43 protein-coding genes and 2 tRNA genes are annotated in these 57671 nt (G+C 45.1%); 19 read left to right on the forward strand and 26 right to left on the reverse strand.

The features are described from left to right. The coding region (locus tag L3V37_RS19510) for an integrase core domain-containing protein (protein WP_155489908.1) at positions 1–94 on the forward strand (94 nt) is incomplete at its 5' end. A gap of 30 nt (positions 95–124) precedes the next feature. Here L3V37_RS19510 and nlpI read toward each other — a convergent pair. The 15 genes from nlpI to rlmE all read right to left on the reverse strand — a co-directional run bounded on the left by nlpI (position 125) and on the right by rlmE (position 16208). Continuing rightward, a complete protein-coding gene (gene nlpI, locus L3V37_RS19515; RefSeq protein ID WP_213867251.1) occupies positions 125–1042 on the reverse strand; it encodes a lipoprotein NlpI in 918 nt (305 codons plus the stop codon). A gap of 178 nt (positions 1043–1220) precedes the next feature. Beyond that, on the reverse strand, positions 1221–3356 hold the full coding sequence (pnp, locus tag L3V37_RS19520; RefSeq protein ID WP_005380098.1) for a polyribonucleotide nucleotidyltransferase: 2136 nt from the start codon (positions 3354–3356) through the stop codon (positions 1221–1223). Between the two features lie 292 nt (positions 3357–3648). After that, positions 3649–3918: a 30S ribosomal protein S15 gene (gene rpsO, locus L3V37_RS19525; RefSeq protein ID WP_005380094.1), complete on the reverse strand. Its 270-nt coding sequence runs from the start codon at positions 3916–3918 to the stop codon at positions 3649–3651. Positions 3919–4059: 141 nt separating this feature from the next. Continuing rightward, positions 4060–5013, reverse strand: coding sequence for a tRNA pseudouridine(55) synthase TruB (truB, locus tag L3V37_RS19530; RefSeq protein WP_237306812.1), 954 nt, complete (start codon positions 5011–5013; stop codon positions 4060–4062). Further along, the gene (gene rbfA, locus L3V37_RS19535; RefSeq protein ID WP_005380087.1) at positions 5013–5408 is read right to left on the reverse strand and encodes a 30S ribosome-binding factor RbfA; all 396 of its coding nucleotides are present in this window, start codon (positions 5406–5408) and stop codon (positions 5013–5015) included. The genes truB and rbfA overlap by 1 nt, the downstream gene beginning before the upstream one ends. A gap of 114 nt (positions 5409–5522) precedes the next feature. Beyond that, the gene (infB, locus tag L3V37_RS19540; RefSeq protein WP_005380086.1) at positions 5523–8234 is read right to left on the reverse strand and encodes a translation initiation factor IF-2; all 2712 of its coding nucleotides are present in this window, start codon (positions 8232–8234) and stop codon (positions 5523–5525) included. A gap of 22 nt (positions 8235–8256) precedes the next feature. Next, the gene (nusA, locus tag L3V37_RS19545; protein ID WP_005380084.1) at positions 8257–9744 is read right to left on the reverse strand and encodes a transcription termination factor NusA; all 1488 of its coding nucleotides are present in this window, start codon (positions 9742–9744) and stop codon (positions 8257–8259) included. Positions 9745–9780: 36 nt separating this feature from the next. Further along, positions 9781–10236 carry a ribosome maturation factor RimP gene (gene rimP, locus L3V37_RS19550; RefSeq protein WP_005386424.1) on the reverse strand — a complete coding sequence of 152 codons (456 nt, stop codon included), beginning with the start codon at positions 10234–10236 and terminating at the stop codon, positions 9781–9783. Between the two features lie 225 nt (positions 10237–10461). Then, positions 10462–10538 (reverse strand) — tRNA-Met (locus L3V37_RS19555). Between the two features lie 56 nt (positions 10539–10594). Continuing rightward, a tRNA-Leu gene (locus L3V37_RS19560) sits at positions 10595–10678 on the reverse strand. A gap of 16 nt (positions 10679–10694) precedes the next feature. Next, complete coding sequence (gene secG, locus L3V37_RS19565; RefSeq protein ID WP_237306814.1) at positions 10695–11033, reverse strand: preprotein translocase subunit SecG; 339 nt, start codon at positions 11031–11033, stop codon at positions 10695–10697. Positions 11034–11253: 220 nt separating this feature from the next. Further along, positions 11254–12594 (reverse strand): phosphoglucosamine mutase, encoded by a 1341-nt coding sequence (gene glmM, locus L3V37_RS19570; protein WP_237306816.1) that lies wholly within the window; start codon positions 12592–12594, stop codon positions 11254–11256. 19 nt (positions 12595–12613) lie between these two features. After that, positions 12614–13444 (reverse strand): dihydropteroate synthase, encoded by an 831-nt coding sequence (gene folP / locus L3V37_RS19575; RefSeq protein ID WP_237306855.1) that lies wholly within the window; start codon positions 13442–13444, stop codon positions 12614–12616. A 52-nt stretch (positions 13445–13496) separates the two neighbouring features. Beyond that, the gene (gene ftsH / locus L3V37_RS19580; RefSeq protein ID WP_017635895.1) at positions 13497–15470 is read right to left on the reverse strand and encodes an ATP-dependent zinc metalloprotease FtsH; all 1974 of its coding nucleotides are present in this window, start codon (positions 15468–15470) and stop codon (positions 13497–13499) included. Positions 15471–15578: 108 nt separating this feature from the next. Continuing rightward, positions 15579–16208, reverse strand: coding sequence for a 23S rRNA (uridine(2552)-2'-O)-methyltransferase RlmE (gene rlmE, locus L3V37_RS19585; RefSeq protein WP_005388985.1), 630 nt, complete (start codon positions 16206–16208; stop codon positions 15579–15581). 138 nt (positions 16209–16346) lie between these two features. Here rlmE and yhbY point away from each other — a divergent pair, with 138 nt between their 5' ends. Then, complete coding sequence (gene yhbY / locus L3V37_RS19590) at positions 16347–16643, forward strand: ribosome assembly RNA-binding protein YhbY (protein WP_005380066.1); 297 nt, start codon at positions 16347–16349, stop codon at positions 16641–16643. 84 nt (positions 16644–16727) lie between these two features. Here the strand turns inward: yhbY and greA are convergent, their stop codons facing one another. Next, on the reverse strand, positions 16728–17201 hold the full coding sequence (greA, locus tag L3V37_RS19595) for a transcription elongation factor GreA (RefSeq protein WP_005380065.1): 474 nt from the start codon (positions 17199–17201) through the stop codon (positions 16728–16730). Positions 17202–17747: 546 nt separating this feature from the next. Between greA and L3V37_RS19600 the strand changes: the two genes are divergently transcribed. Next, positions 17748–18770: a porin gene (locus L3V37_RS19600; protein WP_005380064.1), complete on the forward strand. Its 1023-nt coding sequence runs from the start codon at positions 17748–17750 to the stop codon at positions 18768–18770. Between the two features lie 186 nt (positions 18771–18956). Further along, entirely contained in the window at positions 18957–20378 is a 1422-nt protein-coding gene (gene dacB, locus L3V37_RS19605; RefSeq protein ID WP_053349847.1) for a serine-type D-Ala-D-Ala carboxypeptidase, read from the forward strand. Here the strand turns inward: dacB and L3V37_RS19610 are convergent. Both L3V37_RS19610 and tyrS read right to left on the reverse strand, forming a co-directional pair. Then, a complete protein-coding gene (locus L3V37_RS19610) occupies positions 20357–21202 on the reverse strand; it encodes a magnesium transporter (protein WP_192943656.1) in 846 nt (281 codons plus the stop codon). The two genes, dacB and L3V37_RS19610, sit on opposite strands and share 22 nt — an antisense overlap. Before the next feature lie 418 nt (positions 21203–21620). Then, a complete protein-coding gene (gene tyrS / locus L3V37_RS19615; RefSeq protein ID WP_017820416.1) occupies positions 21621–22808 on the reverse strand; it encodes a tyrosine--tRNA ligase in 1188 nt (395 codons plus the stop codon). Positions 22809–22938: 130 nt separating this feature from the next. Between tyrS and L3V37_RS19620 the strand changes: the two genes are divergently transcribed. Continuing rightward, positions 22939–24231 carry a peptidoglycan DD-metalloendopeptidase family protein gene (locus L3V37_RS19620; protein WP_005386530.1) on the forward strand — a complete coding sequence of 431 codons (1293 nt, stop codon included), beginning with the start codon at positions 22939–22941 and terminating at the stop codon, positions 24229–24231. Between the two features lie 63 nt (positions 24232–24294). On the opposite strand, the gene vmeK is transcribed toward L3V37_RS19620, so the two are convergent. The 3 genes from vmeK to erpA form a co-directional block, all read right to left on the reverse strand. After that, the gene (gene vmeK, locus L3V37_RS19625) at positions 24295–27399 is read right to left on the reverse strand and encodes a multidrug efflux RND transporter permease subunit VmeK (RefSeq protein WP_017820415.1); all 3105 of its coding nucleotides are present in this window, start codon (positions 27397–27399) and stop codon (positions 24295–24297) included. Positions 27400–27408: 9 nt separating this feature from the next. Next, positions 27409–28524: an efflux RND transporter periplasmic adaptor subunit gene (locus L3V37_RS19630; RefSeq protein ID WP_005380030.1), complete on the reverse strand. Its 1116-nt coding sequence runs from the start codon at positions 28522–28524 to the stop codon at positions 27409–27411. Between the two features lie 105 nt (positions 28525–28629). Further along, positions 28630–28971 carry an iron-sulfur cluster insertion protein ErpA gene (gene erpA / locus L3V37_RS19635; protein ID WP_005380031.1) on the reverse strand — a complete coding sequence of 114 codons (342 nt, stop codon included), beginning with the start codon at positions 28969–28971 and terminating at the stop codon, positions 28630–28632. 246 nt (positions 28972–29217) lie between these two features. Between erpA and hemL the strand changes: the two genes are divergently transcribed. The 14 genes from hemL (at position 29218) to L3V37_RS19705 (ending at position 51991) form a co-directional block, all read left to right on the forward strand. Further along, entirely contained in the window at positions 29218–30513 is a 1296-nt protein-coding gene (hemL, locus tag L3V37_RS19640; protein WP_005380032.1) for a glutamate-1-semialdehyde 2,1-aminomutase, read from the forward strand. A gap of 345 nt (positions 30514–30858) precedes the next feature. Then, positions 30859–31944 carry an AI-2E family transporter gene (locus tag L3V37_RS19645; protein WP_237306818.1) on the forward strand — a complete coding sequence of 362 codons (1086 nt, stop codon included), beginning with the start codon at positions 30859–30861 and terminating at the stop codon, positions 31942–31944. Positions 31945–32020: 76 nt separating this feature from the next. Continuing rightward, positions 32021–33046: a 16S rRNA (guanine(1207)-N(2))-methyltransferase RsmC gene (rsmC, locus tag L3V37_RS19650; protein ID WP_017820412.1), complete on the forward strand. Its 1026-nt coding sequence runs from the start codon at positions 32021–32023 to the stop codon at positions 33044–33046. Positions 33047–33272: 226 nt separating this feature from the next. Further along, positions 33273–36659 carry a response regulator gene (locus L3V37_RS19655; RefSeq protein WP_005380036.1) on the forward strand — a complete coding sequence of 1129 codons (3387 nt, stop codon included), beginning with the start codon at positions 33273–33275 and terminating at the stop codon, positions 36657–36659. Between the two features lie 780 nt (positions 36660–37439). Next, positions 37440–39122, forward strand: coding sequence for an ABC transporter substrate-binding protein (locus L3V37_RS19660; RefSeq protein ID WP_005380037.1), 1683 nt, complete (start codon positions 37440–37442; stop codon positions 39120–39122). Between the two features lie 170 nt (positions 39123–39292). Beyond that, complete coding sequence (locus tag L3V37_RS19665; RefSeq protein ID WP_005380038.1) at positions 39293–40279, forward strand: ABC transporter permease; 987 nt, start codon at positions 39293–39295, stop codon at positions 40277–40279. A 2-nt stretch (positions 40280–40281) separates the two neighbouring features. Next, positions 40282–41307, forward strand: a complete 1026-nt coding sequence (locus L3V37_RS19670) for an ABC transporter permease (RefSeq protein ID WP_005380039.1) — start codon at positions 40282–40284, stop codon at positions 41305–41307. 2 nt (positions 41308–41309) lie between these two features. Continuing rightward, complete coding sequence (locus L3V37_RS19675; protein WP_237306820.1) at positions 41310–42293, forward strand: ABC transporter ATP-binding protein; 984 nt, start codon at positions 41310–41312, stop codon at positions 42291–42293. A 47-nt stretch (positions 42294–42340) separates the two neighbouring features. Further along, positions 42341–43336: an ABC transporter ATP-binding protein gene (locus L3V37_RS19680; RefSeq protein ID WP_005380041.1), complete on the forward strand. Its 996-nt coding sequence runs from the start codon at positions 42341–42343 to the stop codon at positions 43334–43336. Positions 43337–43399: 63 nt separating this feature from the next. Beyond that, entirely contained in the window at positions 43400–45139 is a 1740-nt protein-coding gene (locus L3V37_RS19685; RefSeq protein WP_237306822.1) for a glycoside hydrolase family 9 protein, read from the forward strand. A 2-nt stretch (positions 45140–45141) separates the two neighbouring features. Beyond that, positions 45142–46032, forward strand: a complete 891-nt coding sequence (locus tag L3V37_RS19690; protein ID WP_005380046.1) for an N-acetylglucosamine kinase — start codon at positions 45142–45144, stop codon at positions 46030–46032. Between the two features lie 8 nt (positions 46033–46040). After that, a complete protein-coding gene (locus L3V37_RS19695) occupies positions 46041–47960 on the forward strand; it encodes a beta-N-acetylhexosaminidase (protein WP_054579084.1) in 1920 nt (639 codons plus the stop codon). Between the two features lie 84 nt (positions 47961–48044). Then, positions 48045–50453, forward strand: a complete 2409-nt coding sequence (locus L3V37_RS19700) for a N,N'-diacetylchitobiose phosphorylase (RefSeq protein ID WP_237306824.1) — start codon at positions 48045–48047, stop codon at positions 50451–50453. Between the two features lie 125 nt (positions 50454–50578). After that, on the forward strand, positions 50579–51991 hold the full coding sequence (locus tag L3V37_RS19705; RefSeq protein ID WP_005380053.1) for a phosphoglucomutase/phosphomannomutase family protein: 1413 nt from the start codon (positions 50579–50581) through the stop codon (positions 51989–51991). Positions 51992–52147: 156 nt separating this feature from the next. Here L3V37_RS19705 and L3V37_RS19710 read toward each other — a convergent pair whose 3' ends face one another. The 5 genes from L3V37_RS19710 to L3V37_RS19730 all read right to left on the reverse strand — a co-directional run bounded on the left by L3V37_RS19710 (position 52148) and on the right by L3V37_RS19730 (position 57665). Beyond that, positions 52148–53179 carry an ABC transporter ATP-binding protein gene (locus tag L3V37_RS19710; protein ID WP_005380055.1) on the reverse strand — a complete coding sequence of 344 codons (1032 nt, stop codon included), beginning with the start codon at positions 53177–53179 and terminating at the stop codon, positions 52148–52150. Next, complete coding sequence (locus L3V37_RS19715) at positions 53179–54804, reverse strand: iron ABC transporter permease (protein ID WP_005386564.1); 1626 nt, start codon at positions 54802–54804, stop codon at positions 53179–53181. Before L3V37_RS19715 ends, L3V37_RS19710 begins: the two co-directional genes overlap by 1 nt. Before the next feature lie 99 nt (positions 54805–54903). Continuing rightward, positions 54904–55917: a Fe(3+) ABC transporter substrate-binding protein gene (locus L3V37_RS19720; RefSeq protein WP_005386566.1), complete on the reverse strand. Its 1014-nt coding sequence runs from the start codon at positions 55915–55917 to the stop codon at positions 54904–54906. A 152-nt stretch (positions 55918–56069) separates the two neighbouring features. Next, entirely contained in the window at positions 56070–57299 is a 1230-nt protein-coding gene (locus tag L3V37_RS19725; protein WP_005386568.1) for an ammonium transporter, read from the reverse strand. A gap of 27 nt (positions 57300–57326) precedes the next feature. Further along, complete coding sequence (locus tag L3V37_RS19730; RefSeq protein WP_005386570.1) at positions 57327–57665, reverse strand: P-II family nitrogen regulator; 339 nt, start codon at positions 57663–57665, stop codon at positions 57327–57329. Positions 57666–57671: the final 6 nt, after the last annotated feature.

Here is a 57671-nt window from a genome sequence, read left to right on the forward strand (position 1 = left end):
GATGGTAGCAGAGTCCGTAGATATCTATAATCAAATGAGGCCTCATACGGCTTTAAAATACAAAACGCCCGATGAAGTACATCGAGCGTTTTAGTTAAAAAGTGTCAACCCATATCAGGACGGGTCAAATTTCCAGCTTCTTGGCAGCCTTTAACTTGGCCAATCTATCTTGCTGTAATTGATCGTAGATTTGCGCCAGCTCCAAGAAAGAATAGCGATGCTCAACATAATCGTAAACGTTGAACGAAATCGCGAGCTTATAAAGTGAGATGGCACTTGCGATATCACCTTCAAGCTGATTACGCTTTCCAAGGTAGAAATACGTTTCCGTCAATCGTTCAGCTAGGCGATAATTCTCTCTTGTTCCATCCATAATTGCTTTAAGCGCGTCTTCGTCCGAGACATCTCGCAGCATGATGGCAACAAGAACCCACCCCCACTCTTCACTACGATCACGTAAATAACGCTGTTGAAGGTTCGCTTTTGCTTGCTCTGGATTTTGCTCAGCTTCGATGATGTACAGCCATAATGAACGAAAAGGATCCGTTGGCATTTCTTGATAATGCTTGGTCATATCTTCTAAAGCGAGATCGATTCGGCCACCATAATATAGTGCAATCGCACGGTTGCGCTCAGCATAGGTATTATCCGGAGCCAACTCTATGGTCGAGTCAAACGCTTCATATGCCGCATCAAACTCTCCTACTTGGGTAAAGTATACTCCCAAAAGATTGAAGATGTCCGGCTGAGCAGGATTCAACTGCAAAGACTGGTTAAAGTCCAAACGGGCAAGATCACGCAAACCAACGCTGTCGTAGTAGCTACCGCGCTCATAATGCATTTTAGCGCGCACTTCATCACTAAGGTCGGGACGTTGTAGCAACTGCGATAGACGCGCGATTTGTACTTCTTGTTGAACACTAGGCTGAAGTGGCACCGCCATCGGTGGATATAACCACTTTTGTGCTGATTGTTGAGAAGTATTTGCACAACCGGTCAGCGCGATAGCAACACATAAAATTGCGGTTTGAAACCATTTCACTAATTGATACTCCTGTTTGGACCGCTCAAGATTTGTTTCTCTTAATGCAATATAGGCGATAACCTCGTTTGAGGTTAATACATCGAAACAAACCAAAAAAGGGGAGCGAAAATGCTCCCCTTTTATAACATGCTTTCAGGCCCTTAATCTAATAAAAGGCTGAAAGTCTCATTTTGTCTTACTCGTCTTTAGCAGCCGGTGCTTCAGCAGCAGCTTCTTCAGCTGGCTTTTCTACCGCTTCTTTCATGCTTAGACGTACACGGCCTTGGCGGTCGATTTCAAGAACTTTAACTTGAACTTCTTGACCTTCAGCTAGGTAGTCAGACACTTTCTCTACGCGTTTTTCTGCGATTTGAGAAATGTGTACAAGACCATCTTTGCCTGGAAGAACCGTTACGAATGCACCGAAGTCAGCTAGACGTGCAACTTTACCTGTGTAGATACGGCCCACTTCCACTTCAGCAGTGATCTCTTCGATACGGCGGATAGCTTCTTTCGCAGCAGTGCCTTCAGTTGCCGCAATCTTGATAGTACCGTCGTCTTCGATTTCGATAGTTGTACCAGTCTCTTCAGTTAGAGCACGGATAACTGCACCACCTTTACCGATAACGTCTTTGATCTTCTCAGCGCTGATCTTCATCGTGTGAATACGCGGAGCAAATTCAGAGATGTCTTCACGAGCACCAGAGATTGCTTCATCCATTACAGATAGGATGTGCTTACGTGCGCCTTGAGCTTGGTTAAGCGCAATTTGCATGATTTCTTTAGTGATGCCTTCGATCTTGATGTCCATTTGAAGTGCAGTGATACCAGTGTTAGTACCTGCTACTTTAAAGTCCATGTCACCTAGGTGGTCTTCATCGCCAAGGATGTCAGAAAGTACAACGAAATCGTCACCTTCTTTAACAAGACCCATTGCAATACCAGCAACAGATGCTTTGATTGGTACACCTGCGTCCATAAGCGCAAGAGAAGTACCACATACTGAAGCCATTGAAGATGAACCGTTAGATTCAGTGATTTCCGATACAACACGTACTGTGTATGGGAACTCATCAACAGAAGGCATTACTGCAGCAATACCACGCTTCGCCAGTTTACCGTGGCCGATTTCACGACGCTTAGGAGAACCTACAAAACCAGTTTCACCTACACAGTATGGAGGGAAGTTGTAGTGCAGTAGGAAGTGATCTTTACGCTCACCAGTTAGCTCATCGATGATTTGAGCATCACGCTGAGTACCTAGCGTTGCCGTAACGATCGCCTGAGTTTCACCACGAGTGAATAGCGCGCTACCGTGAGTACGAGGAAGAACACCAGTACGTACATCTAGTGCACGAACCATGTCTTTTTCACGGCCATCGATACGAGGGTTACCTGCAATAATACGGCTACGTACCACTGTCTTCTCTAGATCATGGAAGATAGTGTGGATTTCTTTTGTGTCTGCTTCAGGATCTTCAGCAAGAAGAACTTCATTTACTTCCGCAGCGATCTCATGGATGCGGTCGTAACGAGCCATTTTCTCAGTAATTTGGTAAGCTTCAACAAGTTTAGCTTCTGCTAGATCAGCAATCTTATTTTTAAGCGCTGTGTTCTCTTCAGGAGCAACCCAATCCCAAGCAGGAGTTGCAACTTCTGCTTTGAATTCGTTGATAGCTTGAATAGCAACTTGTTGTTGGTCATGACCATAAACAACCGCCGCTAGCATTTCTTCTTCAGTTAGGTTGTCCGCTTCTGACTCAACCATCAGTACTGCTGACTCTGTACCTGCAACAACAAGGTCAAGCTTAGAAGTTTCTAGTTCAGTTTGGCTAGGGTTAAGTACAAGCTGACCATCGATATGACCAACACGCGCCGCACCGATAGGGCCGTTGAATGGAATGCCAGAGATAGCAAGAGCAGCAGAAGTACCGATCATTGTAACGATATCTGGCTGAACATCTGGGTTTACAGACATTACTGTCGCGATAACCTGAACTTCGTTTTTAAACGCGTCTGGGAATAGCGGACGGATTGGACGGTCGATTAGACGAGCTGTTAGCGTTTCGCCTTCAGAAGGACGACCTTCACGTTTGAAGAAGCCGCCTGGGATTTTACCCGCAGCGTAAGTACGCTCTTGGTAGTTAACCGTTAGTGGGAAGAAGTCTTGACCTGCAACGGCTTCTTTTTTACCTACAACAGATACGAATACAGACGTATCATCCATTGTGACCATAACTGCTGCTGTAGCTTGACGTGCAATAACGCCAGTTTCTAAAGTAACTGTGTGGTTACCGTACTGGAACGTTTTAACAACTGGTTTTTCGAACATTGTTATTCCTTGTTTCTAATCTTCCTTTAGTGCTTAAAGAAATCTTAGATGTGTTAATTGACACTCAAGGCATTACGAATCGCGACTAGTAAAAAGAAACTCGGAAATTCCTTTTGAATAGTCGCGACCTTTTGGTCGACGTGGTTGACTGTAATGCTATGAGCTTTTGAGAAAACCTCTTACAAGGTTTAGCCGCCAGTATTATAACGGCATAAGTCTAATTTGGCTAAATTTAGGCAACAAAAAAGGGGCATAAAGCCCCTTTTTAGACAAACTGCTATGCAGTCGCTGATTAGCGACGTAGGCCTAGACGTTTGATTAGGTCTTGGTAGCGAGCTAGGTTTTTACCTTTTAGGTAATCTAGAAGCTTACGACGACGAGAAACCATGCGTAGAAGACCACGACGGCTGTGGTGATCGCCTTTGTGCGCTTTGAAGTGACCTTGTAGGTGGTTGATAGAAGCTGTAAGTAGAGCTACTTGAACTTCTGGTGAACCAGTGTCGCCTTCGCCTTGTGCGTATTCTGCAACGATTGCTGCTTTAGTTTCTGCATTCAGAGACATAATTCTCTCCTAATAAGAGTAGGTTTAAAGTTGTAGCAGCCAATCTCTGATTCAGCCGCTACGCGAAGCGCGGATTATAGGGAAATTTCCTATCTCGTGCAATATAAAAATACCGACACTCAGGTCGGTATTTTCAATCATTTACTTGGATGCAACGTCATCTCGGAACACGACCAATCGCTTAGGAGCGATTTTGCCATCTTCGTTCATTTCGCCAACGCCAATAAACAAGCGTTCTTCACCCATAGTAAGGCGAAGTGAGCCCTCAGTCGGAGCACCAAATACTTGAACGGGCTGCCCATGTTGGACCATATCCGCCAGTTCAGGCACCAAGTTGACTTCTGGTAAGTCTTCTACCGCTGTATCCATTGGCAAAAGCAGTGGGTCCAGTAGTTCTCGAGGCGCTCGTTCCTCGCGGTGAGCTTGCTCTAGCAACTCATTTAGTTGCTCAAGTGTTACCATATTCTCGTAAGGGTATTTAGCAACACCAGTACGACGAAGCATAGTTACGTGCGCACCACAACCTAACATTTCGCCCAGATCATCAACGATAGTACGAATATAGGTACCTTTAGAGCAGTGCACTTCCATCTCTACTTCATCGCCTTCAAAACGGTGAAGAACAATCTCATATACCGTGATCTTACGAGATTCACGCGGAACTTCGATGCCTTTACGAGCGTATTCATACAAGGGTTTACCTTGATACTTCAACGCAGAGAACATGGAAGGCACTTGATCAGATTCACCACGGAACTGATCGATGCACGCTTCTAGCTTGTCTAACGTAACATCGATTGGACGTGTCTCTACAACTTCACCATCCGAGTCAGACGTATTGGTACGTTCACCCAGCTTTGCGATCACGCGGTAGCGTTTATCAGAATCAAGAAGAAACTGAGAAAATTTTGTCGCTTCACCCAAGCAAATTGGCAGCATGCCTGTCGCTAATGGGTCCAAGGCTCCAGTGTGGCCTGCTTTCTCAGCAAAGTAGATTCGCTTTACTTTTTGCAGTGCATCATTGGAAGAGATACCTGTTGGTTTGTCCAACAGTATAACGCCATTAATTGGACGACCTTTACGACGACGAGCCATTATTCTTCGTCCTCACGACCAGAATCTTTTTGCTTTTGTTTGTCTGAACTAACGACTTCAGACACTAGGTTAGACATACGCATACCTTCAACAAGCGTATTGTCATAGTGGAAGCGGATTTCTGGCGTTAAACGTAGACGAATACGCTTACCTAACATCATGCGAATGTGCACTTCGTGCTCACGTAGCGCTGCTAGACATGATTCTGGTGTTTGCTCACCCACACACAGGAAGGTCACAAATACTTTTGCGTAAGCTAGGTCACGAGAGACTTCTACGTCTGAGATCGTCACCATGCCAAGGCGAGAGTCACGAACTTCACGTTGAAGGATCATCGCTAGTTCTTTTTGCAGCTGCTGTGCAACGCGCTGCGTGCGGCTAAATTCTTTTGACATATCTTTACTCTTATATAGAAAGAATGGGGGGTTGGTCAAAGCCAGCCCCCCATGGTGTATTCAACAACCAATTACTACTTATCTTTCAAAGACAATATTAGTAATTTTAGTCAATTAGTCTAGAGTACGTTTAATTTCAACGATTTCGAAGACTTCGATTTGGTCACCAACGCGAACATCATTGTAGTTCTTAACGCCGATACCACATTCGTAGCCATTCTTAACTTCTTGAACGTCATCTTTGAAACGACGCAGTGACTCTAGTTCACCTTCGTAAATAACAACGTTATCACGTAGTACACGGATTGGGTTGTTACGCTTGATCACACCTTCTGTAACCATACAACCAGCGATAGCGCCCAGTTTCGGTGACTTAAACACGTCACGAACTTCAGCAAGACCAATGATCTCTTGCTTGAATTCTGGAGCAAGCATACCGCCCATTGCTTGTTTCACTTCGTCAATCAATTGGTAAATGATTGAGTAGTAACGTAAGTCAACAGCTGCGGCTTCAACAGCACGGCGAGCAGAAGCATCTGCACGAACGTTAAAGCCAAGGATGATTGCGTTTGAAGCTTCCGCTAGTACTACGTCAGTTTCCGTAATACCACCAACACCAGAACCAACGATGTTCACTTTAACTTCGTCAGTAGATAGCTTAACTAGTGAGTCTGCGATTGCTTCTACAGAACCTTGAACGTCTGCTTTAAGTACAACGTTAAGTTCAGCAACTTCACCAGCAGTCATGTTAGAGAACATGTTCTCTAGTTTAGATTTCTGCTGACGAGCAAGTTTCACTTCACGGAACTTACCAGCACGGTAGTTAGCTACTTCACGCGCTTTACGCTCGTCACGAACTACTGTTGCTTCATCACCTGAAGATGGTACACCTGAAAGACCTAGGATCTCTACAGGGATAGATGGGCCAGCCGAAGTAATTTCTTTACCTAGCTCATCACGCATTGCACGAACACGGCCGTATTCTTGACCACAAAGAACGATGTCGCCTTTGTTTAGTGTACCTGATTGAACAAGCACTGTTGCAACTGGACCACGACCTTTATCTAGGCGAGATTCAACAACAACACCAGATGCCATGCCTTCAGCTACAGCTGTAAGTTCAAGAACTTCAGACTGAAGAAGGATTGCTTCTAGAAGACCATCGATGTTTGTACCCTGTTTAGCAGAGATGTGAACGAACATGTTCTCACCGCCCCACTCTTCAGGAATAACGTCGTATTGAGCAAGCTCGTTCTTAACGTTATCTGGGTTCGCATCTTCTTTATCGATCTTGTTCACAGCAACAATTAGAGGAACGCCTGCCGCTTTCGCGTGCTGAATCGCTTCTACTGTTTGTGGCATTACACCATCGTCTGCTGCAACTACAAGAACAACGATATCTGTTGCTTGAGCACCACGAGCACGCATTGCAGTAAACGCTGCGTGTCCAGGAGTATCAAGGAACGTGATCATGCCGTTGTCTGTTTCAACGTGGTACGCACCAATGTGCTGAGTAATACCACCCGCTTCGCCAGAAGCAACGTGTGTGCGACGGATGTAGTCAAGTGTTGACGTTTTACCGTGGTCAACGTGACCCATGATAGTAACAACTGGAGCACGTGGAACTGCTTCCGCGTTAGTGTCACGGTCAGATAGTACCGCTTCTTCCAGTTCGTTCTCTTTACGAAGAACTACTTTATGGCCCATTTCTTCAGCAACAAGTTGTGCTGTTTCTTGGTCGATCACTTGGTTGATAGTCGCCATAGCGCCCATCTTCATCATTACTTTGATAACTTCTGTCGCTTTAACCGACATCTTGTTAGCAAGTTCTGATAGAACGATCGTTTCGCCAATTACAACGTCTTGCTTAGCAACCGTTGCTGACTTATCAAACCCGTGCTGCATTGAAGTCGGCTTAGCAAGTTTGCCCTTACGACCTCTACCGCCACGTTGGTTGTTACGGCCACCGCGAGCTTGGTCGTCTTTACCCGAAGCTGCTTTTTTCTTCTTACGACGACCGCCTTCTACTTTGCGATCTGCTTCATCTTCGGCTTCACGTGCGTATTGTGAAGTCGTTACATGGTAATCTGTATCTTCCATATCACCCTTTTTCTCTTCTGCAGCAGACCAACGCTCTTTATTCTTTTCAGCCAATTCGCGAGCTTCTTCAAGCTTGCGCTGACTTTCCTCTTCAGCCTTACGCTTAGCTTCTTCTTCCTGACGACGTTTAAGCTCGTCGGCCTCTTTTCGCGCTGCTTCTTGCTTAATTTTCTCTTCAGCATCACGCTTTGCTTTTTCTTCAGCATTACGTTGTGCATTCGTATCTACGTCTCGCTTCGCTTTTTCTTCAGCTTCACGTTTCGCTTTTTCTTCCGCTTCACGTTTTGCAGCTTCTTCAGCTTCACGTTTCGCAGCTTCTTCAGCTTCACGTTTTGCAGCTTCTTCTGCTGCACGTTTTGCTGCTTCTTCTGCTTCACGTTGTGCTGCTTCTTCAGCTTCACGTTTCGCTTCATCTTCAATTGTGCTGCGCTTCACGTATGTACGTTTTTTGCGCACCTCAACCTGAACATTCTTACTCTTACCACCACCCGCGTTCACACTAAGTGTACTACGAGTTTTACGCTGAAGCGTAAGGCGAGTCGGCTCTGAATCACCTGATTTATCACCGTGTTCTTTCTTTAAATGAGAGAGAAGCTTCTGCTTCTCTTCATCAGTAACATTGTCAGAGCTCGCCTTTTTAATGCCAGCGTCAGCAAGTTGTTCAATCAAGCGGTCGACTGGCGTACCAATCTCATCACTCAGTGCTTTAACTGTTAATTGTGTCATGCCGCTTCCTCCTTGCCGAAAATTATGCTTCTTCGCCGAACCAACAGATGTTACGTGCGGCCATAATTAGCTCACCTGCACGTTCTTCGGTCAGGCCTTCGATACCTTCTAAATCGTCAATACCTTGGTCAGCAAGATCTTCCAGTGTCGCTACACCTTTCGCTGCCAATTTAAATGCCATCTCACGCTCAAGACCTTCAAGTGCAAGTAGGTCCTCAGCTGGTTCTAGACCTTCAAAAGACTCTTCTTGTGCTAGTGCGATCGTCGTTAGTGCATCTTTTGCACGTCCACGAAGCTCTTCGATTAGTTCTTCATTCAAACCATCGATTTCTAGTAGCTCGTTAACTGGCACGTATGCGATTTCTTCTAGCGTTGAGAAACCTTCTTCAACAAGAAGTTGAGCGAAGTCTTCTTCAATATCTAGGTACTTCATGAAGTTTTCAATAGATGCTTGTGATTCTTCAGCGTGTTTCTTCTGAAGATCAGCAACTGTCATAACATTCAGTTCCCAACCGGTTAGTTGAGATGCTAGACGCACGTTTTGACCGTTACGACCAATAGCTTGCGCTAGGTTGTCAGCTTCAACTGCGATGTCCATTGAGTGTGCATCCTCATCAACGATGATAGAAGCAACATCAGCTGGCGCCATTGCGTTGATAACGAATTGAGCTGGGTTATCATCCCAAAGAACGATATCGATACGCTCACCACCAAGTTCGCCAGAAACAGCTTGTACACGTGCACCACGCATACCAACACACGCACCTACAGGGTCGATACGTTTGTCATTTGTTTTGACAGCGATCTTAGCGCGAGAACCAGGATCACGTGCTGCGCCTTTAAGCTCGATAATATCTTCTGCGATTTCAGGCACTTCAACACGGAACAGTTCTGCCAACATTTCTGGCTTAGAACGAGTGATGAACAATTGGAAACCACGTGCTTCAGGCGCGACTTTGTAAAGAAGGCCACGTACGCGGTCGCCTGGACGGAAGTTTTCACGAGGAAGTTGGTCATCACGCAGGATTACCGCTTCAGCGTTATTACCAAGATCAAGCACGATTGTGTCACGGTTTACTTTTTTCACGACACCAGTGATTAGATCACCTTCATTGTCGATGAACTGTTCAACGATTTGTGCGCGCTCAGCTTCACGAACTTTTTGTACGATAACTTGCTTAGCAGTTTGAGTCGTAATACGGTCAAACGTTACTGATTCGATTTCGTCTTCTACGTAGTCGCCAAGCTCGATAGAATCATCTTCGTATTGCGCTGCTTCTAGTGAGATCTCTTTTGTAGGGTTCTCAACGTCATCAACAACTAACCAACGGCGGTAAGTTACAAATTCACCGGTTTTACGGTCAATGGCAACACGTACGTCGATTTCGATTTCGTATTTTTTCTTTGTAGAAGTTGCTAGAGCAATCTCAAGAGCCTCAAAGATACGCTCACGAGGTACCGCTTTTTCGTTCGATACCGCTTCTGCTACCGCTAAAATTTCTTTACTCATTGTATTTAGCCTCTAAGCTTTAACTTTTTTAGGGAACTAAAATTTAGGGATCAGGTTAGCTTTGGAAATGTTACTTAGAGCAAACTCTTCTTGCTGACCGTCTACAGTAATTGTCACTGTTTCGCCATCAACACCGTGGATAATACCTTTCCACTTACGACGGTTTGCTACAGCCATTTTCAATACGATGCTGACCTCGTGACCAATAAATTGCTCGTAATGTGCTGCTTTAAAAAGTGGTCTTTCTAAACCTGGAGAAGACACTTCTAGGCTGTAAGCAACAGAAATTGGATCTTCAACGTCTAAAACTGCACTAACTTGGTGGCTAACTTCTGCACAGTCGTCTACGTTAATACCATTTTCATGGTCAATGTAGATACGTAACGTTGAGTGCGCGCCTGCACGAATGAATTCTAATCCAACTAACTCATAACCTGATGCCGCTACTGGCGCGTCAAGCATTTCAGTAAGTTGTCTTTCTAAACCAGTCATTTAACCACTCCAGAAACAAAAAAAGGGCTCAGAGCCCAATCAAAAAACCAAGCAGTATCTGAGCTATTTCAAAAAGCTCAGATAACAAAAAACCCCGATAGTCGGGGTTTTATGCTGCTGGACCCTGATACGTTAAGAATAGCCAACAATTGCTTTTCTTAACTCGTAGTGTGGTTAGCACTACGCAAACTTGCCAATCTACGATTTCCTTTTAAAGAAAGAGATTGGTTGCGGGGGCCGGATTTGAACCGACGACCTTCGGGTTATGAGCCCGACGAGCTACCAAGCTGCTCCACCCCGCGTCCGACTTGCTGAGCATTATACTCGCAAACAAGTGATTTACAAGTTTGTAAATACATGGTGCCGAGAGAGGGACTCGAACCCTCACACCTAAGGCACTAGCACCTCATGCTAGCGTGTCTACCAATTTCACCATCTCGGCATCAAAACCTTACAGCTTATTGAGGAATTTCATCACCCGCTGGGGCAGGAACTTCACTCGCTGCATCCTTAACTTGTTCAACAACTGGTTGACCTAACGTTGGATCTACCCATTGTGATTCAGCCTGGTGCGTAGACATACGACCAAGTAACAAGCTAACGATAAAGAATACGGTTGCTAAAATAGCAGTTGTTCGTGTTAAGAAATTACCTGAGCCGCCAGCACCAAACACTGTGTTTGAAGCACCAGCACCGAACGAGGCTCCCATATCTGCGCCTTTACCTTGTTGAATCAACACAAGGCCAATCACACCAAGCGCTGCCAACAGGTAAATCACAAGTAGAACTGAAAACATTTTTTCCACCTATGTTCCAAATTGTTGAGCCAGCGCCGTTCAAAAGAATAAATCATAATGAACAAGGCTAGCGACCTCCTAACGGGAGGCGGAGCAATACTAGCGAAAGCCAGTAACGCTGACAAGGGAAAATTAGTAAAAAATCAATGCCAATGCGTTAAGCGCTCAAAAAAAGGGCAAAAGATGCCCTTTTCATTCAAGACATGCTTTAACGCAATGATTAACAACTTGCTTTAACAGCCTCAGCGATTTTCAATGCTGAGTGTTGAACTAGTTCACCATCTTCGCCTTCCACCATAACGCGGATCAAAGGCTCAGTGCCAGACTTACGCAGCAGTACACGCCCTTTATCACCAAGTGTCGCCTCTACTTCAGCGACAGCGTTTAATACAGCTGTAGCTTCAAGAGGGTTAGTTTCTCCTGAGAAACGGACATTTTCTAAAACCTGAGGATATAGTGTCATTCCTTGCGATAGTTCATATAAAGACATATCGCTGCCAATTACAGAAGCAAGTACTTGAAGTGCAGCAACAATCGCATCGCCGGTTGTGACTTTATCTAATAAGATCACATGGCCTGAGTTTTCAGCACCAATTTTCCAACCTTTTTCTAGCAGTTGCTCCATGACATAACGGTCACCAACAGCAGCACGTACAAACGGAATGCCTAGCTGCTTTAAACCATTTTCCATACCCAAGTTAGTCATTAGTGTACCAACAACACCACCCTTTAGCTCACCACGACGAAGTGCATCACGAGCGATGATATAAGCAATTTGGTCACCATCAACTTTGTTACCCAAGTGATCGACCATAATGATACGGTCACCATCACCATCAAACGCGAGACCAAGATGCGCTTGCTCTTCAACAACACGCTGTTGAAGAGCTCGTACGTCTGTTGCGCCCACTTTTTCATTAATGTTGATGCCGTTAGGCTCTACGCCCATAGCGATAACTTCTGCCCCAAGTTCTTTGAAGACATTTGGAGCGATGTGGTACGTTGCACCGTGCGCACAGTCTACTACGATCTTAAAGTTCGCAAGGCTCAACTCAGATGGGAAAGTACTCTTACAGAATTCGATGTAACGACCAGCAGCATCATTTAGGCGGGTTGCTTTACCAAGCTCAGCAGACTCCACACATTCAATTTCTTTATCTAACTCAGCTTCGATCGCCAATTCGATATCGTCAGGTAGCTTAGTACCCTCAGAAGAAAAGAACTTAATGCCGTTGTCGTAATATGGGTTATGTGATGCAGAAATCACAATACCAGCCTCGGCACGGAAAGTCTGAGTTAAATAGGCCACAGCTGGAGTTGGCATGGGACCAGTAAATGTTGCTTTAAGTCCCGCAGCTGCAAGGCCTGCCTCTAGTGCAGATTCAAGCATATAACCTGAAATACGTGTATCTTTACCTATGATAACTTTCTTTGTGCCTTGTTTCGCTAGTACACGACCAGCAGCCCAGCCAAGCTTAAGTACGAAGTCTGGAGTGATTGGGTATTGTCCTACTTTACCGCGCACACCGTCAGTACCAAAGTAACGTCTTTCATTCGACATAAACTTTCCTTTATTATTTTTAAATATTGTTTTTCGTCATCTCAACAACTTTCATCGCTTCGATTGTCTCTTCAAAGTCATGCACGCGAATGATCTGCGCGCCTTTCATCGCGGCAATCGTAGCACAAACGACACTTGCGTTCGTACACTCTGCCGCTGGCTTGTCTAACAGTTTGAAGATCATGGATTTACGAGACATGCCAGCCAAAATAGGCAGGCCGAATTCATGAAACTTTTCAAGATGAGCAAGCATATGATAATTGTGTTCGATTGTTTTGCCAAAGCCAAACCCAGGATCGAGAATCAGTTGAGATTTATCAATCCCTGCTGCTTCACACGCCGCGATACGTTCTTCTAGAAAAGCCGACACGTCCCCCATTAAATCATCATAATGAGGGTCAACTTGCATGGTCCTAGGCTGACCTTTCATATGCATCAGACAAATTGAAAGGTTTGCTTCTGCTGCGACTTCCAGAGCACCTGGCTCTTGCAGCGAGCGGATGTCATTGATCAAATCAGCCCCAGCATCAATTGCTTGACGCATCACTTCTGCTTTACTGGTGTCAACGGAAATCCATACATCATATTTTTCACGAATGGCTTTGATTACTGGGACAACACGCCTAAGCTCTTCTTCCAAAGACACATCCGGTGCACCAGGTCTTGTTGATTCACCACCAACATCAACAATACTTACACCAGCCTTTATCATTTTATCAACTTGAGCAAGAGCAAGTTCAATTGAGTTGTATTTACCGCCATCCGAAAAGGAATCCGGTGTCACATTTAGAATGGCCATGACATGTGGACGCGAAAGGTCCAAAGATTTGTTATTTGCTGTAATCATCATCATAAACACAAAAACCCCGAGATAACTCGGGGTTTAATATTATCGATACTCTTTATTCAGAGTCTTTCTTTTCAGGCGCTTCGTTAGAAGTTGTTTCAGAAGAGCTAGGCTGTTCTGCATCTTTCGCAGTCTCCGTTGCTTCTTCTTTAACTTCTTGCTTTGCTTGAGGCTTGTCGCTGTCTTCTGGTTTGCTTGCTGAGTTATCACTCCAGCCCGCAGGCTCACGAATTTCAGCTTTGCGCTCCATTAAGTCATCAATCTGGCGAGCATCAATGGTTTCATACTTCATCAGCGCATCTTTCATCGCATGCATGATATCCATGTTCTCTTGAAGAATCTTCTTCGCACGATCGTAGTTGCGGTCAATGATCTGACGAACTTCGTCATCAATCAACTTCGCTGTATCGTCAGACACATGTTTAGTCTGAGTTACACTACGCCCTAAGAACACTTCGCCTTCATCTTCTGCATACAGCAGAGGGCCAAGCTTTTCAGAGAAACCCCATTGAGTAACCATCTTACGAGCAATATCTGTTGCGCGCTCGATATCATTAGAAGCACCGGTTGATACTTTGTCAGCACCGTAGATAAGTTCTTCTGCTAAACGACCACCGTACAAGCTAGAAATCATTGATTCTAGGTGTTGGCGAGACATGCTCACGCGGTCCTGCTCTGGAAGGTACATTGTTACACCCAACGCACGACCACGTGGAATGATAGACACTTTGTACACTGGATCGTGTTCAGGAACCAAGCGACCAACAATCGCGTGACCAGCTTCGTGGTATGCGGTTGACTCTTTCACTTCCTCAGACATCACCATTGAACGGCGCTCAGCACCCATCATGATTTTGTCTTTCGCCAGTTCAAACTCAACCATAGAAACGTTGCGCTTGTTACCGCGCGCAGCAAACAAGGCTGCTTCGTTAACTAAGTTTGCTAGGTCAGCACCAGAGAAGCCTGGAGTACCACGTGCGATGAGAGAAGGCTCTACATCACCCGCTAGAGGGACCTTACGCATGTGAACTTTTAGGATCTGTTCACGGCCACGTACATCTGGAAGACCAACTACCACTTGACGGTCAAAACGACCAGGACGCAGTAGCGCAGGGTCTAGCACGTCCGGACGGTTAGTCGCAGCGATAACGATAATACCTTCGTTACCTTCGAAACCATCCATCTCAACGAGCATTTGGTTTAGTGTTTGTTCACGTTCATCATGACCACCACCAACACCTGCGCCACGTTGACGACCTACCGCATCGATCTCATCGATAAAGATGATACAAGGTGCGGCTTTCTTTGCTTGTTCAAACATGTCACGCACACGAGATGCACCAACACCAACGAACATTTCTACGAAATCAGAACCAGAGATAGTAAAGAATGGTACTTTCGCCTCACCGGCAATGGCTTTCGCTAGAAGCGTTTTACCCGTACCAGGAGGACCAACCATTAGAACACCCGTTGGAATCTTACCGCCCAGTTTTTGGAAGCGGCTTGGATCGCGTAGGTAGTCCACCAGTTCTTTCACGTCTTCTTTTGCTTCGTCACAACCAGCAACGTCAGCAAAAGTTGTCTTGATTTGTTCTTCGCTCATCATTCGAGCTTTGCTCTTACCAAAAGACATGGCGCCTTTACCACCGCCGCCTTGCATTTGACGCATGAAGAAAATCCATACACCAATTAGTAAGATCATTGGGAACCAAGAGATGAAGATAGTACCAAGCAAGCTTTGCTCTTCTGGAGGCGTGCCTTGTACTTTCACGTTTTGGTTAATTAGGTCATCTAGAAGCTTTTGGTCATACACTGGCATGTAAGTGACCATTTTGGCACCGCCGCCACGACGAACAAAGCTAATTTCACCGTCTTTAAAAGTTGCTTCTTGAATCTGGCCTTGGCCAACTTCCTGTACAAACGTGGTGTAATCCACGGTTCTGCCATTGCTTTCTCCAGGGCCAAAGCTCTGGAATACCGACATCAATACGACGGCGATAACAAGCCACAGAATTAAATTTTTTGCCATGTCACTCAAGGTGTAAGCCTCTCGATAACTAATTGTAATTAAAGGTAGGGTACTACAGTTCATTAACTGTAGCTATAGTGTTAACACGCTCTCAAGAGAGCAAAATGGTTAACCTTTGTAACCAGTGGCTACGACGAAGACCTCTCGAGAGCGAGCTCGCGATGAGTCTGGTTTTCTAATTTTTACGGCTTTAAACATGTCTCGGACTTCTTTCACATACTGATCGAAGCCTTCCCCTTGGAAAACCTTTACGACAAAGCTACCATTAGGCGCTAGAACTTGTCGACACATATCTAAAGCTAATTCAACTAAATACATAGCGCGAGGTTGATCAACAGAATTGTTTCCCGCGATGTTAGGCGCCATATCAGACATTACTACGTCTACCATGGAAGGTTGGATCCTTTCTAGCAAAGCTTCCAATACCGCATCATCGCGAAAGTCGCCTTGTAAAAAGCTAACGCCAGCAATCGGGTCCATAGGAAGCAAGTCACACGCGATGATCTGACCACTGTCCCCTACTATCTTAGCAGCATATTGAGACCATCCGCCCGGCGCAGCCCCCAAGTCGACGACTGTCATTCCAGGCTTTAACAATTTATCTTTCGTTTGAATCTCATCGATCTTGAAATAAGCACGTGAGCGGTAGCCTTTTTTTCGGGCTTCATTCGCGTATTTATCATCAAAGTGTTCTTTCAACCAACGACCAGAACTAGCCGAATGTTTTTGTTTACTCATTTTAATCCCAACAAGGCACAAATTGGAGCTATTGTTTTAATAGGCGCTACCTATTACTCAATAAATTATAGTCTTCAGCAATAGATGGCGTTAAAATAGCTTTTTTCAACCCTTATTTTAAAGAAAATTGGCCGCGTAATGAACCTAAGCACCAAACAAAAGCAGCACCTTAAAGGCCTAGCTCACAGTTTAAAACCTGTTGTGCTAATGGGCGCAAATGGACTTACAGAAGCCGTGCTAGCAGAAATTGAAATCGCTCTTAACCATCACGAACTTATCAAAGTAAAAGTTGCTTCGGAAGATCGTGAAACAAAACAGCTAATCATCGACGCTATCGTACGTGAGACGGGCGCTGAAAAAGTTCAGACTATTGGTAAAGTGCTTGTGCTATACCGCCAGTCTGAAGAGCGTAAAATCGAAATCCCTCGTAAGTAACTCTACTTACGTTGCTGAAGAAAAAAGGTCGCCTGAGGCGACCTTTTTGCGTTTTATCAGAGTAGTAATGCTACTCCAGACGACTTAGATATATTCTACTCGGTCAATTTCGAAGTCTTTCGCGCCACCCGGAGTTTGAATAGCAACTTCATCGCCTTCCATCTTACCAATCAGGCCACGAGCAATAGGTGAGCTCACTGAAATGCGACCTGCTTTGATATCGGCTTCGTCATCACCAACGATTTGGTACGTTTTTTCTTCTTCGGTGTCGATATCAATCAAGGTTACGGTTGAACCAAAAATAACTTTACCCGTGTTCTCCATCTTCGTTACGTCAATAACTTGAGCAACTGACAGTTTGTATTCAATGTCACGGATTTGTGCTTCACAAATGCCCTGCTCTTCACGAGCGGCGTGATATTCAGCATTCTCTTTTAAATCACCTAGCTCACGAGCTTCAGCAATTGCCTCTGAGATCTGAGGACGTAGTTTAAGTAGACGATCGAGTTCTGCACGTAGCTTTTGCTCGCCACGTAGTGTCATTGGAACTTTTTCCATTTTATAACCTCAAGCCCAAATGGGTCTTTGGACAAAAAAAAGCCCACCCTGTCATAGGACTGGGTAGTGCGCTTAAAGATGTATTTCGTTTAGTGTAAACAAACTCCCGGACGAAATCATCTTAATTCGAAAGACAGCAAGACTATGCCTTTTCGGCATAATGATATAACTCACTTTTAGAGCGGTTCTAGGGCGAATCACCTTCTCAATTTATTGAAAAACAACACTGTTCATTACACCAAAAACCTCAAAAAAGATAAAAACTAATCAATGTCAGGCCAATGTCATTGCCAATAATTTCAATCAAAAACAGTAATTTAAATAAAAACAACGCACAATTGAACAGTGTTCATCAGTGGGATTTATATCATTTTACTAACTCATACGGAAACTTTAGCAGTAAAACATGTCCAGCGAGTTGTTAGATCAATGGCTTACAAGTGCGAACTATATCGCTCAATTAGCCAATTTTGGACCAACAACTTGTGAGAGATCACCTCTCCCCCATACAACAATGATTATGGACAGCTAACTAGGACAAATAAGATGAAAAAGACTCTAATTGCTCTTTCTGTATCTGCAGCAGCTATGGCAACTGGCGTAAACGCAGCTGAACTTTACAACCAAGACGGTACTTCTCTAGAAATGGGCGGCCGTGCTGAAGCACGTCTATCTATGAAAGATGGCGACGCTCAAGACAAATCTCGCATCCGTCTAAACTTCCTTGGTAAACAAGAAATCAATGACAACCTATACGGTGTTGGTTTCTGGGAAGGTGAATTTGAGACTGCTCAAAACGGTACTGTAGACGGCGACGACAAGAGCGATCTAGAAACTCGTCTTGCTTACGCTGGTCTTGGCGGTGCTTACGGTGAGTTCGCATACGGTAAAACTGAAGGTGCACTAGGCGTTATCACTGACTTCACAGATATCATGGCTTACCACGGTAACTCTGCAGCAGACAAACTAGCTGTATCAGACCGTACAGACAACATGATGGCTTACAAAGGCCAGTTTGAAAACCTAAGCGTAAAAGCAAGCTACCGCTTCGCTGATCGTATGGAAAACAAAAACACTGGTGAGTACTACGACAACAAACAAGACGGTTACTCTCTATCTGCAATCTACGCTCTAGCTGACACTGGTCTTGAGCTAGGTGCTGGTTACGCAGATCAAGACAAAGCTAACGAGTACATGCTAGCTGCATCTTACACAATGTCTGATCTTTACTTCGCTGGTGTATTCACTGACGGCGAGAAAATGGAAGATTCAAACAACAGTAACACAGTTGATTACACTGGTTACGAGCTAGCGGGTGCTTACACTCTAGGCCAAACAGTATTTACAACATCATACAACAATGCAGAAACTAACAACGAAACTTCTGCAAACAACTTCGCTGTTGATGCTTCTTACTACTTCAAGCCTAACTTCCGTGGTTACATTTCTTACAACTTCAACCTGATTGATGCAGGTGACAAGTTTGGTTCAACTGACACTAGCAAAACAGTTGCAACTAAGATCGATGCTGAAGACGAGCTAGCTCTAGGTCTACGTTACGACTTCTAATTCCGGTCTTTGACTAGAATATCGAATGCCCGCTTTAAGCGGGCATTTTTTATACTTCATTTTAAGCAGCGCGCCTTTCTCTCGTGTCTCATTCATGAAGACATTTGAAGCATTTCTTTAGTTACCTAGCATATTGAAAGGACTTGCGTATACTCAATCACATAACTCACCTTAGAAAGTATCATTATGCGTTTACGTTGGCTCTTGCTCATATTCTCTTCATTACTTTCTGCTTTTTCACAAGCGTACCCTCATCAAGAGGTGTTGCCTGAAGGCGCCCGCATCAGTTTAGTTGCGGAAAAACTCAGTGAAAATGCTGAGCTTGACGGTGTTCATCCTACCGAACAACTGTTCCCACCAGCGAGTACATTAAAAATCGTCACCGCATTAGCCGCAAAGCTAGAACTGGGTGATAATTTCCGGTTTCGAACCAAGCTGGAAACGTCGAACTCAGATGCAGTGATTTACTTTGTCGGCGACCCAACACTCCAAACCAACGACTTAAAATCACTTCTCACTCTAGCTAAGAAAAATGGCTTAAAACGGATTAACGGTGACCTATGGCTCGATAACAGCGCATTCACTGGTTATAACCGTGCGGTGGGCTGGCCGTGGGATATATTGGGAGTTTGCTACAGCGCTCCTGCATCGACCATCACACTCAATAACAACTGTGTACAAGCCTCTATCTATACACAAAAAGATGGTGGAACGCGGGTCTACGTACCAGAGCATCAACCTATTCGTGTCACAAGTACTGTAGAAACAGTTTCTAAAACCATTAAGAAAAGTCGTCATTGTGACTTAGGTTTAGTTGCAAATCCCGATAACAACTACAAGCTAACAGGGTGCTTGGTTGAAAGAGACAAACCATTGCCACTGAAATTTGCGGTTCAAGACCCTGAGCGTTACACCAGTCAAAGGTTGGCGACTTTGCTCAAGGAGCTCAACATTGGGGTATCAGGAAAGATTAGGGTCGGTACGGCGCCAGAAAAGCAGCGAAAGCTCATCGCAATGCATCAATCAAAGGCCTTACCAGACATTCTTGAAGATATGCTCAAAAACTCTGACAACTTGATTGCCGACACATTAACCAAAACACTTGGTGCTAAATTTTTCGTTCAGCCAGGCAGTTTTACTAACGGTACAGAAGCGATCAAGCAGATCATTTTCGCCAACACTGGTATTGATATTCGTAATGCGCGCCTAGAAGACGGCTCAGGACTTTCGCGAAATAACCGGATCTCCGCGACCAAGATGGCTGAAATGCTGCGCTATATTTGGAAGCATGAAAACGAACTCAAATTGATTGCCATCATGCCGAAATCAGGTGAATCCGGCACATTAAAGTACCGACAAAGTATGCGAAAACTTCCAATTAAAGGGCAGCTGATAGCGAAAAGTGGCTCTATCTACGGGACTTACAATATGGCTGGATATGGCTTGGATAAAAATGGTCAACCTAACACCATTTTTGTTCAGTTTGTTTCAGACTACTTCCCAGAAAAACGGGACGACAACACACCTGTCATCGCCCCGATTACACATTTTGAGCAGCTTTTTTACAATGACATTGTGAACTTTAGTCAGGCAATACCTAAGAAATAGTTCACCACGTTAAAGTAAATCCACATTCCTGAAATATCGACGATAGACGCAAGAACTGGACTCACCAATACGGCTGGGTCCAACTTGCAAGCTCGTGCAATAATTGGCAACAGCCCGCCCAATGTTGTAGAAATGGTGACTTGAATGAACAGCGCAACTGCTATTGCCAGTGCGATATCGGTCAGTTCAAAGCCTCCTGTTGATTGTCCTGCACTAAATAACATAATGCGTCCAATCATCACGATAGCGATCGCTAGCGCAATAAATAGAGCGACTCGGCTCTCTTTCCACAAAACTTCTAACCATTGGCGTTTTTTTAACTCTCCAGTAGCAAGAGCACGAATCACCAAAGTTGCTGCTTGTGTTCCTGTGTTACCACCAGCAGCTGCAATCACTGGCATGTACACTGCAAGTAAAACAAGCTGACTAAGGGTGTCCTCATACTGAGCGATGATCAAGCCTGACACTATCCCTAAAAGAGCCAGCGCAATGATCCATCCAATACGCTGTTTTACATGCCCTAAAACACTAGTTGATAAATAACCATCGGGTGTATCAACTTCAGACATATGCAGACCCAGTTGGTGAGCATAATGACGTGCGCGTTTGTCATGACCTGCTTGCTCAAGTTGAGCAATAAGACTATTCACATAGCCGACAGAGCAATGCTGTAAAATACCTACAGCCTCATCGATCGGCATGATCGTAAGCAAATGGACTTGTTGCTCTTGCTCATACTGCAAAAAAGCATTGCGAGCTGCACCAATTTCTACTTCAGAAAAGTTTGGTGTTGTTTCAATAAAAGTGTTGTTCATTACCGTCATGGCGAATCTCCCGATTGGCATTGGTAACGACCATCGACAAAGCATGAAAAGCCACTCTTGCACGCTAAAAGTCAGACAACAAATAAGATGCACAGAGAAAACCAATGCGAATGCACTGTCTATTCAGAATGTATGAAGGAAATAACGAGAAGAAAATTAGAAAAGATGCCTCACCACTTAGGTAAGGCGGAGATCGCCAATACCGAAGCGGGTTATTTCGCTCCCTTAATCTTACTCACCCAACGACTGGGAGGATGGTCGGTATTGTTCATGTAAATCTCCGATAGCGCTGCCATTATTGGCAGCGCAAGTATAGTAGCAAAGTTCATCAGGTATGGAAGTTTTACTTTGCCGTTTTTGCTAAATTTTCATACAAAAAAAGCGCCCTTCAGACGCTTTCATTTGCAGTCATTATGAATTACTGAATAGTAATACGAGCAAATTTACGTTTGCCGACTTGGAACACGTAAGTACCCGCTTCTGGAGCAAATTTGCTGTCCGCAATTTTTTCACCATCAATCTTCACAGCGCCCTGCTTAACCATGCGCATCGCATCTGACGATGATGGACATAAGCCTGCTTCTTTCAACAGATTACTCACTGGGCGACCTGCGTCAAAGTCAAACTCTGGCATTTCATCAGGAATTTGGTTCTTCGCAAAACGGTTTACGAATTCTTGCTCTGCTGCATCGGCATCGGCTTCACTGTGGAAACGAGCAATAATTTCTTTTGCTAGCAATACTTTGATGTCACGAGGGTTTTTGCCCGCTTCTACATCAGCTTTGAATTGAGCAATCTCTTCCAGAGGACGGAAAGAGAGCAGCTCGTAGTAGCTCCACATTAGGTCATCAGAAATAGACATGATTTTACCAAACATTTCGCTTGGCGCTTCGCTGATACCGATGTAGTTGTTTGCTGACTTAGACATCTTCTTCTCGCCATCAAGGCCCACTAGAAGCGGCATCATCAGTACAACCTGAGGTTTTTGACCGTGAGACTTTTGCAGTTCACGACCCATTAGAAGGTTGAACTTCTGGTCTGTACCACCTAATTCAACATCCGTTTCCATTGCTACTGAGTCCCAACCTTGTAGAAGTGGGTACATGAACTCATGAATAGCAATTGGCTGACCACCCGCGTAACGCTTTTTAAAGTCGTCACGCTCTAGCATACGAGCAACGGTTTGGTTTGCCGCAAGGCGAATCATACCTTCTGCGCCCAGTTCAGACAGCCACTCAGAGTTAAACTGAATTTTAGTCTTTGCAGGATCGAGAATTTTGAACACTTGCTCTTTGTACGTTTCAGCGTTACGCAATACGTCTTCACGACTTAGCGGTGGACGAGTTGTGTTTTTACCTGTTGGGTCACCAACCATTGCAGTGAAGTCACCGATTAGGAACGTCACTTCATGACCTAGTTCTTGGAACAAGCGAAGCTTATTGAAAATAACCGTATGGCCTAGGTGAATGTCAGGTGCTGTTGGATCAGCGCCCAATTTAATACGTAGAGGACGGTCTTCTTTTAGTTTTGCGATTAGCTCTTCTTCTGGAATCAGCTCTTCAACACCGCGCTTAATCTCGGCTAGTGCAGCTTCAATGCTCGCCATTCTTGTTCACTCCCACAGATTTGGCAAAAATATAATAGCTGAACATATTACTTGAATAGCGATGCATTTTGAAACACGTTAGACTAGGTAGTTGTCACTTTTTCCGTTTAATTTAGCAATCAAGTACCTCATGCATTCGATTTTTGTCCGACTTCCACTCTTGCACAAAGTATTGATCGGTTTTTTTAGTGCGCTGATTATCTTTGCGCTCTTCTTTTTACCTGATCCGCAAGACCTAGACCCGCAGCAGAGCCGATTAAAAGTTGGTCAACATTATCCTGTGCCAGTTTCCCTCGAACTCAGTGCACTAAATAGTTCATCGCCTGCGGTTCCTGCCGTGCTGCGCTGGGAAACATACAAGGTAAAAAATGGCGAGAGTGCTGCCATCTTATTTAGTCGCGTAGGGCTTTCTGCTCGTCTATTACATGAACTGGTGTCATCAGACAAAGAAGTGGAAAAACAGTTAACTCGGCTTCGACCTGGTGACCGATTGCAATTTGGTTTTGACGAAAATAACGACTTGGTGCAGCTAAGAAGAACACTAAGCGCGTTCGAGACTTTTCGTATCACATTAAAAGACGGCAAGTACGTTTCTGAAGTTGATAAGAAAGAAGTCGACTTCCAGTACAACTACGCAGAAGCCACCATCAAATCAAACTTTTGGAATGCAGGAATATCTTCTGGATTAAATGGTAACCAAATCATGGAACTGGCTGGCATATTTGGTTGGGACATCGACTTTGCTTTAGATATTCGTAAAAACGATAGCTTCCGAGTGCTTTACCAAGAGGAAGTGGTAGAAGGTGAAGTAATCGGCCGTGGAAAAATCATTGCTGCGATCTTTAAAAACCAAGGCGATACCTTTACCGCAATATTGGATCAGAAAAGTGGCAAGTATTACGACGAAAATGGGCGTGCAATGAAAAAAGCATTCTTACGCGCGCCGTTGGACTTCCGTCGAGTTTCGTCTAACTTCAACCCACGCCGCTTACATCCAGTGACGGGACGCGTTCGTCCTCATAGAGGCACGGACTATGCAGCACCAGTGGGCACCCCGATTTGGGCGGCTGGTGATGGTGTCGTTCAAAAATCGTCTTACAACAAATTTAATGGTAACTACGTTTTCATTAAACATAGTAATACTTACATTACCAAGTACCTGCACTTAACCAAACGTACTGTACGAGCTGGTCAACGCGTTAAGCAAGGCCAAACCATCGGTACGCTTGGCGGAACTGGCCGTGTAACTGGCCCTCACCTGCACTATGAGTTCCTTGTGAATGGTGTCCATAAAAACCCGCGCACGGTGAATTTGCCACAATCTAAATCCCTGACAGGCAAAGCGAGACAAACTTTCATGGCAAACGCGAAAATTAGCATGGACAAGCTTGAACGCTACAGCAAACTGCTAGCAATGAAGTAAGCCAGGTATTGAAAAGGGCAGCGAAGCTGCCCTTTTTTTTTGTCGATATCATCACGATAAAGCTTACTGTTCGGAGTGATGCTCTCTCCCGAGCATAAGCAAACACGGTGTCAGAACTAACGTTAGCAAAGTCGCAAACGCCAAACCACCCGCGACAGCGGTCGCAAGCTGAGACCACCACTGAGTGCTTGGTGCGCCAAACTCCACTTTCTGATTAACTAAGTCGATGTTCATTTCTAACACCATTGGCAATAAGCCTAATATGGTGGTCACCGTCGTGAGTAAAACGGGTCTTAAACGCTGCACACCCGTACGCAAAATAGCCTCAGATTTTTCTAAACCACGTTTACGCATCTGATTATAAGTATCGATTAAAACAATATTGTTGTTTACCACGATACCAGCCAAGGCAATCACTCCAATTCCCGACATAATGATGCCAAATGGCTTTTGGAAAATAAGTAACCCAGCGAAGACACCAACGGTAGAAAACAGCACTGCACTAAGGATTAAGAAAGCTTGATAAAAGCTATTAAACTGCGTAATTAAAATCAAAGCCATCACACCAAGCGCGACAATAAAAGCATTTTGCAAGAATGCTGATGAGTTTTCCTGCTCTTCATTTTGACCCCGAATCTTATATTCAATGCCTTCTGGTAAGTCGAGCTGTTCCATTCCAGCGGCAATCTTAGGTAACTCAAGCGCCAAATTGTAACCTTCCACCATATCCGCTTTAATATTGATAACTCGATGACCGTCGACCCGACGAATAGTGTCTTGCTTATGATCTGGTTTGATTTGAGCAAAATTCGTAATCGGTACCAGACCAGCTGCCGTTTTCACTCTCAGTTGATCAAATCGACCTATGTCGCGCTTATCTTGCGGATAGCGCACCAAAATATCGACTTCTTCATCCGCATCATCAGGCAAATAATCGCCTATTTTCAAGCCGTTCGTAACAAACTGGACGGTATTCCCGACTAAGGTAGCATCCGCTGCAAAGCGAGAAGCGTCATCTCGCTGGATATCAATTTGCCAATCAATCCCTTCCTTATTAGTGGTATCACTCAAGTTGGTCAGTGCAGGATTACCATCAGCCCAATGTCGTACTTTTTTGGCCGCTTCATCTAACGCACTAACACTCAAGTTTCGTGATGATACTTCAATCACGAGATCATGCTCGACAGGCGGTCCTGCGTCCGGGAATTTATACTCAAGTTCAACACCATAAAAGCGGTCTGTCGTCTCTTTTAGTTCCTCAATAATGGTTTTCACTTTGCGTCGATATTGCCAATCCACAGGCGTTATTTGAATCTGGCCAATCTCATCCCCATTATCGCTCGATCCTGTGCGCGTGTAGACACTTTCAAACTCGTCATGACCGAGCATCACCTTCTCAATTTCGCGCATAACAACATCTTTTTCGTGAATAGACAGGTCACCATAAGAACGAACTTTAACGGTAAAAAAGGCAGGGTCCACTTCAGGGAAAAACTCTGCACCCAAGCCAGCTTTGTTGTAAGTGAAGCCGACACCTGCCGCTAGCAGTATCGCGCTGAGTAAGACTTTCCATGGATGACGAATCGCTACCGACAGAGTCTGGTAATAAAGCTTGGTAATGCCTGTCGCTTTTTCAAAGTTGCCGTTATGCAGCTCCACCATTTCTCGCTGAGCTTTCTGATTGACTACTTGAGGCTTGCCAATGATCCCACCGATGACAGGAACGAACAATAAAGCCATCATCAGCGAAGCGGCCAAAGTAGCAATTAAAGTAAGTGGTAAGTACTTCATGAACTCACCAGTGATGTCTGGCCAGAAAAGTAACGGAGCAAACGCAGCCAATGTGGTTGCTGTGGATGCGGTAATCGGCCAGGCCATTCGCTTTGCTGCATCTCGATAGGCTTCTTTACGTGGCGTTCCTTCTTGCATGCGCCGATCTGCAAACTCTGTCACCACAATGGCACCATCCACCAACATGCCTACCGCCATAATTAAAGCAAACAGTACGACGATATTGACCGTCAGCCCAAATACCGATAACACCAACAACCCAGTCAAGAACGATCCTGGAATAGAAATCCCCACGAGAAGCGCGGTCCTAACCCCCAATATGGCAATAATGACGATAACTACGAGGATAATTGCGGATAAGATATTGTTTTGTAGATCACTGAGCATCAATTTGACATCGTCGGATTGATCCCAAGTATATTTAACTTGCAAATTGTCGGGCCACTCGGCGCGCTTCTGTCCCAGAGCCAGTACTTCTTTTACCAGCTCAACCGTTTCAATGATGTTTTCCCCTGCCCGTTTTTTTACGTCCAAAACGATGGCAGATTCGCCATCTAAACGAGCAAAACTTTCAGGATCGCGAAATGCACGTCGTACTGTCGCCACATCGCCAAAAGTGATCACCTCTTTGCCATTCACCTTGATCGGTAGTTCAAGCACATCTTTCAGTGAATCAAAAACCGATGGGACTTTTACCGAAAAGCGTCCATACCCAGTATCGACAAACCCCGCAGCCACAACTCGGTTATTCAAGGCAATTAAATTATAGATGTCCGCTTGATCGAGACCGTAGCTTTCCATCAATAGCGGATCGACAACTATCTCCACGATGTCTTCGCGATCTCCTGCGATTTCAACCTCAAGAACCTGACGGAAACTTTCCAAACGATCACGTAACGTTCTGGCAATCTGAACAATGGTTCGCTCTGGTACGGTGCCATAGAGCACAACGGTCAAAACAGGCTCTTCAGATGCAAACGTGACTTCGTTTACCGTCGGCTCATCACTGTCCTCTGGTAACTTTGGCTTCGCAAGATCAACCGCATCACGCACATCTGCCATCGCTTTATCAAGATCCACTCCGACACTAAATTCCAGCGTCACCGAAGCATGACCTTCTGATGCCACAGAGGTCATCTCTTTTACGCCTTCAATTGAACGCAGCTCTTGCTCTATTGGGCGAACCAATAAACGCTCGGCATCGACAGGAGAAATGCCTTGATGTCCAACAGAAACATAAATAATCGGAATGGTAATATCAGGGCTCGATTCCTTGGGGATTGTGACGTAAGTAATGACACCAGCAATTAATATCATCACCAACAATGTCAGCATAGTGCGAGCGCGAGATAACGCAGCATCAATCAGAGTGTACATAGGTGCTCCTTACTGCTCATTAGCCGCTTCAATAACTACGTCATCAACTTTATTGGCCAGTACTTGATCACCATCTCGCACAAAACCTTGTCCCAGCACGATAATGTCTACACGCTCTCCTAACCCAGAGAGCCACACACCATCATCCTCGGCCTTAACGAGTTGAATTGGAACAAACTCAACATGCTCATTACGCAGTGTTTTAACACCTAAATTACCTTCTTCATCTAGTGCTAACATGGCAGCCGTAATCTTTACTGCCAACACTTCACTCAAAGGCAGCTGTACTTCTGCGCTCATACCGGCAGGAATTCTTGCGTCTTGATTATCAATTTCGATTTCAATTGGAAATGTATTAGTAGAAGCAGAAGAAACACGTCCAATGTAGCGCACACGACCTTGATGATGCTGTTGGTTAATGGTTCTTACGTCGGCTTCTAGGCCTTCCTTAAGGTATTGTATATGCCGTTCACTGACATCGGCTTCAATCACTAAAGTATCCAAATCAATGACCGTCGCAATAGGATCGCCAATCCCGACAAAATCACCTAACTCAACAAAGTGGTGATCTACGATGCCATCAAATGGCGCTTTAACCTCAGTATTTCTTAAAGCCGTTTGCACGTTACTCAAATTCGCACGTGCATCTACCAACGCTGCTTGCGCTGTCGCAAATGCAACCTCACCTTGCAGTCCACGACTTTTTAGCGATTTAGCTGCATTAAACTCTTTCTCTTTAACCAACAGCATCGCCTGGGCCCGTTTAAGTTGAATGCCAAGGTCGCGCTTATCGATGTTTGCGATCACTTGTCCCTGTTTGACCGCTTGGCCTTTCTTTATGTTAAGACTGACTATTTTACCGGCAACTTCGGCGCCAAGACGCGCTTGACGATTGGGCGCTGTTCGTCCATACAATTCAATGGTTTTACTGGTAGGTTCGGCAAGAAAAGTATCAAACATCACCTTTGCAAGTGGTGTCGTGTTCGTGGATGTTGAAGAGTTAGGATGATCATCTTGTGCTTTGAGTTGGCCGATGGTTAGCCACGCAACAAGAAGTAAGACGAGGATAAGAGATACTAGCCAAGGGCGCTCGACAATTCGGCGTCCAAAAGAAAGTCCAGACATATAAAGTCCTTTTTATTATTTCTCTGCATATCTGCGAGCGTGTGCTTTACGTGACATCCTTCTACATAAAGCACAGGCAGCCATTAGCTGCCTGTTAGGTGTTAATTACACACTGAACGATGCACCACAACCACATGTTGTCGTTGCATTGGGGTTATTTACGAAGAAGCGCGCTCCTTCCAACCCTTCTGTGTAGTCAACAATACCGCCAACGAGATATTGCAGACTCATAGGGTCTACAACCAGTGTTACACCACTGTTTACGATTGTCGTATCGCCTTCGTTTACATTTTCATCAAAAGTAAAGCCGTATTGGAAGCCGCTGCAGCCGCCGCCAGTAATGTATACGCGCAGTTTCAATGCTGGGTTTTCTTCTTCAGCAATCAATGCTTTAACGCGAGATGCTGCTGCGTCAGAAAAAGATAATGGTACGTTTACTTCGCTCACGAAGACCTCTCTCACTCGTGTAATGCGTCAAGCCTGAAGCAAGACGTCAAATTTGTGCTAATTGAGACGATTATCCAATACCTGACAAACTCGTTCAAGTATTCGCCGCCGATTCTTTATAACAGATGCGGATATATAAGATTACACTGCGAAACAACACATAAATTAAGCAAAACGTTTCTAACTTGATTATAGCTAGGTACAATGCGCTCCACTTGGTCCGAGCAATCAAAAGAGGATAACCCCATGACCAAATCATCAGAGCTGTATCAAAAAGCTCAGCAAACCATCCCTGGCGGTGTCAATTCACCAGTTCGTGCATTCAACGGCGTTGGCGGCTCTCCGCTATTTATCGAACGAGCAGACGGTCCACTGATTTTTGATGCCGATGGTAAAGCGTATATTGATTACGTTGGCTCTTGGGGTCCAATGATTCTTGGCCACAACCACGCGGTTATCCGCGAAGCAGTAATTGATGCAGCGCAACGCGGTCTTAGCTTCGGTGCGCCAACAGAACTTGAAATCGCGATGGCAGAATTAGTTTCTGAGCTTGTTCCATCAATGGAGCAAATCCGCATGGTAAGTTCTGGTACTGAAGCTACTATGAGCGCGATTCGCCTTGCACGTGGCTTCACCGGTCGCGACAAGATCATGAAATTTGAAGGTTGTTACCACGGCCACGCTGACAGCTTGCTAGTAAAAGCAGGTTCTGGAGCACTAACTCTAGGCCAACCAAGCTCTCCTGGCGTTCCTGCAGATTTTGCTAAGCACACGCTAACAGCAACATTCAACGACCTAGATTCTGTACGCGAGCTATTTGCTGCTAACAAAGGCGAAATTGCTTGTATCATCGTTGAGCCAGTAGCAGGCAACATGAACTGTATTCCACCAGTGGAAGGCTTCCACGAAGGGCTACGTGAAATCTGTGATCAAGAAGGCGCGCTACTAATTTTTGATGAAGTAATGACAGGCTTCCGTGTTGCTCTAGGCGGCGCGCAAGCACACTACAACATCAAACCCGACCTAACGACACTGGGTAAAGTGATTGGTGGCGGTATGCCAGTAGGTGCTTTCGGTGGCCGTAAAGAAGTTATGCAATACGTTGCACCTACAGGCCCAGTTTACCAAGCTGGTACCCTTTCCGGTAACCCTGTCGCAATGGCAGCAGGCTACGCATGTTTGAACCTTCTAAAAGAAGAAGGCAACGAAAAGCGCCTAGCTTCTAAAACGAAACAACTTGCTGAAGGTTTTAAGTCTCTAGCAGAAAAACACGGTATTCCGCTAGTTGTTAACCAAGTGGGCGGTATGTTCGGCTTCTTCTTCACTGACCAAGAAAAAGTAACTTGCTACGAAGACGTAACGAAGTGCGATGTAGAACGCTTCAAGCGTTTCTTCCACTTAATGCTAAAACACGGTGTCTACCTTGCGCCATCTGCGTTTGAAGCGAGCTTTACTTCACTCGCTCATGGTTCAAAAGAGATTGATGCCACACTAGAAGCTGCTGACCGCTGTTTTGCTGTTCTTGCAGAAGAAGCGAAATAATCGCTAAAAACGGCGATAACGCATTTAGAAAAGGACCGTAACGGTCCTTTTTTATTGCCAATTCAAAATAACCAATATCGCTAATACCCCAACGACAATGCCAAACCACGGTATTCGCTTAGCTTTTTTCTCGGTTTGACACTTTTTATCACCGTTGCAACAACCCATAGCTCATCTCTTGATTGATAACCGACTGATTTGTAGTCATTATAGCAAGGTACATCGCCCTGCTCTAATTCGGCATTGTCATAAGCTTGAAAGAGTTAAGAGTGCAAAGTAATAAAGGTTACACGCCATCATTGAAGGCATAAACCGTAAACGTCACCTGTAAGTTGGACTAATACCATGCCAAATAATGTAAAAATAACGTCGAGTCACCGAGTACTAATGGTTGCTTTACTCGCCGCTGCTTTTGCTTGCTACTTATTGGTTGAGCCATATATCAATTCCATTGTGATGGCTTTTATCATTTCTTTGCTCATGTTTCCGATACACGAATGGTTTGAGCAGAAAATTCCCAAGCACCCCAATATGGCGGCACTGCTGTCATGTGTCGTCTTGACGTTTATTATCGTTATCCCGCTTTTATTTGTGTTTGCCGCCATTGTTCAGCAAGGCTCTGTTTTCTCACAAAATACATATAATTGGGTTACCAATGGTGGTATCCAAGATATATTCCAACATCCTTTCGTTATCAAAGGCTTAGCGATTGTTAATGAGTACTTACCTTTTGATAAAATCGAGCCCAAAGCCATCGCTGAGAAAATTGGGCAATTTGCCACATCGTTTGGCTCTAACTTAGTTGCTATTAGCGCAAAGATTTTAGGAGACGCAACCAACTTCCTAATGAACTTCTTCCTAATGCTGTTTGTGTTGTTTTTTCTGCTTCGTGACCACGACAAAATTATCTCTGCGATTCGTCATATTCTGCCACTTTCACGTAGCCAAGAAGACCGAATATTGACAGAGATAGAGCAAGTTTCTAAATCAGCCGTAATGGGCTCATTCATGACGGCGATTGCTCAAGGTTTGGCTGGCGGCATCGGTATGTGGTTCGCCGGCTTCCCTGGGCTATTTTGGGGAACGATGATGGGCTTTGCATCATTCATTCCAGTGGTAGGAACCGCGCTAATCTGGATTCCTGCAGCAGCGTACTTGTTCTTAACAGGCGATATGACTTGGGCTATCTTTTTGACGGTGTGGAGTGTAGTTGTCGTTGGCTCTATAGATAACCTATTGCGCCCGTTGCTAATGCAAGGCAGCGCCGGCATGAATACCCTTATGATTTTCTTCTCATTACTGGGTGGTCTGCATCTGTTTGGTTTGATTGGTCTTATCTACGGCCCACTTATTTTTGCCGTGACCATGGTACTGTTTAATATCTACGAGGAAGAATTCAAAGACTTCCTTAACCAACAAGACAACAGCTAGTCACCGCTTAATCACTTCAAGCTTGGGGCAGATTGTGCGAAAATCTGCCCCAAATTATTTCTGATGAACCAAATTTATGTCTGCTTATATCGCTCCTAGCCAAATAGCTCAGCGCCAACTTGAATACTTCAACGGAAAACACGTTTTAGTCGCTGGTGAAGTTGAAGACCTATTTCCTCTTGAGTTAGTAGCTCATTGTGAGTCTGTTGAAGTGTTTACTTCCAACTATAGCTACTACCGCCAAATTCAAACCTCTGACAAAGTGAAAAGTCATTTTGGCTCTGTGTTTGATGTTGAAACAAAAGCAGACATGGTCCTTTTATACTGGCCAAAAGCAAAAGCCGAAGCAGAATACTTGCTGGCGATGTTGATGGCGAAACTGGGCATTAACACCGAAATCGTCATCGTTGGTGAAAACCGCTCCGGCATCAAGAGCATCGAGAAGATGTTCCAAGAATACGGCCCTGTGAACAAGTACGACTCTGCTCGTCGCTGCTCATTTTACTGGGGTAATTGCCTCAATGAACCAAAACCTTTCAACCAAGCAGATTGGTTTAAGTCTTACACTGTTACACTCGGTGAGCAGTCGCTAGCGGTTAAGAGCCTACCTGGCGTATTCAGCCATGGCGAGTTCGACTTAGGTAGCCGATTGCTGCTTGAAACCTTACCTAAGCTGTCGGGCAAAGTGCTCGACTTTGGTTGTGGTGCAGGTGTGCTCGGTGCGTTTATGGCGAAAGCGAATCCAGAGATCGCGATTGAGATGTGTGACATTAATGCTTATGCGATCACTTCTAGCCAAGCCACATTAGAAGCGAATGGTTTATCCGGACGCGTATTTGCATCAGATATATACTCGGATACCGCAAAAGACTACCGCTTTATCGTCAGCAACCCGCCATTCCACAGTGGTCTAGACACAAATTATAACGCAGCGGAAACCTTGTTGGGTCAGGCACCACAATATCTAACCAAAGACGGCGAAATGGTGATTGTCGCGAATAGCTTCTTAAAATACCCACCAATTATCGAGCGGGCGTTTAATAATTGCGAGACGCTAAATAAGACCAATAAATTTTCTATCTACTACGCGAAAAAATCATAACTTCCCCCCGCGCAGGCACAAACCTGCGCGATTTTTTCTCATAAATTCAACACTCATAAGAAAAACTGCGTCACCCTGCACGCTTTACAACTAACTTTCTTGTCAAAGAAAAAAAACTCGTTAATTTTGTTAATTCTATCTAGTTGAACATCTTATCCGTTTTTAACGAGAACCTCGGCAGCGAAGTATGTTTTAGAACTGCCCATTATGAGTTGTAATCTTATCCATGTTTAAATTCTACAAAAAACAGAAATTTAAGCGCCTTCAGAGTACACTGATGACCGCATTTCTGGTGCTCAGTATCACACCTCTTACCATTACTGCGATCTTTTTCTTGCAGTCCCACAGTAAAGATCTGCAAGAACAAAGCACCTCGCACTTACTGTCTGTTCGAGATACAAAACAGCAGCAAATCATCGACTACTTTGAGGCACGAGAAACCGAAGTCATGGGCTTTGTGCGCTCAGAGTTGGCTTACGCCAGTGGTGGCCGATTCTACGGTCTCGTCAATGCTTTTAGTCGTTTAGGCAATGATATTGAAGAGTCTCGTAAAAACGCCCAACAGCGCTACATCGAGGGCAGCGGAGACCAAATCAAAACCTCAACGTTACCCGAGTCATCCAACTATGTAGGAAGTGAACGTTACCGGCTTTTACATAAACGCTATCATTGGGCCTACTTAGAGCTCCTCAAGCGCTCTGATTTTAATGACATTTTGCTGGTAGACATCAATGGTAACGTCACCTACTCGATCAACAAAGACGATAACTACGGAACGAACTTGTTATCAGGCCCCTACAAAGACTCGGCACTTGGCAAAACTTTCAAGCGTCTCGCCGATGATGTGACTGAACGTCGAAAAGTAAACGAAGACTACACTCCTGTGATTGTGTCTGACTTCGAGCTGGAAGGGGGGAAATCAGTCGCTTGGCTAGGTGCACCAATTGTTCAGCAAGGTTATCTACACAGCTATGCCATGTTCCGCTTGCCAAATAATGGCATCACTAAGTTAGCCGCAGACGCCAACCGAGAGTCATCAATTAACACCTTGCTGGTTGGAAATGATCACCAACCTCGCACAATTAACACGAAACAAGACGACATTAAGAACAGTTTAGAAGTGATCGATAAAGCACTCTCTGGTGCATTTGGTGTCGGCACTTACACAAACGGTTTAGGTGAAGAGATCATCGCGGCTTATGCACCGATTGAAACTCGTGGTGTGATTTGGGCGCTCGTCGTACAGTTACCAGAAAACGAAGCTTTCGCTCGTATACATCAACTCGAAAAACTATTCGTTATCGCTATGTTGATCGCCATTATCCTTGTGGTGATCGCTTCTCACTATTTATCAAACTTTATCACTTCTCCGTTGCTGAAATTGACTTGGGTTGCCGAAAAGGTCTCTGCAGGGGATCTTGATGACACGTCTTTTAATACGGTTCGTAAAGATGAAATTGGTCGGCTTGCGTTAAGCTTTGAACGAATGCAACGCTCTATTCGAGAGAAGATTCAAACCATTAAGAAGCAAAATGAAGAACTAGAAAGCAACATACAGATCATTCAGAAACAGAATGAAGAACTGCAATTGGCCGATAAATTAAAAGATGAGTTCTTAGCCACGACTTCTCATGAACTTCGTACACCGTTACACGGCATGGTCGGGATTGCTGAAACCTTAGCGTCCGGCGCCAATGGCGCGATCCCCGCTAGCCAGAAATATCAGCTTGATATCATCATTAAAAGTGGTCAGCGTCTCGCTAATCTAGTCGATGACTTGTTGGATTATCATAAAATGCGTTATGGAAGCATGGATATCCAGAAATCAGCAGTGAGTTTGGGCAGTGCAACAAGATTGGTTTTAGAGCTTTCTAGCCATTTACTTGGAAGTAAAACCATCCGCATCATCAACCAAGTCCCAGCGGATTTAAAAGCAGTGTCAGCTGACCCGCAACGCCTTGAACAAGTGCTATATAACCTGATTGGCAATGCGATTAAATACACCTCAGAAGGTAAAATTGTTATCTCCGCTAATGTGGTAGATGATCATGTACGCGTACAAGTCGTGGATACTGGACAAGGAATTCCCGCAGAACAACTTGAACATATTTTTGAACCACTTATCCAAGCAGGGCAAGACGCGAGCCGTTATCGTCAAGGTGCAGGACTTGGGCTCTCCATTAGCCGTCAATTGATCGAATTAATGGGAGGCTCGTTATACGTCAGTAGCCAACCAATGGTCGGAACTACCTTCAGTTTCACTTTACCGCTCGCCAGTGAAGAAGAAATCCAAGCAACCCAGACTCTAGCTGCGCACGGACACTTCCAAATCCCTGAAGTTAATGTAGAGAACAGTGAAGACTTATCACTTCCAGAGAACCCAGACGGCCCGTTACTGTATGTTGCTGACGATGAACCAGTAAACTTACGCGTGCTTGAAAGCTTTTTACGTTTAGAGGGCTATCGTGTGCGTACCGTCTCCGATGGGCCAGAAACGTTAGCGCTCGTCGAGCAAGAGAAGCCGGAACTTCTGTTATTGGATATCATGATGCCAGGCATGAGCGGCTACCAAGTTTGTAGTGAACTACGTGAAACCTATGATCATGCCGAGTTGCCAATCATTATGCTCACCGCACTCAGTCAAACAGAAGATCGTGTAAGAGGTTTTGAAGCAGGAGCCAACGACTATTTATCGAAACCATTTAATAAACAAGAGTTGGCGGCACGTATCCAAGCGCATTTAACGGCAAGTAAAGCAGAAATGCGCCATATGGAAAACAAAGTGCTAGAGTCTGAACTTAGACAGCGTGCAGTCGTTGAAGCAAGCTTACTTGAGACTCAAGGTCGTTTGTTGGAACAGCTAGAATCGGCTCCTGAAGCTATCATCTGTCTACGTGAAGACAAGCGTATTCGCTTTGCTAACGAAGCTGCTTGTAAGCTATTCAAGCGCAGCTTAGAACAGCTAAAGCGCTCATCTGCTGATGAGCTGATTGCCCCTAAATATCTGACCGTCAAACAACCTCATTACTGTGGCAAGATTGATATCTATATTGAAGATATTCGTCAGAACATCGAAGCAGACATTCTTAAGCTCCCTGAAGGTTCAGGGTTAGATATCATGTACATCTTTAATGTCGGCGGTGGAGCCAGTGCCGCTCGCATACATAATCTAGAAACCGCCGTAGAAGTGCTTTCAAGTTATGCATTTGATGGTGACAAAGACCAATTGCAAAAGCTAAAAGAGCTTGGCGGAGAATTTACGCGCCTTGCAGACAAAGCGCTCGGTAATAAAAAAGACAAGCAAGAACTTATGCGAGAAGTTCTAGTAGACGCAATGACACATGCTTTAGAGTATTGGGAATCTGTAACGGGTGAAAGTAAGTTCGCATTTGCAGAGCAAAGTGGCTTGTGGCGCGTTTATCTAGACCGTAGTACTTTGCAAACACGCACTTTAGATAAATACATGCGTATAGAAACATTACCCAAAACACCACGTTGGAGAACGGTGCTAAGCTCGATAGAGTTCATTCTCGAACACTGCAAAGAACAGAGCCCCGAGAGAGCATACATAGAAGCACAACGAGATAAACTACAGCGACTATTGACCAGCTAATATTTATCAAAAAAACTAGCCCAGCGTGCATGCTGGGCTTTTTTGTTATTCAAGTATTCCCTTCCTAGAGATAAAAGAGACCGCCTCTTCCTACCCCATTAACATATTTCCAATAACGAACATTCGGTTAGACATCGCTATCTATTGTTGGTCTTCAAACGTACGATCTTATCCATTTAACTGGCCTTAATTAGGTAAGTTCGAGCAACCAAAAAACTTCATTCATACAATAAAAAAAGGACGACAAACGGAAGAAAACTGTCGATAAAAAAGGCCATTTTTCAGATAACAAGCGGATTTTGACGAACTATTGATAGAGATTGCGAACTTAATCACAACAGAACGGCAGATTAATTTTTAGCTGATTAATTAACACCATTTCTGCATGTGAGCGAGATCTCCGAACCTAGAAACCAAGCAAGAAACGTATATTTTAAATGGATCACCAGGTTAGTAATCACCAACACTCATTATTAACAAGGATATAAACTGCGACGCATATCAACGTTTATTTTTTGTCCCTCTACTGGTTAAAATTAGCCAAAATAACGTTTATAACGGAGAGCTCAGAGATTTTAACGTTTTTAACGGGAATCAAGTTTGATTATTTTATGGATAAGGTGTTTTCTTACTCCTGCCTAAGGCCTACAGGCCACTCTTGGCGAAACTCAATGTTGTAATGAGTAAGGCATGTACAAGAGGTAGGTCTTAGAGAGTGTTTATCAATTGATGACATTCAATTCCATTTAGTGAAATGAAAGCAAATAGTAAGGAACAGCTATGCTTGCCAATATTAAAAAAACAGCACTAGCAACAGCAATTATTGCAACGGCTACTACAGGTTTTGCATCGGTAGCTACTGCGGCTGAACGCAGTGAACTGACTATCCACCCTAAAGAGTTTACAACTTTCGTTCGTAACTTTAACCCTTTCTTGGGTGCAACTAACCTGCACACAACAACCGACTTTATTTACGAGCCGCTCGTTGTTTTTAACGAAATGCACGGTAATACGCCTGTATTTCGTCTAGCAGAAAACTTTACCATGGCTGATGACCTGATGAGCGTAACCTTCGATATCCGTAAGGGCGTAAAATGGTCTGATGGCAAAGCGTTTACCGCTGATGATGTTGTTTACTCTTTCAACCTAGTTAAAGAGAAGCCAGAGCTAGACCAATCTGGTATCAACTCTTGGGTGACTGGCGTAGAAAAAGTTAACGACTACCAAGTTAAATTCCGTCTAAGCGAAGCAAACTCAAACGTTCCTTACGAAATTGCGAAAGTACCCGTCGTACCTAAGCACGTATGGAGCAAAGTAAAAGATCCAGCAACATTCACAAACGAAAATCCAGTAGGCAGTGGTCCATTTACCGAAATCGATACTTTCACACCGCAGCTATATATCCAGTGTGAGAACCCGAATTATTGGGATGCAGACAACCTAGATGTAGACTGTCTGCGTGTGCCGCAAATCGCGAACAACGACCAATTCTTGGGCAAAATCGTTAACGGCGAAATGGACTGGACGTCTTCATTCGTACCAGACATCGACCGTACGTACGCTGCAGCAAGTCCGAATCACCACTACTGGTACCCACCAGCGGGTACTCAAGCATTTGTAGTGAACTTCAAAAACCCAGACGCTGCGAAAAACGAAGCACTAACTAACGTAGACTTCCGTCGTGCGTTCTCTATGGCGCTAGACCGTCAAACTATCATTGATATCGCTTTCTACGGCGGCGGTACAGTGAACGACTTCGCATCTGGCCTTGGCTACGCATTCGAAGCTTGGTCTGATGAAGAGACACACAACAAGTACAAAGGCTACAACACATACAACGCGGAAGGTGCGAAAAAGCTTCTAGCTAAAGCTGGCTTCAAAGATGTAAACAAAGATGGCTTTGTGGATACACCATCTGGCAAGTCTTTCGAGCTTCTAATTCAATCACCAAACGGTTGGACTGACTTCAACAACACAGTACAACTAGCCGTTGAGCAACTAGCAGAAGTGGGCATTAAAGCTCGTGCTCGTACACCGGACTTCTCGGTATACAACCAAGCAATGCTAGAAGGTACTTACGACGTTGCTTACACCAACTACTTCCACGGTGCAGATCCACACTTGTACTGGGATAGTGGCTACAACTCGAAGCTACAAGCTGGTGACGGCATGCCTCGCTTTGCAATGCACTTCTACAAGAACGATAAGCTAGACGGTCTTCTTAACAGCTTCTACAAGACAGCAGATAAGCAAGAACAGCTAGAGATCGCTCATGGCATTCAGAAGATCATTGCTCAGGACCAAGTAACTATTCCTGTGCTATCTGGCGCGTACATGTACCAATACAACACAACTCGCTTCACTGGTTGGTGGAACGAAGAAAACCCTAAGGGCCGTCCAAACATTTGGGCAGGTATCCCAGAGCGTCTACTTCACGTACTGGACCTAAAACCAGTTAAATAAGTAGAAGTTCATTTCAAGCGGCATACATCCCGTGTGCCGCCTATAAAAATCCCTTGTTAACGAAACCAATATGTGGCGCTCGTCGTCAGGGGATTTTTCGCTCTAAATTTCGCTAGGAGCGACCTGAAACCAGAAACAGGGAAAAAATCTGGGTGAGTAAGGTGTGAGTTATGGGTTATTTTTTAAGACGTTTGTCGTTCTATCTTGTCGCGCTCTTAGTTGCAGCGACGTTAAACTTTATTATTCCGCGAGCAATGCCTGGTGACCCAGTTACCATGATGTTTGCTAATGCTTCAGTACAGGTGACTCCAGAACGAATCGCAGCAATGAAAGAACTGCTCGGTTTCGTTGATGGGCCAATTTACATTCAGTACTTCTCGTACATTAAAAACATTCTAAGTTGGGAATTGGGCACCTCAATCCAGTTCTACCCACTTTCAGTTAATTCTTTACTAGGTAGTGCATTTGGCTGGTCACTATTTCTAGCTGGTACTGCGGTTGTACTTTCTTTCTCCATCGCTTCTGTCCTTGGTATTTTTGCCGCCTGGAAGCGCGGTAGTAAGTACGATGCATTCGTAACGCCTGGCACATTGATCATTCAAGCTATTCCACAAATGGTTATCGCAATGTTAGCGCTGTTTACCTTTGCGATTGGCCTGAAATGGTTCCCATCTGGCTATGCTTACACGCCAGGTACTATTCCTGATTGGACAAGCTGGGAGTTCATCAAGAACGTGGGTTACCACGCTGTATTACCTCTATTCTGTGCAACCATCGTTCAAATTGGTGGCTTCCTAGTTAACATGCGTAACAACATGATCAACCTTCTCGCCGAAGACTATATCACGATGGCTAAAGGTAAAGGGCTGAGTGAAAACCGCGTCGTCTTTAATTACGCCGCACGTAACGCACTACTTCCAAGTGTTACCGCACTGTCTATGTCTTTAGGTATGGCCATCGGTGGTCAATTAATCATCGAGATGATTTTCAACTACCCAGGCCTAGGTACTGTTCTATTGAACGCAATTCACGCTCGTGACTACCAAGTACTTCAAGGTCAGTTAATTATCATGACGATGTTCATGCTGTGCTTCAACTTAATGGCTGACATGCTGTACATGATTCTAGACCCTCGCCTACGTACGGGAGGCAAATAATCATGAAAGAACTATTCAAACTTATTTTAGGTAACTCATTCGCTCGAATCGGTCTTGGTATTGTTACCGTATTCGTATTCGTTGCGATCGCAGCTCCTTTACTTACGAAACATGCGCCAGACAAGCGAACCGGTAATCCACACGAATACCCTAGCTTTGTCGTAAAACAGGCACAAAACAACCCTGATGGTTGGGTCGCTAAAAACCTAGCAGACGATCGTCGTACACTGCTTATGTCTAAAAAGGCCGACCACGTATTAGGTACTAGCCGAATGGGTCGCGATATCTGGTCGCAGGTGGCTTACGGTGCACGAGTATCACTGGGTGTAGGCTTTGGTGCTGGCATCATCGTGTGTTTCTTAGCAACAGTCATTGGTATATCGGCAGGTTACTTCGGCGGTAAAGTGGATGACATATTGAGTGCCGCAATGAACATCATGTTAGTAATTCCGCAGTATCCATTGCTATTCGTGCTGGCGGCCTTTATCGGTGAAGCAGGCCCACTCACCATTGCCTTGATTATCGCTGGTACTTCTTGGGCATGGGGTGCACGTGTTGTCCGCTCTCAAACTATGGCACTACGCGAGAAAGAGTTCGTTAAAGCTGCCGAAGTATTGGGAGAGTCTTCATTCCGTATCATCTTCGTTGAGATTTTACCAAACCTTATCCCGATTGTCGGTGCGAGCTTCATTGGCTCAGTAATGCTGGCGATCAACACTGAAGCGGTCATTTCGTTCCTAGGTTTGGGTGATGCCAACACGATCAGTTGGGGCATCATGCTTTACAACGTGCAAACCTCATCAGCCATGCTGATTGGCGCATGGTGGGAAGTACTAGCACCTTGTATTGCCCTAACACTACTGGTTACTGGTCTTGCTCTGTTGAACTTTGCCGTTGACGAAATTGCGAACCCTCAACTTCGTTCTCACAAAGGCATGAAACGCTGGAAAAAACTAGCAGCAAAAGACAAGAAAGAACGTGAGCCTGAACTGGCACCACAAAATGCACTATGGAGCGGAGATAAATAATCATGACTGCACCACTAATTTCCATCCGTAACCTATGCGTAGACTACATCACAGACGCGGGCGATGTCCGCGCCTGTAACAACGTGAGCTTCGACATTGCACCAGGTGAAGTATTCGGTCTGGCTGGTGAATCTGGCTGTGGCAAATCCACTGTTGCCTTCTCACTAATGCGCCTTCATAAGCCGCCAGCGTTTATCACAGGTGGTGAGGTGATCTTCAACGGTGAAGATATCCTTCAGTACAGCGATGATCGCATGCAAGCGTTCCGCTGGAGTGAAATGTCGATGGTATTCCAGAGTGCGATGAACGCTTTGAACCCTGTTCTAACCATGGAAGAGCAGTTCTGTGACGTCATCATGCGTCATACCAATATGACTCGCGCTCAAGCAAAAACACGCGCTGAAGGTCTGCTGGAAATCGTTGATATCCACCCTAGCCGATTGAGTGATTACCCGCACCAGTTCTCTGGTGGTATGCGTCAACGTCTAGTAATCGCAATCGCTTTGGCTCTGAACCCAAAAATGATCATCATGGACGAACCGACTACCGCATTGGATGTAGTGGTTCAACGTGAAATTCTACAAAAAATTTACGCGCTTAAAGAAGAGTTTGGTTTCTCAATTCTGTTCATCACACATGACTTGTCATTGATGGTCGAGTTCTCGGATCGTATCGGCATCATGTACTCAGGTGAGTTGATTGAAGTCGCGCCTTCTAAGCAAATTCTGGAAAGTCCTTACCACCCTTACACCAAAGGTTTGGGTAGCTCTTTCCCTCCACTAACTGGACCAAAGACCAAATTGACTGGTATTCCAGGTAACCCGTTGAACTTGCTAGAAGTACCACGGGGCTGCCGCTTCCAAGCTCGTTGCGATCGCGTACATGAAGTATGTACACGTGTACCAACCCAATTACGTCAAATTGAACCAGGTCGCCTCTCAAATTGCCATTTGTACGGCGACACCATTGCTCAAGCTAAGGTTTAACAACAAAAAAACGCTAGCTAAGAACAAAAATTACACTGGAGAGAATTATGAGCAAACAATTCGGCGAACTGCTGATTGAGGGTAAAAATGTCGTTAAGGACTTCCCTTTAAACAGTAACTCAATCAAACAATCTAAGATGCGCGCAATCAACGACGTCTCTTTCAAAATGTACAAGAGCCGCGGCTTGTCAGTGGTAGGTGAATCTGGTTCAGGTAAGTCTACTACTGCAAAAATGATTGCAAAAATGTACGCACCAACCGATGGCATCATTGAATACAAAGGTCGTGATATCCAAGACATCACCTCTCGTCACGATTTAATGACCTACCGTGAAGGTGTACAAATGGTGTGGCAAGACCCGTTTGGCTCGCTAAACCCAACGCACAATATCTTCCACCATATTGCGCGCCCGCTGCTGATTCATAAGAAAGTAGCACCGGGCAACAAGAAAGAACTGGAAGAGCGTGTGTACGACCTACTTGAACAAGTTGGTCTTATTCCACCAAAAGAAACGGCGCAAAAGTTCCCGCACCAGCTATCTGGCGGTCAGCGTCAACGTGTAAACCTAGCTCGTAACATCGCAGTTGGTGCAGAAGTGGTATTGGCGGATGAGCCAACATCGATGCTCGATGTATCAATCCGTGCCGGTGTTCTGAACTTGATGGAAGAGATGAAGTTCGAGAAACAAATGTCTCTGCTTTACATCACTCACGACATCGCAACAGCGCGTTACATTGCTGAAGATCTCGCGGTCATGTACGTAGGTCACATGGTTGAATGGGGCGATACTGAAGAAATCATTCACGATCCTCAACACCCATATACGCAACTGTTGGTATCTGCGGTTCCAGATCCATCGAAGTCTATTCACGAGAAACTGAAAGGCAACAAAGGGGAAATCCCACTTTGGACACCAGAATCTGTCGGCTGTCCATTTGCTGGACGTTGTGTACACGCTACCGACAAATGTCGCGAACGACTACCGGGCGTCACTCAACTGTCCGACAACCACTTTGTCCGCTGTTACTTATTTGAAGATTAATCATAACGAGGGTCAGGTTCAGCCTGGCCCATTCCTGTTTTTATCGTTTCCCGGAGACATTGAATGCTGCTACTGACTAACCACATTGGTTATGAACGTCTGGGCCCAAAGAAAGCCATTATCCAGACCGAACAACCACACTTGTCTTCTTACACTGCTCAATTGATTTGTGCCACTAGCGAGCAAACCGTGGCAACTTTTGCGGTTGAAGAACAAGGTAAAGTGGCGAACTGGCATCAGGGCTATTTCTACCTCATCGACTTTTCCTCTTTCACAACGTCAGGTGACTATTTCTTGCAAGTAGAAGATACGCGCTCTTCCTCTTTCATCGTTGGCGAACACATTCTGTTGGATCAAACTTTGTCAGATGTGATCCACTACTTCAAATCGCAACGTTGCGGCGGGATCTTCGATCAACAAGATCGACAACTTCCAGTACTAAACTCCAATAAAAAGGTTGATGTACACGGCGGCTGGTACGACGCATCAGGAGACGTTAGCAAGTATTTAAGTCACCTTTCATACGCGAATTATTTGAATCCTCAACAAACCCCAATGGTGGTTTGGAACATCCTAAAAGGGGTTTCGTTGCTTGAAGGAAGCGAAGACATTGCAGCTTTCACACGTACACGTCTGATTGAAGAAGCCCTGTTCGGTGCAGACTTTCTTGTGCGTATGCAAAACGAAAAAGGCTTTTTCTACATGACGGTCTTTGACAAGTGGAGCAAAGATACTGCGCAACGCGAGATTTGCGCGTACGAAACTCAACTTGGTCACAAATTTGACGACTATCAAGCAGGCTTTCGACAAGGTGGCGGTGTCGCCATTGCAGCGCTAGCGGCAGCATCGCGTTTAAGTGTTCACGGTGAATACGATCAACAAAAATACCGCAACGCTGCCGAAAATGGTTACTGGCACTTAAAAGAGCACAATACGCAGTACCTCAATGATGGGGAAGAAAACATTATCGACGAATACTGTGCGCTACTGGCTTGTGTAGAACTGTTTAAAGCAACCAAAGAAACTCGCTACTTGGAAGAGAGCCGTTTGTGGGCGCAACGTTTAGTTGCACGCCAAATGAGCGACGAACAGATTCAACACTTTTGGTCAGCAAACCAAGACGGCAGCCGTCCATATTTTCACGCAGCCGAAGCTGGTCTACCAGTTATTGCCCTATGCGAATATCTATCAATTGAAGACGACTCAGCACGAGCGGAATCGGTAAAACGTATCGTAAACCTAGCGTGTGAGTTTGAGGTCACAATATCGAATAGAGTGATCAACCCATTCGGTTACCCTCGCCAATATGTTAAAGGCGTAAATGAGTCAAAACGCGAGGCATTTTTTGTCGCACACAACAATGAATCCGGCTATTGGTGGCAAGGCGAGAATGCTCGACTGGGCTCACTCGCGACCATGGCGTACCTTGCTCAACCGCATATAGCGTCGCAAGAAGTACAGCAACAACTTTCTGTGTTTGCTCAAGATGCATTGAACTGGGTTGTAGGCTTAAACCCATACGACATGTGCATGCTAGATGGCCATGGTCGTAACAACCCTGATTACCTCCCTCAATATGGTTTCTTCAACGCAAAAGGTGGCGTGTGTAACGGGATCACTGGCGGCTTTGAAGACGAGGAAGACATTGCATTTAACCCACCAGCACAAAAAGAAGACGTGTTACAAAACTGGCGCTGGGGCGAACAATGGATCCCGCATGGCGCTTGGTACTTACTCGCGATAATGAGTCAAGCTCAGCATGTTTCTCAGTTGGCGACCTCTAAAAATATGAAGGAAGAATAATCATGGGAATGTATTTTGTCGGTATCGATGGTGGCGGCACGTCATGTCGAGCCAGGATTAAAGATTCACAAGGTAATTTTCTTGGCGAGGCCAAAAGCGGCAGTGCCAACATCATGCTAGGTGCTGAAATAGCAATGGCTTCGATTCTTGAATCCATCACTTCGGCTACCGAGCAAGGCGGTCTGACACAACAAGATTTCGCGTCGATGCACGTCGGCTTAGCCCTTGCTGGCGCAGAGCACAAAGCATCTTGGCAAGCCTTCATGTCTCTTCCTCATCCATTTGCCAGTATGACTCTGAATACCGATGCTTACGGTGCGTGCGTTGGTGCGCACAATGGCGAAGATGGCGCAATCATGATTGCGGGAACCGGTTCTTGTGGCATCTACCTTAACGGATTGGAGCAACATGTTGTCGGTGGTCGTGAGTTCCCTATTTCGGATCAAGGTGGCGGCGCAGTGATGGGGCTACGCCTAGTTCAGCAAGTTTTGTTAGCTGAAGATGGCATCAGAGAAAAAACGCCCCTAGCACAACACGTTATGACGCATTTCGAAAATGAGGTCGACAACGTGGTGGCGTGGTCAAAACAGGCGCTTCCTCGTGATTATGGGCAGTTTTCTCCGGCTATTTTCCAACATGCGGAACAAGGCGATGCACTGGCCATTGAAATGCTGAAGCAAACCGCAGCGGATATAGAAATGTTTCTCGTGGCATTAAACAAGCGCGGCGCAACACGTATTTGTTTAATGGGCAGCATAGCTGAACGCATTGTACGTTGGCTTTCACCACCAGTTCAGCAATGGATTGTTGAGCCACAGTTTGACGCGATTGAAGGCGCAATTATGTTTGCTGGCAAACCAGAACATAACCTTTACTCGCTCAGTGCGGCGTAGGAGTAGATATGGAATATCGTGTTGATCTCGTAGTCCTCTCTGAGCAGAAACAAAACTGCCGCTTTGGCCTTACCTTTCATAACTTGAGCGACCAAGACCTGAACAGCTGGAGCTTAACTTTCGCTTTCGATCGTTACATTCTTCCAGACAGCGTTTCAAATGGTCAACTGACTCAAATTGGTAGTTTTTGCACACTTAAACCAGAAGGGGTGGTACTGGCTGCCAACCATCACTATTACTGTGAATTCAGTATTGGTTCGAACCCATTCCGTTATTACTCGGATGGCTTTAACGAAGCGATGATCAACTTTGTCGTTGATGGAAACCCACAGCGCGCACAAGTGGATGTCACGCCTATCGTATTAGCTTCACCATACCGTGAACGCAGTGAGATTCCGGCAAGTTTAACCCATGCACAGCCCTTGCTGCCAAAACCAAACCATATTGAGGTCAGCGATCACTATTTTAGCTTTGATCATCATGCTGGCGTCGCGGTTTATTCAAGCCTGGCCAATTCAGCTAAAGAATGGCTACTTGAAGAGCTTAAGCGCATTCACCAATTTGAGTTCGCATCAGACAATGGCAGTCAGATCATCTTCAAAGGCAACCCAACCTTGGATGAAGGCGCTTACAAACTGAAAGTAGCCGAAGAGTCAATCAAAATTGAAGCAGGATCTTCGTCTGGTTTTACCCATGCTTGTGCAACGTTATTACAACTAGTCAAAGTTGGCGATCAACCTAACTCAATGGAAGTAGTTTGCTGTTCAATCAAGGACAGACCACGCTTTCGTTACCGCGGTATGATGCTCGATTGTGCTCGTCATTTTCACTCCGTTGAGCAAGTCAAACGCTTGATCAACCAACTGGCTCATTACAAGTTCAATACGTTCCATTGGCATCTTACCGACGATGAGGGTTGGCGAATTGAAATCAAATCACTGCCTCAACTGACCGATATTGGTGCTTGGCGCGGATTGGATGAGATCAATGAACCACAGTACACGCACTTTGATGAACGTTACGGCGGCTTCTACACACAAGAAGACATCAAAGACGTTATCGAATTTGCATCGCAACGCGGCATCACCATCATTCCTGAAATTGATGTACCTGGTCATTGCCGAGCCGCCATCAAGTCGTTACCACACCTATTGGTAGAAGCGGAAGATACCACCGAATACCGCAGTATTCAGCATTACAACGACAACGTCATTAACCCTGCTCTGCCGGGGAGTTATGAATTTATCGACAAAGTGCTAGAAGAGGTCTCTGCGCTTTTTCCTGCGCCTTACGTTCATATTGGTGCCGACGAAGTACCTAACGGCGTATGGTCAAAAAGCCCAGCATGCCAAGCACTAATGGAACAACTGGGTTACAGCGACTACAAAGATTTGCAAGGACACTTCTTGCGTTATGCCGAAGACAAACTTCGTAAATTGGGCAAACGCATGCTGGGCTGGGAAGAAGCTCAACACGGCGACAAAGTCAGTAAAGATACGGTGATCTACTCATGGCTAAGCGAAGAAGCGGCATTGAACTGTGCTCGCCAAGGCTTTGATGTGGTGCTGCAACCAGCACAAACCACTTACCTAGATATGACCCAAGACTACGCACCTGAAGAACCGGGCGTGGACTGGGCAAACCCACTGCCACTAGAAAAAGCTTACAACTACGAGCCGCTCGCTGAAGTGCCTGCTGACGACCCAATACGTAAGCGCATTTGGGGCATTCAAACAGCATTATGGTGCGAAATTATCAATAACCAACCTCGCATGGACTACATGATCTTCCCTCGTTTAACTGCAATGGCAGAAGCATGTTGGACAGACAAACAACACCGAGATTGGACCGACTATTTATCACGCTTGAAAGGCCATCTACCTCTGCTTGATTTGCAGGGAGTGAATTACCGTAAACCGTGGAAGTAATACAAAACTGATGTCGAAACATCACGCTTGAAGAGTTTTTAAATTTTGGCTGCTGATGCAGCTTCGTAAAAAGGAAAGACACAAATGAAATACGGCTATTTCGATAACGAGAATCGCGAATACGTCATCACTCGCCCTGACGTACCAGCACCATGGACCAACTACCTAGGTACTGAGAAGTTCTGTACGGTTATCTCGCACAACGCGGGTGGCTACTCGTTCTACAACTCTCCAGAATACAACCGTGTTACTAAATTCCGTCCAAATGCGACATTCGATCGCCCAGGACACTACGTTTACTTGCGTGATGATGAGACAGGTGATTACTGGTCAATCTCTTGGCAACCAGTTGCGAAGAGCCTAGACGAAGCAAACTACGAAGTTCGTCACGGCTTGTCTTACTCTAAGTTCAAATGTGAATACAGCGGTATTACCGCAACAAAAACTCTGTTCGTGCCAAAAGGCGAAGACGCTGAAATCTGGGATGTAGTGATTAAAAACACCTCTGACAAACCACGTACGATCAGTGCATTCTCATTTGTTGAGTTCTCATTCAGCCACATTCAATCTGATAACCAAAACCATCAGATGTCTCTGTACTCGGCAGGTACGGCTTACAACGAAGGCGTGATAGAGTACGACCTGTACTACAACACCAACGATTTCGAAGGCTTCTACTACCTAGCTTCAACATTTGCCCCAGATTCATACGACGGCCAACGTGACAGCTTCCTAGGCCTATACCGTGACGAAGCAAACCCGTTAGCGGTAGAACAAGGTAAGTGTTTCAATACAGCGCAAACTTGTTACAACCACTGTGGCTCTTTGCATAAGCAATTTACTATTCAGCCGGGTGAAGAAGTTCGCTTTGCTTACATTCTCGGTATCGGTAAAGGCAACGGAGAGCGTCTGCGTGCTAAGTACCAAGACCTTGCAGAAGTCGATAACGCATTTGCGGGTATCAAAGCACACTGGGATGAGCGTTGTGGCAAGTTCCAAGTGAAATCACCAAACGAAGGTCTAGATACCATGATCAACGCTTGGACGTTATACCAAGCGGAAACGTGTGTGGTGTGGTCTCGCTTTGCTTCATTCATCGAGGTGGGAGGCCGTACTGGTCTTGGTTACCGCGATACAGCGCAAGATGCAATCTCAGTTCCTCACGCTAACCCAGCAATGACGCGCAAACGTATCGTTGACCTACTGCGCGGCCAAGTAAAAGCGGGCTACGGTCTACACCTATTCGATCCAGATTGGTTTGATCCAGAAAAAGCGGATGTTAAACCATCTAAATCTCCAACCGTAGTTCCAACACCTTCTGATGAAGACAAAATTCACGGCATCGAAGACACCTGTTCTGATGATCACCTATGGCTAGTTCCAACCATCTGTAAGTACGTGATGGAAACCGGTGAGCACAGCTTCTTCGACGAAGTGATCCCTTACGCCGACGGTGGCGATGCAACGGTTTATGACCACATGAAAGCCGCGCTAGACTTCTCGGCTGAATACGTAGGTCAAACCGGTATCTGTAAAGGTCTGCGTGCAGACTGGAACGACTGTCTGAACCTAGGTGGCGGCGAATCTTCAATGGTGTCGTTCCTACATTTCTGGGCACTGCAGGAGTTCATCGACCTAGCGAAATACCTAGGTAAGGAAGCCGACGTTGAAAAATACACCGAGATGGCAGCAAACGTGCGTGAAGCGTGTGAAACACACCTTTGGGACGAAGAAGGCGGCTGGTATATCCGTGGTCTAACGAAAAACGGCGAAAAGATCGGTACAGCGCAACAAAAAGAAGGTCGTGTACACCTAGAGTCAAACACACTTGCGGTACTTTCTGGTGCGGTATCTCAAGAGCGCGGCGAAAAAGCGATGGACGCTGTCGATGAGAACCTATTCTCTGAATACGGCCTCCACCTAAACTCACCATCTTTTGCAACACCGAATGATGATATCGGCTTCGTAACTCGTGTTTACCAAGGCGTAAAAGAGAACGGTGCGATATTCTCGCATCCAAACCCATGGGCTTGGGTAGCTGAAGCGAAACTGGGTCGTGGTGATCGTGCAATGAAGTTCTACGATGCGCTAAACCCATACAACCAGAACGACATCATCGAAAAACGTATTGCAGAGCCATACTCATACGCTCAGTTCATCATGGGTCGTGACCACCAAGACCACGGTCGTGCAAACCACCCATGGTTAACAGGTACGTCAGGCTGGGCTTACTTCGCTGTTACCAACTTTATTCTTGGTGTGCGTACAGGCTTCGATGGCCTAACTATCGATCCATGTATCCCAACGAACTGGCCTGGTTTCGAAGTGACTCGCCAATGGCTAGGAGCAACGTACAACATCAAAGTCGTTAACCCAGACTCAGTAAGCAAAGGCGTTAAGTCGATTACCGTGAACGGTGAAGCTGTAAATGGTGCATCTGTACCAGTTCAAGCGGAAGGTTCAGTAAACGAAGTTATCGTTACTCTAGGTTAATCATCTTTTGGGGGAGTCCTTCTCCCCTTTTGATTTATCCGGTGCATTTATGTTTTACAAGTGCATCGGTTCGCTAGCAAAGATTTAAGACGCGGTGGGATGCCGCTCTTATCGAGGATCGAATCATGATCAAATTTGGTACAGGCGGTTGGCGTGCATTTATTGGTGAGGAGTTCACCAAAGATAACGTACGCTTGGTTGCCCAAGCAGTTGCAAACATCACGAATAACGAATCGGTTGCTGATCGCGGTTTTGTGATTGGCTATGACCGTCGTTTTCTTTCCGATAAAGCAGGTCGTTGGTTCGCTGAAGTTCTAGCAGCAAACGGCATTATGGTTAGCTTTATCGACAAATTTGTCCCAACACCTATCGTAATGTTTAAAGCGAAAGAAATGGGCTGCGCATACTCGGCATGTATTACCGCATCACACAACCCTGCCGATTACAACGGCATTAAAGTCTTCATTGAAGGTGGTCGTGACGCAGATGAAATCATCACCCAAAAAATCGAATCACAAATAGACGCGCTCACTGCGCAAGATGTAAAAAGCGTCGACTTTGAACAAGCGGTTGAAGATAAGCTGATTGAAATCATCAATCCGATGAACGAATTCGTTGACTCAATCATCGACTTTATCGACATCGGAGCGATCAAGAAGGCGAATTTACGTGTTTTGATCGACCCAATGTTTGGTGTCGCGAAAAACGCACTGCAAACCGTATTAATCAACGGCCGCTGTGACGTTGATGTGATTAACGATGGCAAAAACCCAGACTTCGGTGGGTTAATGCCTTCGCCAAGCGCTGCAACACTCTACCGTTTGATGCACCTAGTGAAAGAGCAAGGTTACGATATTGGCATCGGTACTGATGGCGATGCGGACCGTCTTGGTATTATCGACGAAAAAGGTAACTTCATTCATCCAAATGAAGTGCTACTGCTGCTTTACTACTACCTACTTGAATACAAAGGCTGGAAAGGCTCCGTGGTACGTAACATCGCAACCACCCACCTTCTCGATAAAGTCGCCGAAGATCATGGCGAGAAATGCTTTGAGGTTCCTGTAGGCTTTAAGCACATCAGCTCCCAAATGGAAGCGGATGACTCACTGATTGGCGGGGAAAGCTCTGGTGGCCTAACCATTCGCGGCCACATCAAAGGTAAAGACGGCGTATTCGCATCAAGCCTATTGGTAGAAATGATTTCAGTAACCGGCAAGAAGCTGTCTGAGTTGCTGGATGAAATCTACGGCAAGTACGGCTATGCCTACATGGCAGAAGGCGATTGCAAGTTCAAACCAGCGCAAAAAGACGTACTGTTCAACAAGATTTATGTTGAAAAGCAGTTGCCTGAGTTCGAGTTTGAAATCGAAAAAGTCAGCTATGAAGATGGTGCGAAAGTCTACTTCAAGAACGGCGGTTGGATCATTGCTCGCTTCTCTGGCACTGAGCCACTGCTACGAATTTTTGCAGAGATGCAAGATAAGGACACTGCGGAACGTGTTCTTCAACAGTTTAAAGACTTCTTGTCTTTATAACTGAACCTTGTGCCCGCTTCGAGCACTATGATGAGAGTCAACGCTGTCTGAAAAGGCGCTCATCAACAGGAGAAGAGCACTTGCCCGGCTCCACAGCCGGGCTTTTTATTGTATGTTGGGAAGTCGTAAACGAGATAGAAAAGATACTCAGGAGCGTTAAGCAAATGCCAGGACGCCTTGCGTTTCAATTTTCACCGCGACGGACTCACCTATATTTAATGCTTGCGAAGCTGTAGCTAACAAACGGTCACCATTCGCGTTAATCACATAACGGCAGTGATCACCCATAAAATGCTGTTCCAATACGGTTACCGAACTATCTTCATCGGATTGAATTTGCACATGCTGCGGTCTTAGCAGTAAAGAGCACTCCGCCTGTACTGGAATATCTTGTTGAGCCGTGGCTTCAACCACGCCCAAGTGGGTTTCATATTCTGAATTCGAAACCCGTTTAGCAGCAAGGTAACTGCCACCACCTAAGAAATCAGCGACAAATTTACTTGAAGGCTGGTAGTAAAGCTCAGATGCTGTGCCATATTGCTCGATGACTCCATTGTTCATCACTGCCATTTTATCGGCGAAAGCAAAAGCCTCTTCACGGCTATGCGTAACAAAAATGGCAGTCACACCTTGGGCCTTAAAAATCTTACGGATCTCACTTATCAACTCATGGCGAACTTGCGTATCAATATTAGAAAACGGTTCATCAAGTAACAATAAGTCTGGGCTGTAAGCTAATGAGCGAGCAATCGCAACACGCTGCTGCTGTCCACCAGACAATTGATGAGGATAACGATCGCCATAACCTTGAAGATGCACGAGTTCTAACATCTCTTGAACTTTGGCATTTTTCTCTTTTGTCGAGCACTGCTTTAAGCCAAAGGCAATGTTTTGCTCCACCGTCAAGTGAGGAAAAAGTGCGTAATCTTGGAAAATCATCCCGATATTACGCTGTTCTGGCGGCAACCAGTTTTCCCCATCATCAATTGTGACGCAATTTAGACTCATTTCGCCTGACGTTAACGGCAATAATCCCGCAACGGCCTTTAATAGTGTTGTTTTCCCACAGCCACTGGCTCCTAGCAAACAGACAATCTGCCCTTGTTCTACCTCAAGAGACAATGATTCGAGTACAGTTTGATCGTCATATTGGCACGTTAGGTTTTTAATTGATAATGCACAGCTCATCAGTGATTTTGCTCCAGTGAACGGTTAACAACAACAAGCGGGATCAACCCAACAAGAACCAACAGAACCGCTGGCAAAGCGGCCAATTCTAAATGCTCATCCGAGGCGAAGTTATAAACGTATGTGGCTAGTGTTTCAAAGTTAAACGGACGAAGTAACAAAGCCGCATTAAGCTCTTTCATCGACTCGATAAACACTAATAAAGCCGCAATCAGTGCACCGCGCTTAACCAGCGGAAAGTGCACGCGCCACAGCATGGCATTGGGCTTACAACCCATAGTGCGCGATGCCATATCTAACGACGGAGAAATTTTATTTAAATTACTTTCGATACTACCAATCGCTACCGCGGAAAAGCGCACAACCATGGCAAATACTAGTGCGAACATGGAACCAGAAAAGATAAGTCCCGGCCTTCCCCACTCCATGGCTTTAGCAACGTCGTTGACACGATGATCCATAAACAGCACAGCGACCATCACACCGATGGCTAGTACCGTTCCTGGTACTGCATAGCCCATAGAAGAAAGACGCATAAATGCCAAGCTTTCTCGTTTACCATTGACTCGATGGGTAAAGTTAACGATCAGTGCGACAGCAACACCAATAATCGCAGCAATAACAGACACAACTAAGCTGTTCCATGCGTATTCACGAAACTCTGAGGTCCAACTCTGCGCAAAATAAGTGATCGCATAATCAATCAGCTGTAGTAGCGGCAAAATAAACGCGACCGAAACCAAGCCCCAGCACCAAACTAGTGCGGTCCACTTTTTCCAGCCCGTCAACTCGTAACGAAAATCTTCGTGACTGTTAAATTGGCTTTGAAAAAGCTTTTGTTTACGGCGGCTGTATCGTTCGGCACTAAGAAGCAGTACTACAATGACGAGCATCATGGCAGAAATCTTGGCTGCCGCATTAAGATTAGAGTACCCCAACCAAGTATCGTAGACCGCTGTGGTTAACGTATTCACCGCGAAGTAACTTACCGTACCAAAGTCACCAATGGTCTCCATTGCGACCAATGATAAACCCACTGCGATAGAGGGTCTTACTAACGGCATCGAGATGCGCCAAAAGCTTTCCCATGGAGAGCACTTGAGCAAACGCGCGCTTTGCAATAAAGAGACATTTTGCTCCATAAACGCAGCCCGGCACAATAAATACACGTAAGGATACAACACCAAAGCTAACACAAAGGTCGCGCCAGGCAACGTACGAATGTCAGGGAACCAATACTCGCCAGGTCCCCATCCGGTTACATCACGCAAAAAGATTTGAATTGGACCAGCAAAATCAAACCAATCAGTAAAAATATAACCAATGATATAACCTGGCATTGCAAGAGGTAGCACCAATGCCCACTGCAACCATTTTTCGGTCGGCAGTTTACACATGGCCATTATCCAAGCGCTTGGAATACCAAGAATTAAGGACAGCACCATTACGCCAACAGTTAGCGCAACCGTGTTAAAAATATAAGTCGGCATGACCGTTGCCATTAAATGAGCAAACAAATCATCCGTTTCACCAATTGCGGTGTAGAAGATCGCTAAGATCGGCAAAACCAGTAGCAGAGTTATTACCCCACTACTGGTTTTCCATAAAGAGTGTTTATCTTTCATCGCCTAATTACTGCAAGGCTGTATGAAATACAAATGCTGTTGCAAATACATCTCATATCCTTTAATCAAATGGGGGTACTGTTATACCCCCACAAGGAATTAAAGGTCAAATTTCACTTCATCTAATAGCTTAATTGCCGCTTCGTGGTTGGCTGCAATATCGTCTAGAGAAAGCTTGTCTGCTTTAAAGTCACCCCAAGATTCCACAAGCTCAGAACGCTTCACGCCTTCTTTAACTGGGTACTCGTAGTTAACTTCTGCGTACATTTGCTGCGCTTTGTCACCCGTTAGGAATTCCATTAGCTTCACAGCATTGTCTTTGTTTGGAGAGTACTTAGCCATCGCCATACCAGAGATATTCACGTGAGTGCCTGTAGTCTCTTGGTTAGGGAAGTTGATGTAAACTGCATCAGCCCAAGCTTTTTGCTCTTTGTCGTTAACCATTTTACCTAGGTAGTAGCTGTTACCCAGAGAAACATCACATAGGCCTTCTTTGATCGCTTTAACTTGTGCACGATCGTTGCCTTGTGGTTTGCGAGCAAGGTTTGCTTTCACGCCTTCTAACCACTCTTTGGTTTCTGCTTCGCCATTGTGAGCAATCATTGCTGAAACTAGAGAAACGTTGTACGGGTGCTTACCGCTACGAGTACAAATTTTACCTTTGAACTCTGGCTTAGCTAAGTCTGCGTAGTTGAAATCTGCGCCTAGTTTACCTACGCGATCACGTGATGAATAAACGCTACGAGAACGTAGAGTTAGAGCAAACCACTCATTCTCTTTATCTTGGTATTGAGCAGGTACGTTTTCTTCAATGATTTTGCTATCGACTTTCTGAACTAAACCTTTGTTTGTCAGTTCAGCTAGACGGCTGATGTCTGTCGTAAGAATAACGTCAGCAGGGCTGTACTCACCTTCTTGAGCTAGCTTTTCTGCTAAGCCTTTTTTAGCAAATTTTACGTTTACTTTGATGCCAGTTTCTTTAGTGAACTCATTGAACATAGGTTCAACTAGGAAAGGTTGACGGTAAGAGTAGACGTTCACTTCTTCAGCAGCCATTGCTGTTGGAGCTAGAGTAGCGCAAGTTAGTGCTGAAAGAGTTAGCAGTTTTTTCATTGTTTAATCCTTTACCATGCTAATGATAACGTTTATCAGTTGCGTTATTATATGTATGTTCAATAAGAAGACAATGACGAATATTAAAAAACCTGCTCATCGGAGCAGGTTTTATTGTGTTAAGTGTGTAACCATTTATTACAAGCTAATGATTATTTCACCGTAACAAACTCTGGGTAAGCACCAACACCACAATCATGCATGTCCATACCTTCCATTTCTTCATCTTCTGTAACGCGAATCCCAACGGTCGCTTTCAAGATTGCCCACACAACTAGGCTAGCACCAAATACCCAAGCAAAGATAACTACGGCACCTAAAAGCTGTGCACCAAACGTTGCATCACCGTTGCTCAGTGGCACTACCATTAGGCCGAAGAAACCACACACACCGTGAACTGAGATAGCACCTACTGGATCGTCAATTTTAAGTTTATCTAGAGCAATGATACTGAATACAACTAGTGCACCCGACACTGCACCAATCGCAACCGCATACAGTGGTGATGGCGATAGAGGGTCTGCAGTGATGGCAACCAAGCCAGCTAGCGCGCCATTGAGAATCATCGTTAAATCGGCTTTACCCCAAGTAGTTTTACAAACGAATAGCGCCGCAATTGCACCGGCAGCCGCTGCTGCGTTAGTGTTTAGAAAGATCTGACCTACCGCTGTTGCGTTCTCAAAGTCTGAAACCATCAACTGAGAACCACCGTTAAACCCAAACCAACCAAACCAAAGGATGAAAGTACCTAGTGTTGCCAAAGGCATGTTTGAACCTGGAATCGGGTAGATTTCACCGTTTTTTCCATATTTACCTTTACGAGCACCAAGCAATAACACACCTGCGAGAGCTGCAGAAGCACCTGCCATATGTACGATACCAGAACCCGCAAAGTCACTAAATCCAGCTTCTGCTAGGAAGCCTCCACCCCATGTCCAGTAACCTTCCATTGGATAGATAAACGCAGTTAAAATCGCAGAGAAAATCAAGAAAGACCAAAGCTTCATGCGCTCAGCTACCGCACCAGAAACGACGGACATGGCAGTTGCAACGAAGACAACTTGGAAGAAGAAGTCAGACTCTAAAGAGTGGTCGGCCCCTTCACCTTGAGTACCAATTAGCGTACCAAATGAAGGTAACCAGCCTCCTTCTCCATTATCGACATACATGATGTTATAACCGACAATCAGAAACATCGTACATGCGATGGCGTACAAACAGATGTTCTTCGTAAGAATTTCTGTTGTGTTTTTAGAGCGCACAAGGCCAGCCTCTAGCATCGCAAAGCCTGCTGCCATCCACATTACCAACGCACCGGAAATGAGGAAGAAAAAGGTGTCAAGTGCGTAACGTAACTCGGTTACTGTTGTTGTTAATTCCATAATAAGTATCTCCAATCCTTTGAATTCTTAAAGTGCTTCTGCGTCCATTTCGCCAGTTCGGATACGCACCGCTTGGTTCAGATCGTAAACAAAAATTTTACCGTCGCCGATTTTTCCGGTTTGCGCAGCTTTTGTAATTGCTTCAACAACGCGATCTACATTGTCTGCGTGAGTCGCGATTTCAATTTTCACCTTTGGTAGAAAATCGACTTGATACTCTGCACCGCGATACAATTCCGTGTGACCTTTTTGACGACCGAACCCTTTAACTTCTGATACTGTCATCCCTTCGATACCGACATCAGCCAATGCTTCTCGTACATCGTCTAATTTAAACGGCTTAATAATGGCATTGATTATTTTCATTGAGTT

Origin of the sequence: Vibrio sp. D54 (assembly GCF_021728075.1) — a bacterium.
GTDB lineage: Bacteria > Pseudomonadota > Gammaproteobacteria > Enterobacterales > Vibrionaceae > Vibrio > Vibrio alginolyticus.

What these genes read in the sequence shown, in the direction of transcription:
- L3V37_RS19630 (WP_005380030.1), bottom strand. Translation starts at nt 28,524, where the DNA reads ATGTCTGGACTTTCTTTTGGACGCCGAATTGTCGAGCGCCCTTGGCTA.
- rimP (WP_005386424.1), bottom strand. Translation starts at nt 10,236, where the DNA reads ATGACTGGTTTAGAAAGACAACTTACTGAAATGCTTGACGCGCCAGTA.
- L3V37_RS19685 (WP_237306822.1), top strand. Translation starts at nt 43,400, where the DNA reads ATGCTGCTACTGACTAACCACATTGGTTATGAACGTCTGGGCCCAAAG.
- L3V37_RS19695 (WP_054579084.1), top strand. Translation starts at nt 46,041, where the DNA reads ATGGAATATCGTGTTGATCTCGTAGTCCTCTCTGAGCAGAAACAAAAC.
- nusA (WP_005380084.1), bottom strand. Translation starts at nt 9,744, where the DNA reads ATGAGTAAAGAAATTTTAGCGGTAGCAGAAGCGGTATCGAACGAAAAA.
- rbfA (WP_005380087.1), bottom strand. Translation starts at nt 5,408, where the DNA reads ATGTCAAAAGAATTTAGCCGCACGCAGCGCGTTGCACAGCAGCTGCAA.
- tyrS (WP_017820416.1), bottom strand. Translation starts at nt 22,808, where the DNA reads ATGGCGAGCATTGAAGCTGCACTAGCCGAGATTAAGCGCGGTGTTGAA.
- L3V37_RS19710 (WP_005380055.1), bottom strand. Translation starts at nt 53,179, where the DNA reads ATGAGCTGTGCATTATCAATTAAAAACCTAACGTGCCAATATGACGAT.
- yhbY (WP_005380066.1), top strand. Translation starts at nt 16,347, where the DNA reads ATGAACCTAAGCACCAAACAAAAGCAGCACCTTAAAGGCCTAGCTCAC.
- L3V37_RS19705 (WP_005380053.1), top strand. Translation starts at nt 50,579, where the DNA reads ATGATCAAATTTGGTACAGGCGGTTGGCGTGCATTTATTGGTGAGGAG.
- pnp (WP_005380098.1), bottom strand. Translation starts at nt 3,356, where the DNA reads ATGTTCGAAAAACCAGTTGTTAAAACGTTCCAGTACGGTAACCACACA.
- secG (WP_237306814.1), bottom strand. Translation starts at nt 11,033, where the DNA reads ATGTTTTCAGTTCTACTTGTGATTTACCTGTTGGCAGCGCTTGGTGTG.
- rsmC (WP_017820412.1), top strand. Translation starts at nt 32,021, where the DNA reads ATGTCTGCTTATATCGCTCCTAGCCAAATAGCTCAGCGCCAACTTGAA.
- L3V37_RS19675 (WP_237306820.1), top strand. Translation starts at nt 41,310, where the DNA reads ATGACTGCACCACTAATTTCCATCCGTAACCTATGCGTAGACTACATC.
- hemL (WP_005380032.1), top strand. Translation starts at nt 29,218, where the DNA reads ATGACCAAATCATCAGAGCTGTATCAAAAAGCTCAGCAAACCATCCCT.
- infB (WP_005380086.1), bottom strand. Translation starts at nt 8,234, where the DNA reads ATGACACAATTAACAGTTAAAGCACTGAGTGATGAGATTGGTACGCCA.
- L3V37_RS19660 (WP_005380037.1), top strand. Translation starts at nt 37,440, where the DNA reads ATGCTTGCCAATATTAAAAAAACAGCACTAGCAACAGCAATTATTGCA.
- L3V37_RS19665 (WP_005380038.1), top strand. Translation starts at nt 39,293, where the DNA reads ATGGGTTATTTTTTAAGACGTTTGTCGTTCTATCTTGTCGCGCTCTTA.
- ftsH (WP_017635895.1), bottom strand. Translation starts at nt 15,470, where the DNA reads ATGGCAAAAAATTTAATTCTGTGGCTTGTTATCGCCGTCGTATTGATG.
- vmeK (WP_017820415.1), bottom strand. Translation starts at nt 27,399, where the DNA reads ATGTACACTCTGATTGATGCTGCGTTATCTCGCGCTCGCACTATGCTG.
- L3V37_RS19655 (WP_005380036.1), top strand. Translation starts at nt 33,273, where the DNA reads ATGTTTAAATTCTACAAAAAACAGAAATTTAAGCGCCTTCAGAGTACA.
- L3V37_RS19680 (WP_005380041.1), top strand. Translation starts at nt 42,341, where the DNA reads ATGAGCAAACAATTCGGCGAACTGCTGATTGAGGGTAAAAATGTCGTT.
- L3V37_RS19645 (WP_237306818.1), top strand. Translation starts at nt 30,859, where the DNA reads ATGCCAAATAATGTAAAAATAACGTCGAGTCACCGAGTACTAATGGTT.
- L3V37_RS19725 (WP_005386568.1), bottom strand. Translation starts at nt 57,299, where the DNA reads ATGGAATTAACAACAACAGTAACCGAGTTACGTTACGCACTTGACACC.
- dacB (WP_053349847.1), top strand. Translation starts at nt 18,957, where the DNA reads ATGCGTTTACGTTGGCTCTTGCTCATATTCTCTTCATTACTTTCTGCT.
- L3V37_RS19600 (WP_005380064.1), top strand. Translation starts at nt 17,748, where the DNA reads ATGAAAAAGACTCTAATTGCTCTTTCTGTATCTGCAGCAGCTATGGCA.
- greA (WP_005380065.1), bottom strand. Translation starts at nt 17,201, where the DNA reads ATGGAAAAAGTTCCAATGACACTACGTGGCGAGCAAAAGCTACGTGCA.
- L3V37_RS19715 (WP_005386564.1), bottom strand. Translation starts at nt 54,804, where the DNA reads ATGAAAGATAAACACTCTTTATGGAAAACCAGTAGTGGGGTAATAACT.
- L3V37_RS19730 (WP_005386570.1), bottom strand. Translation starts at nt 57,665, where the DNA reads ATGAAAATAATCAATGCCATTATTAAGCCGTTTAAATTAGACGATGTA.
- L3V37_RS19620 (WP_005386530.1), top strand. Translation starts at nt 22,939, where the DNA reads ATGCATTCGATTTTTGTCCGACTTCCACTCTTGCACAAAGTATTGATC.
- glmM (WP_237306816.1), bottom strand. Translation starts at nt 12,594, where the DNA reads ATGTCGAATGAAAGACGTTACTTTGGTACTGACGGTGTGCGCGGTAAA.
- L3V37_RS19720 (WP_005386566.1), bottom strand. Translation starts at nt 55,917, where the DNA reads ATGAAAAAACTGCTAACTCTTTCAGCACTAACTTGCGCTACTCTAGCT.
- L3V37_RS19690 (WP_005380046.1), top strand. Translation starts at nt 45,142, where the DNA reads ATGGGAATGTATTTTGTCGGTATCGATGGTGGCGGCACGTCATGTCGA.
- rpsO (WP_005380094.1), bottom strand. Translation starts at nt 3,918, where the DNA reads ATGTCTCTGAATGCAGAAACTAAAGCAGCAATCGTTGCAGAATACGCA.
- L3V37_RS19670 (WP_005380039.1), top strand. Translation starts at nt 40,282, where the DNA reads ATGAAAGAACTATTCAAACTTATTTTAGGTAACTCATTCGCTCGAATC.
- L3V37_RS19610 (WP_192943656.1), bottom strand. Translation starts at nt 21,202, where the DNA reads ATGACGGTAATGAACAACACTTTTATTGAAACAACACCAAACTTTTCT.
- L3V37_RS19700 (WP_237306824.1), top strand. Translation starts at nt 48,045, where the DNA reads ATGAAATACGGCTATTTCGATAACGAGAATCGCGAATACGTCATCACT.
- truB (WP_237306812.1), bottom strand. Translation starts at nt 5,013, where the DNA reads ATGGCTCGTCGTCGTAAAGGTCGTCCAATTAATGGCGTTATACTGTTG.
- rlmE (WP_005388985.1), bottom strand. Translation starts at nt 16,208, where the DNA reads ATGAGTAAACAAAAACATTCGGCTAGTTCTGGTCGTTGGTTGAAAGAA.
- folP (WP_237306855.1), bottom strand. Translation starts at nt 13,444, where the DNA reads ATGATGATTACAGCAAATAACAAATCTTTGGACCTTTCGCGTCCACAT.